Below are 57,671 nucleotides of genomic sequence, written 5' to 3'. Positions count from 1 at the left end.
TCAATCTCCCCGAATCCGCTCATGCCCATTTCAAGGACAGCCACTTCAGAATCCTGAGGCAGAGAAAGAATCGTTAAAGGAAGACCGATGTGGTTGTTATAGTTCCCTTGTGTTTTATGAACCCGATATTTCACTGATAAAACGTTTGCCACAATATCCTTGGTCGTAGTTTTTCCATTACTTCCTGTAATGCCTACTACCTTTAAATCCAGTTCATGTCTATATTGATTCGCCAAGGACTGAAGGGCAAGCAATGGATCTTCCACCACAATGACCGGAATATCCTCAGGAGGATTAGGGACATTGATATCCCACAATGCAGCAGAAGCCCCATTGTTAATTGCCTGACGGACAAACTTGTGACCATCTACGTTTTCCCCTTTAAATGGAACGAACAGATTAGCGTCCTCAATCTTTCTCGTGTCAATGGAGACACCTTTTACCACAACCGATTCGAATTTTGAAATATCATTTTTTACATCAAGCATGGTACATATATCTTTGATTTTCTTCTCAAACATTTGCTTTCTCCTTTTACTCTTTTTAATAAAAACAGAGCAGGGACTGCCTTTAGACGGTAAATCCTCTGGTCAGTCCCAAATATTGAACATTACATCGTATGTTTAATTGTTTGTTTGTCTTGATGACGTTCTAAGCCAAGCTCCACTAATTTACCGATCAGGGTAGGATAGTCAACTCCTGTGTGTTTCCAAAGAAGCGGGAACATACTGAATGGCGTGAAGCCAGGCATTGTGTTGACTTCATTCATATAAATTTGACCATCTTCTGTCAAGAAGAAGTCCGCACGCACAAGTCCTGAACAATCAAGGGCTTTATACGATTGAATCGCGATTTTCTTCATTTCATTGTAAATGCTTCCTTCTACTTCTGCAGGGATGATGAGGGCAGTATCTCCATCCTCATATTTCGCCTTATAATCATAGAAATCTTTTTTAGGTACGATCTCACCTGCTACCGAGCATTCCGGTTGATCATTACCCAGTACGCCAAGCTCGATTTCACGCGCTTTCACGCCTTCTTCTATGATAATTTTACGGTCGAACTGGAATGCTTCCACGAAAGCCGTTTGCAGTTCTTCACGAGACGTACATTTGCTGATTCCCACTGATGAACCTAAGTTGGCAGGCTTTACAAAACAAGGGTAGCCAATTTCATCTTCCACTTGTTTGTATGCAGCCTCGGGATTTCCTTTCCACGTGCTGCGGATGAACCAAGTGTAATTGACTTGGGGAATGCCCGCTTGCGCAAATAGATTCTTCATGATGACTTTATCCATACCTGCTGATGAAGCAAGGACACCGTTTCCTACATAAGGAAGATTCAATAGTTCAAGCATCCCTTGAACCGTTCCATCTTCCCCATTCGGTCCGTGCAGTAATGGGAAGATCATGTCGTAGCCTTCTGACTCTGAAGGTGCAATGGATGTACTCAAGGCATTAGGAGCAATCTCTTCCCCATCCATAAATTGTAATGCCTTCACATCTTCAACGGGGGCATTCAGCTGTGGACCTTTAATCCAACTGCCTTCAGTTGAGATGAAAATAGGGTGAATTTCATATTTATTTAAGTCCAGGGCACCGATCACGGCCTTGGCTGTTTGCAGGGATACATTATGTTCAGCAGATTTACCACCGTACAGTAAGCATAACTTCGTTTTCATATATGAGTTACCTCCAATATTAACAATAGATGTTTCTATTTTATCACTTTCATGGGAAAGGGAAAGAATGATTCCTATGGAAAATTAAAATTACCACATTTGTCTTGATTCGAAAGACATTTAAGTCAAAGCCCATTATATATGTATGCAAACCAAAACTAGTCTTGCGACAGGGAGTCATCATTATTATTCTGAATACACTTAAAATTGCGCCTATTAATAATGGTATTAAAATATCACACAATAAGGTGTATAATCCCCCTATTAAAAACATTTGTATTTTCAAGGAGGACACCCAGATGAGAAAGCTTGGTTTACTGCCTAAGATCCTCTTAGGTATTGCTTTAGGTATTGTGATTGGAGCATTTGCACCAGAGTGGTTCGTTAAAATTTTCGTAACGTTTAATGGATTATTCGGTAATTTCTTAGGATTCGCTATTCCATTAATCATTATTGGATTTATTGCCCCAGGAATCGGGTCCATGGGTAAAGGAGCAGGTAAGCTACTTGGTTTGACCACAGCACTCGCATATGGTTCCACGGTGTTAGCCGGCTTACTCGCCTTTGCGGTTGCCAAGTCTATTTACCCAACTTTGCTCGCAAATCAAACTTCTCAATCATTTGAAAATCCGGAAGAAGCTCTGCTCAAAGGGTTCTTCACAGTGGAGATGCCTCCTATTATGGGCGTCATGACGGCACTGCTCATTGCCTTCACGATCGGTCTTGGAATGGCTGCCATTAAAGGGGATACACTTCAAAGAGGCATGAACGAATTTAGAAACATCATTGAACTTGTGATTGAAAAAATCATTATTCCTCTCTTACCGGTTCATATTCTTGGGATTTTCGCAAACATGACTCAAGGTGGACAAGTCAGTGCCATCATGTCTGTATTTGCTAAAGTATTTGTTATGATCATTCTCTTACATGTAGTCTTCTTAATTTTACAATATACAACTGCCGGGACTTTAAGAAAACAAAATCCCCTTCTTATGATGAAGAACATGCTGCCTGCTTACTTTACGGCACTGGGAACTCAATCTTCGGCGTCTACGATTCCCGTAACCCTTGAGCACTCAAAGAAAATCGGTTCCAGGGAACGTATTGCTGATTTCTCTGTACCTCTCCTGGCAACGATCCATTTATCAGGTAGCACGATTACCCTTGTCAGCTGTGCTATGGCGGTCATGTTCATTCAAGGAGAAGCCTTACAGTTCATTCAGCTGTTCCCATTCATTCTGATGCTTGGCATCACGATGATCGCAGCGCCTGGTGTTCCAGGTGGAGCTGTAATGGCTGCCCTGGGTTTACTTGAATCGATGTTAGGGTTCGGACCAACGATGACATCTCTCATGATTGCCCTCTACCTTGCACAAGACAGCTTTGGAACTGCGTGTAACGTAACGGGTGATGGTGCGATCACATCGATTGTGGACAAGCTTACACAGAAAAAAAAAGCACCTCTTTCTAAAATAAAAGCAAGCTGATATACGGAGGTCCGTCCCTATTAGAGGGACGGACCTCTGTTTTCATGTTGAAAGGCTTACTCGCGAAGACGTTTTCCCCTCAAGTGACCGTTTTGACGGGGTGACCACCAAATACCTCGAACTCCTCCCTACAACAGTGCTCCTTTTCATACCCGGCACCCTTTCTTTTTTATTGGATTAAATAAGCCTGCTCAATGCCATTTTCTGTATAATGGAAATACAAACTTATAGAGGAGTGCTCATAAATTGAAAATAACCGGTAAGCGTGTAACACTTAGAAAAATAGAAGAAAGAGATCTACCTACTTTATGGGACTATCTTTATGGGGACCCTTCTCCGGAATGGAAGAAATGGGACGCCCCTTATTTTGAACACAAACGATTAACACGTGACGAATATTACGCATCATCCATAAAAAACAAAAGTCGAAGCGATGAATTTCAACGCATCATTGAAGTAAACGGTAAGACCATCGGAACCGTCGGATACTATTGGGAATTCGAACCCACAAGATGGCTTGAAGCCGGTATCGTGATTTACAATCCCTCTTATTGGAACGGCGGCTACGGAACTGAAGCACTATCCCAATGGGTGGACCACCTTTTTGAAACGAAGGAAATCGGACGTGTCGGCATCACGACATGGTCAGGGAATGAGCGGATGATGAAAGCGGCAGAAAAAATCGGGATGAAGCTTGAAGGTCGTATGCGTAAATGCCGTTATTACAATGGTGTTTACTACGACTCTATCCGTATGGGCATGATCCGAGAGGAATGGGAAGAAATACGTTCTCTATAAAGGAGATTCATTATGAAAACAATCATCTTGGTCGGTGGCGGACACAGTCACCTGTACTGCTTAAAAAAACATATTCAGAAACGTGATGAAAACGTAAGGTGGATACTCATTTCCCCTTCTCGACATCAATATTATTCAGGAATGTTCTCTGGTTACACGGAAGGAATCTATCCGTTAGAGGAGACTCGGATTGATTTGGAGAGATTGTGTGAGGAAGCCGGGTGTGACTTTGTCGCAAGTGCCGTTCTCTCCATCGATCCTGATCAACAACATCTTTTAACGGATAAAGGCGACATCTTCACCTACGACTTCGTTTCATTCGACATTGGCTCACGGAACGACTCAATGGAAATCGAGGGCTTACATGAACACAATCTTCCTATCAAACCAAACTATCGTTTCCCTGAGCAAATAGAGAAACTGCATAACAGCAGGAAAACCGTCTTTATCGGTGGTGGTGCAGCGAGTATTGAAATGGCCCTGTCATTGAAGGCATGGAAGGTGGACAACGGTTATGGGGATCATTCTGTATCTGTTGTTCACTCTTCTCCTCTGTTAAAAAAAGCAGGTTCCTTTTCATCGAAAAAAATAACTGAGGTTGTCTCCTCTAAAGAAATCACCCTATATGATGGCCGCGTAGAAAAAGTAGATGGCACCCATGTGTTTACTGAAGACGGAGCAAGTATCGACTACGATGAAGTCATCTTCTTAGGAGGACCTAAAGCCCCTCCACTATTCGCGAGCAGTATTTTACCGACAGATGCAAAAGGCTTTCTCCTGGTGAACAGCTATCTTCAATCCGTTGAATACCCGAACGTATTTGGAACGGGGGACTGCGCCACTTTAAAGGACTTTCCGGATGTACCGAAAAATGGGGTGACAGCTGTACGCCAAGGACCCGTCCTTTGGAAAAACCTGAACGGAGCAGCGGCTAAAGGTAAAATCATTCCTTTTGAACCCCAGAAACGATACCTGGCAATCATGTCGATCGGAGATAAAAAAGGCTTTCTGACATACGGATCGTTTTCGTTGGTCAGCAGATGGGCTTGGCGTTTGAAGAATTGGATTGATGAGCGTTTTGTGGGTCGGTATGGTGGGTGATGGAGTAGGTTATATTGTTTGTGGTACCGGTTGAGGGGAGATTCATGGACTGGAGTATTTTGAGAGCCGTCTTTCTGGATTCCAAGTGGAGGAATTTTCTTACCTGTCTATTCGTGATTTTGTGTCCCAGCAACAAAGAATAGTCCAACAGTGCTGATTCATGTGCGTCTTTTGATTTCCCTCCGCATTTTGGACACTGCCAATGACCATATTTTCTTAACATGGGCAAGTGCCGACACTCAGGACATCGTACTCCTGTTTTGATTTCTTCTCGAGAGATACCATAGATTTCTACGGGCAATACTATGAGAGGTTCATGCTTTCTTACCAATAAGGCGGATACTTTTCTAACTTGTTTAAAGGAAAGATGTTCTTTTCTATAGGATGTTAGCAAGGAGAGGATTCTTTCCTCTACATTTTCCACCCTGATTACATTATTATATTTTTCGAGAGGAGAAAACGTATTTAGGATTGTCGAGCGATTTGTCATGACGACAAGAGTCGTGATAGGGATTGAGGGGATTTTCATTTTTGTCAACCAACGAAGCAACTGCTTTTTCTGGCGTTCGACCTGGGTTACAGGATGGCTGAAAGCTTCTTCTTTACCTTCAAACTTTCGGATAGCTTGATCGAACCTTGAGTCTAAGGTGTATATACCAGCTATGTGTTTAACTTCCAGGAGTATCACGACATATGGAGTCAGGACGAGGCTGTCGATTTGGAAGTAACGTCCATCTATTTCTAAGCGTAGATCATGCAAGATCATCATATTTTTATCTTGAGATATAAACTTCAGGTGGTAATCTAATTGCAACTCTCCCCGATATCCGGCCTGTCGCTTTGCCAAATCTGTTTTAATGATCTCCCAGAGAGTATGGATGGGCGGTAACCTTTCTAATAATACTTCATTCATTAAGATTCTCTGCGGGATTTCTCTGTTTTTAGCGATCAATTCATCAACTCCTCCTATTTCTTAATCTATTTATTCGACATAGAATCGAAAAACCCTTTATTTTTCCAAATATAAAATGTCTTTAGACGGGATGAGGTCGTGTGTTGTGCCACTTTCGAGCAAACTTGTGCCACTTTCGCGGTTTGTTGTGCCACTTTTAGACTTTGTTGTGCCAAATTGTGAACACGCGTCACCCCACCCCCACACCCCACCACAAAAAAACACAACCGCTTCCCAGCAGTCGCGCCTCCTTTGTTTATCATCTAAAAATCTCAACAAACTTCTTACTGATCACTGGCAACACACCATCGAACAGCTTCTCTCTCCAATACAGGTCCGCCACCTGTTGTACGGCTGCAGCATGATTCGGATAGGGATAAACCATATTGGACAGTGCTCCGATTTTACTTCCTTTTTCCATGGCGAACACGACGGGCTGCATCCAGTCTCCTGCACCGGATCCGACTGCGTGGGCGCCGAGTATTTTCCCGCTCTTGTCTGTGATGATTTTTACGAGACCTTCCGTTCGGTGATCTGCGACGAATCGATCGACTTCGTCCAACGTTTTCTTATAGATTTTGTACTCCAACCCTTGCTCCACAGCATCTTCCTCGGTGAGGCCAATATGAAAGATTTCAGGTGTCGTATAGGTTGTCCAAGGCAGTTTATTATAGGAAACTTTGCGTTTCAAGCCAAACACTGCATTTTGGACCACAACCTTCCCTTCCATTCCTGCACCGTGGGTGAATTGATATCGACCATTGACGTCACCGATTGCGAATATATGAGGATGGTTCGTTCTTAGTTCGTCATTCACTTTGATGAAGCCCCGATTATCCACCTCCACTCCGGCAGCAGTTAGATTTAAAGACTCCGTACCTGGCTTTCTCCCCGTAGCCAGGAACAATAAATCGCCTTCCACCGTCTGCTCTACACCGTCTTGCACATAGTGGACCAATTTCTCCCCGTCCCTCTCGGATACCCGTTCGATCTCCGCTCCATAAACAAATTGAATATCCTTCTCCAGTAAACCTGTGGCTGCTTCACGGATTTCTTTATCCTCTTTAACCAATATCTCATCATGTTTTTCAAGGACGACTGCATCTGAGCCAAGGTAAGAAAAGGCTTGTGCCAGTTCTAAACCAATCGGACCTCCGCCGATAAATACGACTCGGCGGGGCAGCTCATCTAATTCGAATACCGTTTCATTCGTGTGATACTCAACTTCTTCCAAACCTTTAATTTCTGGAATCATGGGACTAGACCCTGTCGCAACCACAATTCTTTTCCCGTAGATCCGGTCTTCTTTTTCCACTAAAATCGTGTGGGGATCAAGAAATTCTGCCCCTCCGAAATAAATATCCACCCCTAATTGAAGGAATCGATCTGGATCGTCGTGCTGCTGAATATGGGAAATGGCTTCTTTGACCCTCTCCCTTACCAATTTCATATCAACGGAACCCTTAGTTTCAAAGCCATACTCATTACCTGCCCGGATCATAGCCACTTCTCTAGCCGATTGGATGAATGCCTTGGAAGGAACGCACCCAAAGTGAAGGCAGTCTCCGCCCAGAAGGCCGCTTTTTTCGATGAGTGCTACTTTTGCTCCCAGGGAAGCGGCTCCGGATGCGACGGTCAGCCCTCCTGCTCCCCCTCCGATTACAATTAAATCGTATTGATCCATCTTGATCTCTCCTCCTTATGAAAGTAAACGTTTCGCTTCTAGAAATCGCTGTAAGCCCGTGTACAATTCCACTGCAAAAAACAATAAGGTGCTCCACAGGACGATGGACGGAAATAGCATCATGACGCTAAATAATATAAAGCCTTCCGTTCTCTCGGCTAATCCTGCCTGATAATAAAAAGATTTCATTCCCTGTTTTTCAGATACAGCTCCAACTGTCAGGAAAATCGTCATGGAAATAATGATGGATACGCTTAGTAAAAGGATTGCCCACATAATGTCAGGGTGTAAAAAGGCAACTCCGAGGATGACACTGATTTCAACGATTCGATCGAAGGTGACATCCATGACCGTTCCAAAGGGAGATGGCTTGGTCAATCTGGCCATGGTACCATCGACTGCGTCCAAAAAGCCGGATAACCATAATAAGATGACGGCTAAGACCGGGTATCCAAAGTAATAAACCAGCCCTGTAGAGGAGCCTATAATAAATGCAATAACCGTCACTTGATTGGCTGATAGTCCTTTTTTCAGAAACAGACGTGCTGATCCCTCTATACTTGGCTGCACCCACTTACGGGCATGTGTATCTAACATGTGTTTCCCATCCTTTACTTGTCGTCATTACCCGATAATCCCAGCCAGGCTTTCATTTTTTTCTTGAAAATTAAAGGCACGATGATCATCAATAAGAAAAAGCCGATGGCGATATATAAATTCGTTCGATCTTCTCCTACCAAGCTTGACCCCAGAAATACATAACCAAACGTACCAGGTAAAATCCCGATGGCCGTAGCAACAATGAATGGAATGTACCTCACCTTTCCCATACCCGCGAGGTAACTAATAAGGTCGAAGTTTAAAAACGGCACGAGCCGTAAGAGCAGTACATAAACGAAACCGTTCTCCTCCATCCTTTCACGGATCTTAATCATACGGGGAGACGGTCTTTTTAATAGTTTTGCCCCAAGGAAGCTCGCAGTATGATAGGCAACCGTGGCACCTCCCAAGGCCCCGATGATAATGTAGATGAAGCCTTCAAATGCACCGAACGCGAGACCTGCTGCCAATGATAGGATGGAAGCTGGAAAAAGGATCAACGGGCGAATCGTATAGACGATAATAAAGACAATGGGAGCCCAGATGCCATAAGATACGATCCAATCTCTTATGTCATGAGGCTTTACGTGAAAGAAATTCCGACTCAGCCACATGAGAAAGAGTAAAATAGCGATGAACATGACAATCTTACCGATTTCCTTCTTCTTCACCCTTCTTCCCTCCTATTCATCTTTCTGAAACGTTTGGATGCTCTCTTCATCGGCAAAAAGCCAGATATCTTCAGTAGACGCTTCTATTTCCAGCGGGAGATTTACCTTCTGCTCCAGTTCATTCACCCATACCTCATAGAGATTGGTTCCGGCTAAAAATAACTTTTTACTCACGGTTCCCTTCCACCTTATCATAGTAGTGCCGGCAGGGCTGCAACTTACTTTTATGTCGGTAGCGTGAATGAATTGATGCTGATTCAAAATGAGTCCGTCACTCATGAAAGAAGCCACAAATGGAGAATCGGGACGATAATAAATATCCTCAGGCTTCCCGATCTGCAAGAATCTCCCACTCTGTAAAACAGCTACTCGATCTCCAAGTTCATACGCTTCATCACGGTCATGTGTGACGAATATGACCGTTGTTCCTTCTTCTCTAAACATCTGTCGCACCCACTGTCTCAGTTCTTTCCTCAGCTGCAGGTCCAGGCTGCTGAAAGGTTCGTCCAAAAGCAAAAGCTTCGGCTTAAGGATGAGAGAACGAATAAGAGATACCCGTTGCTGCTGACCGCCGGAAAGCTCAGACGGATAATGATTCGCCACTTCACCGAGACCGACTCTTTCAATATAGTCCAGAGCTAATTTCTTATTTTCCCCTTTGTTCCGTCCCTTCAATTCCAACCCGTACATGACATTTTCAAGAACGTTCATATGTGAGAATAATAAAGGTTGTTGAAAGACCATCCCAATGGGGCGTTTTTGAGGCTTTAAAGAGGAGATATCACTTCCGTCAATTGACATATTCCCTCCCGTTGCAGACTCTAATCCAGAGAGAATGCGGAGAAATGTTGATTTACCAGAGCCGGATGCCCCCACTAATGAGAGAACTTCCCCTTTATTTAATGAGAACGTTACGTTCGTTAAAATCTCTTTATCTTTGAACGTTTTGGTTAATTGATTAATTTCTATGAATGAACTCAAAACCTGTTCCTCCCTCTTGGAAGTCGATAAGGGAGTATGAATTTCAGACACCCTTCAAGAATGAAATACAGCATGATGGGAATGATGGCGAACACGATCGAGAAGGCTGCCATTACCGCTTCATCCGCCGTATCGGTAAAAGGGTAATAGACCATAGAGAGCGTCACGACATTCCCACCGCCTATTATCGCTGTAAGGACGTATTGACTTAAGCTGATCACAATCGTCAGAAACAGAACACTCCGTATACTTGGAAGAAGCAAAGGCAATTCAATATGGTAAAAACGTTGAAAGCCTCTCCCCCCAAGCATAGCTGATTGCTCGATTAATTTCGCGCCGATCCGGTCATAACCTGTTTTGAACATTTTGATGCTATATGGAATGGTGGGCACTAAGTGGACAAGTGCGACTCCCGTCCAGTGATCGGCAAGCCCATATCGTATGAACGTAATATGAAGTCCTATGCCGACCACTAACACGGGAAGGAAAAGCGGCAGCATAAGGAGAGCTTCAACGATTGATTTCCCCTTAAAGGAAGACAAGGAAAACACTTTTCCTGAAGTAATGCCAATCAGAAGGTTTATCGCCAATACGACAAAGGCAATCCAGATGGAAACCCCGATCGAATCCAGGAATTCCCCCTCGTTCATTAACACCTGCCATGCCCTTATACCAGGTTCAGAAGGATGCGGACTCCCCCATCTCCAAACACCGAAAAAACTTTTATACACTAAAAATAAAAGGGGGAACACAAAAAGAAGGAGTGATATGCTGTAGAATAACGATTTCCTCATGTGAACACCTCTAATTTCCAATCCCTTTTGTTATGTGCATGCGTTTCTTGTTTGTGATGTAAATAAGGAGCCACATCACGACCCCAATGCCCAGTCCGACAAATCCAAGTGCGGCAAACGCCAATGGCCGGTCACTCCAGCTGCCACTGTAAAACCAGTCGTAAGCGAGGATGGCCATCATCTGTGGTGAAGTCACTCCCAGAAGCTGCGGAACTTCAAATGCTGTAAAAATGAAAGCGAACAAAATGGCTCCGGTTTCTACGAGAACGGGGAGGAGAAATGGCCATTCTGCTACCCAAAATGCTTTAAAGAAATTCGCTCCCAATAAAGAAGCGACCTCGTTATACCTTTTAGAAAGCGTCGCATAAACGGGTAACAGCATCAGAGTAACAAAGGGGACCTCCTTCCAGACATAGGTCATTATGATTCCAATCCCATTTCGGTCCTGGACCAGAATCGGAAATTCACCACGGTCGTTGATTAAACCTGTTGATCCGAATATATTGGAGAAAAATCCGCTTTGATTAAAGAGTAAGTAGATGAGGTAAGCCCATACAAAATGGGGGACCAGCATCGGAATCCAGACAAGGAGTTTATGTTTATTATCCTTTAGTAAAGGCGAGAAGGCCTTCACGATTCCCAAGCCAATGATCAGGGAAAGGATGGTTGAGATGGAGGTTACCAGCAAACTGAAGAGAAAAGATGTCATAAATCGCTTCTCCTCAAACAAATTCACATAATGCTGGAATGTGATGGTTTCTCCACTCCTGACACTCTCTATTAAAGCGAGTACAATCCCGAGCCCCGGAATAAGGAGGAAAAAAAGGATGGCTGGAATGAGGAGAACGGAGTTATTGACTCTCTGCCACTTCACGAATCCAGTTCTCCTTTAACCATTCTACATATGCCGCATCCAGTTCTCCCTTAAAGCTCTCTTCGAGTACAGTGGCCTCCAGTACACTTTCGCCGCGATCGATGCCCTTAAATTTATTTCTCCATTCCTCATCCAGCTTTTCATAGGAAATGGGTGAGCTTTCTCCCCAATAGTCAGGCTTTAGTTTCTCATACTGAGCTTCAGGAGAGAGGAGTTCGTTGATGACCACCATCGCTCCTTCTTTATTGGGACCATTGAATGGAATAGCCAGGAAATGAGTGTTACCGATCGACCCCACATCATTTAACACAAAGGACTTTGTGCTTTCCGGGAACACACCGTCTTTGATAAGGTGTTCTGCTCTTGCTTCGTTGTATCCCATCGTCATCCAAACCTCTTCCCCGCCATACAGCTTATCAAGATCTGTTAAGGTGGAAGGATATGTTTCCCCCTCTCTCCATAAATAAGGCTCCATCTCGTTCAGTTCTTTCCAAATTCCTTGCCCCATCTCTTTTGCGGTTTCTTCGTCAAATGTAGACTGAGCCAAATCGGAATCGGATTTCGCATAAAGAAGATGTCTGAGAAATGCATTTCCGGTGAAATCAGCCGGATCAGGATAGGTGAATTTTCCTTGATGGTCTTTCACGAATACTTTTAATTCGTCGAAGCTTGTGGGAGGGTTTTCCACTTTTTCACTATTATAAAAGAAGACAAATTGAACCTTCCCCCATGGCGCTTCATATCCTTCTGTTTTAGTCCCGAAGTCATATTGAAACGCTTGATTTTCTGTATCATAATATTTCTTAAAGTTTGGCAGCTTATCAGTAAATGGCCCCGCCAATAAATCATTTTCCTTTGCGTTTTTGAAGTTTTCTCCGTTTATCCAGACGATATCAATCGTTCCTTTATCTTTCCCTGCCCGTTTCTCTGTTTGTAGTTTTTGCAGAATTTCTTTTGTGTCTATAGGTACCCGATTTAATTCGATATCGTTTTTTTCTTTCAGCACAGGTGCAACCACGTCATCAATATAACGGTTAATTCCATCGTCACCGCCCCACATAAAAAGATTCACTTTTGATCCTTCTGCTTCCGATGAAATCACATCCCAATTTCCGGCAGGAATTTCCCCGCTATCGGTTGCATTTGAAGGACCGCAAGCGGATACTATTAGTATGGTTATAAAACCCATAATTGCTAACCATTTTTTCATACACCTTGCTCCTCTGCTCTTTTTCTATAATTCTATTGTACTGAACCTCATGATTTTAAAAAGTAATCTGCCTTACATATGTAAATCTATGCCCATGTTGAGGAAGAAAGAAACAAGTTCAGCACATCCTCATATGTCATCGTGCTCATATTCGGGAAGGCTTGTAACCTTTTCAGATAAACCCTGTCTAATACAGTAAGGAGGTGGTTTTAGCATGAAGCGATTGATCATGTTATGTATCATACTTATGGCAGGAATAGCAGGCTGTGGAACGACTGGTGAAGATAAGGGCAGTCAATCCGAAGAGAATCAAAACTCAGGAGCCGGTGAAGACATTTCTGTACAGAAAGGGATTGTTGCAGGCGAAATGGAACCTTCATTAACGAAACAAGAGGAAAGCGGTCAGATTGTCTATGTCTACTCCATTAAGAATCAAACAGAGCAAGAAAAAACCTTTGTTTTTTCTTCCGGACAAACCATTGACTTTGAGCTTCGGAACGATAAAGGTGAGGTCGTGTATAAGGACTCAAAAAATAAGATGTATACCCAGGCGATCCAGGAAATCACCGTAAAACAGGGTGAAGAGTTCTCCCAGAAAGTGGTTCTTCCAAAGGTCGGGAGCGGTACCTATACGTTGACCGTTTGGTTAACCGCCAAAGGAGACCAGAACTATAAAGCAAAAGCAGAAGTACAGGTGGATTAGGTATAACAAAAAGGATTAACCTTCACATGCTAAAGACGGCTGTGAGATTAATCCTTTTTTGTATATACAGGTACCGGTCCATTTAAGGCGATACGTTCCGGCGTAACGATGCAGGTTCTTCCAAAAAACCGGACACCCTGGTTGGCGGCTTCTTCCATGACCCGGGCAAAATGAGGATCAATTTCAGGTGCGGAAGTGATCCCGGACAAATCGGTTCGCTGAGCAATAAACAGGACGGCTGCTTGATAGCTCCCATCCATCTGTAAATGCGTAAGTTCCTCCACATGCCTTGCCCCTCTTGACGTAACGGCATCCGGGAATTTTCCCATTCCGTCCTCTACCATGGTGACACTTTTTACTTCGAGCAATAATTTTTGTTCATGTCGTTTATGAGTGAGTAAGAAGTCAAAGCGTGAGCCACCTACTTTATACTCGGCTTTTTCCAATTGCCAATCCTTTAACTCTTCCACCATTTCCTGTTGCAAGGCTTCCAGGACTAACCGATTGGGATATTGTGTATTTAAAGACACATACATACCGTTAGAAGCATCATACGTCATGACGGCTGACCATTTCGTCTTCCTTTTGGGATCTGTTGATGCCTGAAGCCAGATCGGGTTTCCCCGTACCAATAATTCTTTTAATCTGCCTGGATCGGGTAAATGGACTTTTTCAATAGAACCTGACGGAATCTGACACTCCAGAACAAACCGGTTGAGACGCTCGAGAAATATCCCTTGAATCAGATTGTCACGAAATTGAATTTCTACCAAACTTACACGCCCCTTGTTTCCTGCTTACCGAAGTAGAGCACTCCAGCTTTTCGTTTTACGATCATAGGATAATAATCCGTTGGCAGGTGATTTGCGGATTTGCTTATAATCTTCCGCCATCTCGTCCATATCGTAATAATCGCCGATCACCCAGATCGGGATCTCTATCTTCCCTCTGGTTAGTATGGCTTTTTCTAAAGAAATGACCATTCCTTCTTTTAATTTGTCTCTAAAGGAATGAATGACTTCCTTCCCGATGATTGGATAGGCTTTCTCCTTCTTCATACCAAATAAGCCCTTTCCACCTTTGACCGAACTCAATTTCGAAGAAACCGTCGCTCCCAACATATGATAGAAGTCCTCAAAATCCCGATAATAGATCTTGTTAAACCATCCATCATCATGAGATAGGTACGCGTATCGATTGTTCAGTTTTGAATAAAAAGGAGGGTTTAAAGGTTGCTTAATATGACCCATATAGAGCAGCTCAGCGATTTCCTGACCGTTCAACTCATTGACTCCCACTTCTTCCTCGAAGTCAATCCAACAGAAATCACCATAGCTCTGTACTCCGTCATTCATAATCTTCTTCATTTCATCCTGTTCCACATACTCCATATGCGTATGTATATTAAAGGCACCATGCTCGTACTGATGCTTAATAAGAAGGAGATTCTTCAATGGTTTACGGGCATTTGAAGCAAACTCGTTGAAATGAATTCCGTAAGATACGACATATTGACGATCCGTATTCTTGTGAACATAGATGATATCTTTAACCTGATTATTTGCCTTCAAGAACATTCCCTCCATCTGATTAACACGATGCACAATTCATACTTTCTATTCTAGCAAATTTGTAAGGTACTTGTTCTTTTCTATTTCATTTCAAAATGATGACAAAAGTCGCATGTAATTGTAGAAAATAGTCATATTGCAGGACCACAGGCTATATATTTTTGTTCTATTTATATAAGAAAAAGAGTAATGGCTTCCAAACGTTAGGAAACGGCACTTTCTTCTTATATTTTAATGATATGAAACGATCAGAATTATGTAAAAAATGGAATTTCGTCCCGGTGTCCATTCGTTGAATCCCTCTCCTGTAAGCTTTTCCTTAGATTCCATTTCGACAAATATCGTATAGTGCCTGTCACATACCGACAGAACTTCCGTAATTTCTCTGGTCATGAGTAGAAATTTCCCTTCATTTCTATTAGACTAGGAATGTGAAATCTTTAGAAATTCAGGTGAATAGATTATGGAAACTCGCCAGCGATTTGCTGATAAGATCGATTGGGGTCTTCTCTTTTTATTAATGTTATTTTTTATTGTTAGCGCTATGGGAATTAGTAGTGCCCAGACGTCAGGTCAGTATGGGACGAACTTTGTGATAAGACAAGCTTTTTGGTATGTCGTGGGTGGAATTATTATTGTAGGGGCCTTATTCCTTGATTCCGATCAGTATAAGCGTCTTGCCTGGTACATATACGGTGCAGGAATCTTCCTGCTTCTTGTATTACTCATTTCACCGGAAAGCATCGCACCTTATAGAAACGGAGCCAAAAGCTGGTTCATGCTGGGACCGCTTGGTTCTATTCAGCCTTCAGAATTCATGAAGACGTTTTTGATTCTTGCTCTTGCACGGATCATTAGCAATCATCATGAGCTTAATCCAAGAAAAACAATGCAGTCGGATTTTCAGTTATTAGTGAAGATCGGGCTTACAACCCTCCTTCCCCTTGCTTTTATTATGCAGCAGCCGGATTTAGGGACTTCCCTTGTTATTTTAGCCATCATGACCGGAATCATCTTAGTTTCAGGGATTACGTGGAAGCTGATCGTTCCAATATATACTTCTATCGGAGTGCTCGGGGGAATCGTCCTTTCACTTGTTGTGTGGGCTCCTGACCTGCTTGGAAAATATTTAAATGTAAAGCCTTATCAGTTTGGACGTATTTATGCTTGGCTAGATCCGTATAACTACGCTAAATTAGAGGGGTTTCACTTAATTAACTCCCTTAACGCCATTGGATCCGGGCAAATCTTTGGGAAAGGGTACAGTGGAGGAGAAGTATACATTCCTGAGAACCACACCGATTTTATTTTCAGTGTGATCGGTGAGGAATACGGCTTTATTGGCGCAAGCGTCGTCATAAGTTTATACTTCCTTCTCATTTACCATTTAACCAAAACGGCTTTAGATACGAAGGAACCATTCAATGCCTATGTATGCGCAGGGATTATTAGCATGATTACGTTTCACGTGTTCCAGAACATTGGAATGACGATTCAATTGCTTCCGATTACAGGGATCCCACTTCCTTTCATCAGTTACGGAGGAAGCTCTCTTATGGGAAATATGCTTGCCCTTGGACTTGTTTTCAGTATGAGATTTCACCATAAAACGTATATGTTTTCATCAGAAGATTCTTAATTACAGGTTGCAATCATCACCAGGATGTGTAAAATAATAGTAATTATATACGAATATTCTATGATGAAGAGAGTAATTCTGATGTGGATCGATAGCGAGCCGGGGATGGTGGAAGCCTGGTGAGAAACCTGGAATGAAACGCACTTCTGAGATGTTTTTCTTGAAATCAGTAGAGAAAAACCGGGATCTCCCGTTATACAATGAGCGCCCTTAAAGGGAATAAGAGTGGTACCGCGAGCTAAACTCGTCTCTATATTTTATAGAGGCGGGTTTTTTTGTGTTTGATTTTATCAGGAGGTGTAGATGATGGATTTGAAATCGATTGTTACTGACGTGCTAAAGTCACAGGTATTGAATGACTGGAACAAAAAAGAGCTTTATGAATTGCTTGAAACCCCAAAGCATACTCATTTGGGAGACCTTGCCTTTCCATGTTTCCAACTGGCCAAAGCATGGAAGAAGGCACCTCACATCATTGCAGAAGAAATTGCTGACTCTCTCTCCTCTCCCTTTTTCAGCAGAGTAGAATCAGCTGGTGCTTATGTAAATTTCCGATTTGACAAATTGAAAGCAGGAAAAGACATTGTGTCAGCTATCTTGGAAAAAGGGTCAGATTTCGGTAGCCATGTATTTGGCAAGCAAAAAACCGTTGTATTGGATATGTCCTCACCTAATATCGCCAAACCTTTTTCCATGGGCCATTTACGCTCGACTGTCATCGGGAATTCCATCGCCACTATTGCAGAAAAATGCGGTTACACCACAGAAAAAATCAATTATATCGGGGATTGGGGGACTCAATTCGGGAAATTAATCGTCGCTTTCAAAAAGTGGGGAGATCATCAACAGGTCAGGGAGAACCCCATATCTGAATTGTTCATTTTATACAAGAAGTTTCATCAGGAAGCAGAAACAGATCCCTCACTCGAGGAAGAAGGAAGAAGAGCCTTTAAGCTTCTTGAAGACGGAGATAAAGAAGTAACGGAGCTTTGGAGATGGTTTAAAGACGAATCACTTGAAGCCTTTAAAACGATTTACTCGCTGCTCGGAGTTGAATTTGATTCCTACAATGGCGAAGCGTTCTTCAATGACAAGATGGCTGAAGTCGTAACATTGCTTCAAGACCATGATGTTCTTGAAACATCGCAAGGAGCACAAGTGGTTCGTCTAGAAGAAGAGAATCTCCCGCCTTGTCTCATCAAAAAGTCAGACGGAGCTACCCTTTATGCGACGAGAGACCTGGCAGCTGCCCTGTATCGCCATCGCCAGTATGCCTTTGATGAAGCACTTTATGTCGTTGGTCAGGAACAAACCATTCACTTCAAACAAGTGATGGAAGTATTGAAGAAGCTCGGATTTAATTGGGCGAATGATATGAAACATATACCTTTTGGTCTTTATCTGAAGGATGGGAAGAAAATGTCCACCAGAAAGGGCCGGGTCATTTTACTCGAAGAGGTTCTTCAAGAAGCGATCAAAATGGCTGAATATAATATCAAGCAGAAGAATCCTGACTTAAAAAATGCTGCAGAAGTGGCAAAAGCTGTTGGGGTCGGGGCGATTATCTTTCATGATTTAAAAAATGACCGTGTGAACGATATTGAATTTTCCCTGGAACATATGCTGACCTTCGAAGGTGAAACAGGTCCATATATCCAATACACATACGCCAGAGCTCAATCCATCCTGAGAAAAGCGGAAGCTCATCCTCCCCTGACCTTTAAGGGGCTTGACGATGCTGAGAGCTGGGATGTAGTGAAGCAGTTACGACTATTTCCGGAGATGGTTGAGAAAGCATGGAACCAATACTCTCCTTCGGTTATTGCCAAATATTTAGTTGATACCGCCCAAAGCTTTAACCGATATTACGGTAAAACTAAAATCATTTCCGAGGATTTAGAGCAGATCTCCCGCCTGGCCTTGGTCCATGCTGTTGCAACTGTCCTTGCGGAAGGATTGAGATTATTGGGGATGAAGTCTCCTTCAGAAATGTAGAATGAATACGATTTCTGTCACTATTTCCCGAGAAATAGATGAATTTTGATTTAACCTATTTTCAAGCTTTTTTAAGAGTATCATCAATTGTAAATGTGACGAAACTTCCTTGAAGTGATTTCAACCATACGGGATATTTCATGACTCCTTTTGTAAAAAGTGATATACTTTCTAATGTTCAATTAAAATCAAAAATGACGTTTTATCAATAAAGGAGATTACTGAACTTATGTCTGAACTACTTCACGCTTTCGAAGCTTGGTTATTGGATTATGGTGTATGGGGTCTTATTCTTGTTTCATTCGCCGATTCATCATTTTTCCCCATCCCACCTGATGTACTACTGATTCCTTTAGCGATTGCCAATCCGGATAGCGCACTGCTTTATGCACTTTATACGACCATCGCTTCCGTTATCGGAGCCCTTTTGGGCTGGTTGATCGGAAAGAAACTTGGTCGACCGATCCTTGTGTATTTCTTCTCTGAAAAAAGGATTCAAAAAGTAGAGGAGTACTTTACTAAATATGGGGCAATGGCTCTTTTAATCGCAGGACTGACACCTATCCCTTATAAGATTTTCACGATTTTCGCAGGGGTTTCCGGTGTTAAGATCAGAGTATTGGTAATCTGGTCGATTATCGGGAGAGGAATTCGTTTCTTCCTTGAAGGTGCAATCATTTTAGCACTTGGGGCTAAAGCAAAGCCTTTCATCGAAGAGAACTTTACACTCCTTACACTTGCAGCTGGTGGCGTTTTAATCGCTGTTTATCTTGTTTACTTGGTCATCAAAAAGAGAAAGAAAACTGTTTGATCAAGCAAAAGAGAGCAAGGGGGCAAAGATGCCCCCTTGCTCTCTTTTTATTCTGAGCTGCCGACGATAAACCGCAAATGCTTATTTAATACTCGAAGCGACTGCCTGCTTCCTTCATATAATTCTCCATCCATATCAAGCTTTTCACCCTGTCCCAATTCAATATGGGCTTCTCTTGCTTGGATATGCATAATATCGTCATATTGCTCGCTTATATTGCCTGTGCTCTTGATAACCAAAAATTCCTTTAATAAAGGGAAACCGCTTTTTTTGACGATGTAAATATCCATCAGTCCATCTTCCATATCGATGCAGGTGGGCAGTGGATTAGAGCCAATGGAACGGCCATTTGCAACCAATAGCATCACCACTTCCTCTTCAATCACATCATTTTCAGTTGTTACCTTCACATTTAAGATCGGTGATTCCTGGATGGATTGAAACGCACTTATATAATAGCTTAGTTTACCGAGGACACTTTTTGATCCTACATCGATATTGTCGCTTGTCTCTGCGACCAGCCCCGTTCCCCAGAAATTGCTGAAATACCGATCGTCTGCCTTGACGATATCGATATCCTTTTCGAAAGCCCGTTCGGTTATAAGGCGGACAGCTTGTCCGATATTCATGGGAATATGCAACGAACGGGCAAAGTCATTACACGTCCCTCCAGGGATGATGCCTACCAATGGCCGTTTTTCTAAGGCTGACAATCCGTTGATAGCCTCATGGATCGTTCCATCACCACCCATGATGACAACCAGTTCATATTGATTAGCCGTCTCCTTACAAATTCTTTCGGCATCGCCTTTCTCTTTCGTTTTATGAATAATTAAGTTCGTACAGATGTCCAATAATGGAGGCACAGCATCTTTTAACAGAACTTCCAGCGTTCCTTGACCTGCCTTCCCATTACATACCAGCAATATATCCGAAAACACCGTCATGAATATCGTCACCTAACTTTTGGATTAGAATAGTAAATAAAAAGAGGCTGACCCAAAACGATGAGTGATATCATCCTTACAGGACCAGTCCTTATGCTTTCAGAGTTTCTTATATCTATCTGTGGTTTCTTGATTTCAGGACCCTTAGATCTTGGGTCAACCTCTTTTGCTATGCTGTATTGGAATCTTCTTGAGGAACCTGGAGTACAGATCGGTAAGCAATTCCCAGACGTCCTTTAATATAGCTCTGGGGGTCATAGGGAATATGATGATTCTGCATGCGATGAATTTCCATTTCTGCAAACATCGCAAGGGCACGACACACTTGATCTAACGCCATGCTTACACGATGAGGATCTGTAGGTTGATCCCGACTCATACAGTGGTATGAAATTTCATCTGCCTTCTTTCTGATTTCCTTTAATGCTTGTAAATCAAACATCATTCTCTCCATACCTAACCCTCCTCTTCACTACTATTAAATATATCGTGAGAAAAGGGGAAATATGTCTGTCCAACGTTTCTCGGGTGTAAGTTTAAGAGTCTTGGGTTAACGTCTTAGGTAATGGCTGATACTGCTTTAGTGAATGAAGGATTTCCCGTCTTGATTTCGTTTTTGAAATATTTACGCCCACGTTCGACAATTTCGTTATCACTTTCTTAAAGCGATCGTTCTCCTTTACCACGTTATTCACCTCTTTTATAAAATATCGTTACCTATTTGTACGATTGGTTTCGCAAAAAGTTTCACTTTACGTTTAATAGTTTTTCTTTTCCCTAAAAATGAAACAATAATCCTATTTTTGCACTTTTTCTTAGAATATTTTGTCCCAAATTACACATTTTATAATCATGAAAACAAAACTCGCTCTTATCATGGTTGCACTATCCATTATCATTAGTTTATTTACTTTAAATGAAATCTCTGCATCAAGTGTCTATACAGTCAGGAAAGGAGATACCCTTTGGAAAATTTCAAGAAAATTGCAGGTCGGACTCTCTGAGATTATAGAAGCTAATCCTCAATTGTCGAATCCAGATTTAATTTATCCAAGTCAAAAAATCAACATCCCCATTCTTCGAAAAGCTAAATCGGTTGAAGGTCAGGTCATTGATCTGACCAATCAGGAGAGGCAAAAGAACGGCCTTTCCCCTCTTCAGGTTGATTGGCAGCTATCCAGGGTTGCCCGGTATAAATCACGTAACATGAGGGATGTTGGTTATTTTTCGCACAGAAGCCCGACGTACGGATCTCCTTTTGATATGATGAAAAGCTTCAACATTGAATATAGTCAAGCCGCTGAGAATATAGCCGCTGGTCAAACAAGTGCTGAACAAGTTGTCCGTGAGTGGATGGATAGTCCGGGACATAGAAAAAACATTCTCACTGGATCCTATACTCATATCGGGGTGGGATATGCCAAGGGAGGATCGTACGGGACTTATTGGACTCAAATGTTTATTACTAAATGATATCCAAGAAGCACTTTTTGAAGGTCCGTCCCTCTCATTTGAAAAAAATGGAGGAACGCATTGGGAATAGTTATGTGGATTTGTCGAATAATAATGGTGTACTGCCAATTTGATTAAGGGGGAATTTACATGCAAGTACGTGATATTATGTCGACAAATGTGGAAGCCGCTTCAAATCAGGACTCACTTCAAAGCGTAGCATCTAAAATGAGTTCAAAGAATGTTGGTTCCGTTCCCGTTGTTGAAAACGGACAAGTTGTCGGTATGGTAACAGACCGTGATATTGCTACTCGTGGACTGACTCAAGGTGCACAGGGAAATGTCTCTCAAGTTATGTCACAGCAGGTTGTGACAATCTCTCCGGAAGCCTCTGTCGAAGAAGCATCAGCTTTAATGTCCCAGCACCAAGTGCGTCGTTTACCTGTTGTGGAAAACGGGCAGCTTGTCGGGATGCTGGCTCTGGGAGATTTGGCAGTACAACAGCAATCGGATCAAAGTGCCGGTAGCGCCCTTAGCGGAATTTCACAAAATAACCTCCGCTAAGGCTACAGGTACTCACTTCTGAGCTTTCTTCATCTAAATAAGAGGCTATTTCCACATAGCCTCTTATTTTGTGTTGAAGATGAAAGTTGGTCCGTCCCTCCATTCGACTCGGATATAGGTAAGTCGGCATATTTTTCACTTTAAGGAAGGATTTTCTTGTATTGTGACGAATATGTGTTAATACAAATAATGTTCATGGAGGAGGAGGTTTTTGTATGAGTCGTGCTGCACGATCCTATCGTAAGGAAGTACGTCATTTTAAACGTGAGAACCGCAAAAGAGTCTTCGCCGACAGCATTCTTGATTTCTTGTTTATGTTATTTGGTATTTCAATGATTACGGGTATCTTATTATTCGCTTTAGGATTCTGGAATTACTATTGATCGTAATCCCCCCTCCTAAATAGGCATCCTATTTGCTTCAAAAGCACTCATTCATCTATTTCACATGAAAGATCAAGATGTTGCCATGGATTTCTGTGGCATTTTTTTGTGAAGCCAAGCTCCTCATAACTGTTTCTTTCCTTCCGTTAATCCCTGTTATATTCTGTATTGAATAAAGATTAGCACTTATTAAAATTCTAAATAGTAACCGTTTTCAATGTTATAGTAAACCTTGTTATCGATTTTTAAGGAGGTTTTACTATGTGGTGGCGTTTTGACACTATCTTAATTCAAGAACCTATGGCAATCTTTTCTTATCTGGCTGCCTTAGTAGGTCTTGTGTTCATTCTAGGGGAGTCGAAAAATCCTTTTTTACAGAAGTTCTTTCACTATGCACCCCCGTTAATCTGGACTTATTTCCTTCCGATGTTGTCTACAACGTTTGGAATCATCCCGGATCAGTCATCTTTATATGACTTTACATCGGCTTACATATTGCCAGTGGGATTACTATTGCTGCTTCTTTCCGCGAATGTTCCCGCAACATTAAAACTTGGTCCGAAAGCGATTACGATGTTCCTTGCCGGGACCCTCGGTGTCGTGATCGGAGGACCCATCGCTTTAGCCATCTTCCAGCCGTTTCTTCCTGAGGACGCATGGACTGGCGTAGCGGCACTCGCTGGAAGCTGGATTGGCGGGAGTGCCAATATGGCAGCCATGATTGAAGCTACTGGTACACCGAAAGAAATTCTTTCGCCTATTATTGTCGTTGATACCGTTGTCGGATATAGCTGGATGGGAATCATGATTGCCCTGGCAGGTTTCCAGCATAAATTCGATAAATGGAATAAAGCGGACAACTCGATCATCCGTAAGGTGAATGAGGATATGGGAGAAATCCAACGTAAAAATGCCAAGCCTATCGAGGTTCCCTACCTTGCTGCCATTATTGGTTTAGGATTCGGAGTCGCTTACGTTGTAAGAAAGTTCTCAGAAACGTTACCGGTCTCAAATGTACTCTCTGCCGGAACGTGGACGATTATGATCATTTCGGCGGTCGGGATCATCTTCTCCTTTACTAAAATCCGCACCCTGGAGAACTATGGTGCAAGTAAAATCGGATACGCAGGAATTTATCTATTGCTTGCAACAATTGGAGCAAAAGCCGACCTTGCTTATGTATGGGATTCTCCTCAATACGTCGCAATGGGGATTGTATGGTTAGCCATTCATGTGATGATTATTTTCTTAGTGGCACGCTTACTACGGGCCCCTCTATTCTTCGTAGCTGTAGGATCTCAAGGAAACATCGGCGGAACAAGCTCGGCTCCTGTTGTAGCCTCTGTATTTCAGCCTTCTCTTGCTCCTGTAGGACTATTGATGGGGATACTGGGCAACGTAGTGGGAACTTACGCTGCCGTCGCCTGCGCCTGGATTGCCGAATGGGTAAGCAGGACACTTTAACCTATTTAGAGGTTGGGACAAAAGTATTTTATCCTAAGTCAAACCCGAACAAATCTGCTTTTTAGTAGGCAGATTTGTTCGGGTTTATTATTTGTTTTTGATTCATTTGATTTTAGCTGTTTCTAGCGGTTGATTGGAGTGCAAGACGAAGACTCCTGCGGGAAAAGTAGCTTATGTGAGACTTGTCCAGCTATAGGGCTTAGAGGCAAATGTCATAAGTCTGATCGTCCATGAAGGCAAAGAACGCCTTCAAGGTCGCTCCGCCTTATGCCAACCGCCTCTGAGCGAAGCCCTTCCGCTTTTCTACCCGCAGGCTTGCCGAGGAGGCTCACGGGCTACCCGCGGAAAGCGTAGTCTTGCACGGAAATCATTAGCGGTATTGAGAATCTAAACTTCTATTGTTTGTTTTATATTGTGGTTTTTAAATAGTCCGTCATCCCCAAATAAAAAAATATTATCCGAAAAGACCGGAATATATTATTTTAGAATAATTCATCTAACTCTACTTTAGACCCACCCCATTGAAAAATCCCTTAATTATTATGACAAAATAGTTCGTCCTCCTAAATACCTAACTGGTAATATTTAAATATTCAGATAATAACTTGACTTTTATTTTAAATTTTCAGATAATGTTAAGCGTAACCGACACAAATTTCTGAGGGGGTTATCATGGATATTTTAAACAATTTAGTCACGGAAGCAAATTCAATATTATGGGGGTATGTTTTAATAGGAGTACTCCTCATTTTAGGATTATACTTCACTATCGGATCTAAATTCGTTCAAATTCGCCACTTTGGTGAAATGCTTCGATTATTAGGAGATAAAGATGTAGTCGAGGCGGAAGGGGAAAAGCAAATATCATCCCTGCAAGCATTCTTTATTGGAGCAGGTACTCGAATTGGTACAGGTAATTTAGCAGGAGTAGCCATTGCCTTAGCAATTGGGGGACCTGGAGCTGTCTTCTGGATGTGGCTTGTCGCCATTCTGGGAGGAGCCAGCGCCTTTGTCGAAAGTACACTGGCCCAGATTTACAAAGAAAAGGATAAGGTTGGATTTAAAGGCGGCCCCGGCTACTATATGAAGAAACAACTGGGCAAGCCCTGGATGAGTTCGATCTTTGCTGTCACCATCATCCTTTCCTTTGGGACAACCTTTAACGCGGTTCAAAGTAACACCATCGCAACGGCTTTTAGTAATTCATTCGGAATCAATACGTTTGTTATCGGTATTGTGTTAGCCGGTTTGACTGCACTCATCATCTTCGGGGGCGTTAAACGTATAGCGACCTTTTCTTCCATCATTGTTCCAATCATGGCGGTCTTCTATATTGTATTAGCTTTATTTGTAGTCATTACGAATATTACGGAAATGCCGGGAGTCATCGCACTTATTTTCAAAAGTGCATTTGGATTTGAACAAGTGGTTGGTGGCGGAATTGGAGCCGCGATTATGAACGGTGTAAAACGAGGACTATTCTCTAATGAAGCTGGTATGGGTAGTGCGCCGAATGCTGCCGCTACAGCATCTGTTTCTCATCCGGTCAAACAAGGGTTCATTCAAGCACTTGGTGTATTCTTTGATACGCTGCTCGTTTGCTCTGCAACCGCGTTTATCATCTTAACCTCAGATGCGTACGGTTCCGGACTGACAGGTATCGAGCTATCTCAAGCAGCCATGTCTGAGCACTTTAACTCATGGGCTGGTATTTTCTTAGCGATTGCGATCTTCACCTTCGCCTTTAGTTCCATCATTGGAAGCTATTATTACGGGGAAGCCAATCTTCCATTCATCAATAAGAGTAAGACCGGACTTCTGATATATCGCTTTATTGCTTTGGGAATGGTGATATTCGGTTCTGTTGCAAGCCTTGATATTGTTTGGAGCTTGGCAGACTTCTCCATGGCATTAATGGCCCTTACCAACTTGATTGCCATCGGTATTTTAGCACCAATTGCCTTTAAAGCCTTGGACAACTATATGAGTCAGCGTCGACAAGGGTTGGACCCGATCTTCTATGCAGATGATATTCCAGGTTTAAAGGGTGTCGAAAGCTGGCCAACACGCGGACGCGAGATGAGTAAAAAAGCTGTGAATGAATAAAGAATCCTACCGAACAGAGCAGGCTGACAGTCTGCTCTGTTTTTCTTTGTCATTTTTTTCTATTCCATTCTCAGGTATACTACTTATAGAAAGCTAGTTAAAGGAGCCTTACATACTATGAGTATCCTATCTACTCTTTTAGGGGTTTTATTTGTTCTTAACCTGGTCCTCGCTGGCGTCATCATTTTCCTGGAGCGAAAAGATGCCGGTGCGACCTGGGCATGGCTTATGGTCCTGTTTTTCATTCCCCTTCTTGGCTTTATTCTTTATTTAATCTTTGGTCAGAACTTAAGCAGAAAGCGCTTATTCGACTGGGAAGATATGAAGAAAATCGGCATTGAAGATTTGATTCAAAAGCAGATCCACTCCCTGAAAGAACACCGATTCCCTTTTAAAAATGAAACGTCCTCCAGATATCAGGACCTTATTTATATGCATCTCTTGAATAATGAAGCTCTTTTGACCCAGGATAACGCAGTACAGTTGTTCACTCATGGGGAGGACAAATTTGAGTCCTTATTAGAAGACATGGATGCAGCACAGGATCATATACATCTTCAATATTATATCTTTAAGAAAGACCACTTAGGTAAGCGAATCCTGGAGAAGCTTACTGAGAAAGCTAAACAAGGCGTAAAGATCCGCGTTTTATATGATGAAATGGGCTCGCGGCGCACAAGAAGAGGATTCTTTAAAGAACTTCTTGCTGCAGGCGGTGAAGTAGCGGTGTTTTTCCCTTCGAAAATCCCCTTTATCAATCTCCGCCTAAACTATCGTAACCACCGAAAGCTGGTGATTATCGATGGGAAGGTCGGGTATGTAGGCGGCTTTAATATTGGGGATGAATATTTGGGCTTGAATCCTAAGTTCGGTTATTGGCGGGATACTCATCTGCGGATTGTCGGGAGCTCAACACTTGCCATGCAGACACGGTTTATTCTGGATTGGAATCAAGCCAGCCGTTCGAAGAAGATTGCCTACGATTTACGATACTTCCCGCAGTCTTCCTTTTCCGGCCATGTCGGAGTCCAGATTGTGACGTGCGGTCCCGACTCTGAATGGGAGCAGATAAAAAATGGATATATTAAGATGATTTCTTCAGCGAAGAGGTCCATTTATATTCAAACCCCCTATTTCATCCCGGACGTGAGCCTGTTGGATTCATTAAGGATTGCCGCGCTTACGGGAGTGGATGTACGCATTATGATTCCAAACAAGCCTGACCACTTATTTGTCTACTGGGCGACTTATTCCTATATCGGAGAATTACTGAAGGCAGGAGTGAGAATATATATTTATGAGAATGGCTTTATTCATGCCAAAACCATCGTAGTGGATGACACCATTTCTTCTGTCGGTACAGCCAATATCGATGTTCGAAGCTTTCGCCTCAACTTTGAAGTCAATGCCTTTTTATATGACCAAACTCTCTCTGAAAATCTCAGTGCTGTGTTTATAAACGATATTGAAAAGAGTAGAGAATTGACACTGGACGGATATAATGAAAGACCTTTAATGATTAAACTGAAGGAGTCGATTTCAAGGCTCCTGTCCCCTATCTTATAGAAGTAGTATTTGGACATTGCCATGAGTAGGTTGATAAAGGCATAATAGAGGGTATAATGCGTCAAATCAGAGAGGGATGAAATCATGAGTGTACATAAAGACATTTCAAAACATTCTAGTAAACAAAATCAACTGGTTCAACAGTTTATGCTATTGGATGAACGTAGAGAAAAAGAAATCGACGAAGCTGTCCAGCTTTGTTTAGCTGAACAACCGTTTACAACGGATAAGATTAATCAGGTGACCAATGAAATCAACGCCCTTGCCCGACAAGGTGTCGTGCCCCAAAGAAAGCTTGTCACCACTAAAATGGTTGAGGAATATGTAAATAGTAAATTAAAATAAAAAAGATCCTAAGACGTCTTAAGCCATGCTCATGGTGAAGGCGTGTTGGGATCTTTTTCTTTGCGGAGGGGGCTTAGGCTTTTAATGCGCTATTCCACCCATCATATACAAATACAGGTTGTGAATCATTTTCAGCTCTTTCAATGACGACATAGTTTTTATGTGCCACAACGGTTTGGTCGTCTGGTAAATCCAGCTTTTTTGCCACATCTTTATCCATTTTGACGATGACCGTGTTTTCTCTAAGAGTGGTCACCACACCATTGATGACATTCTTCTTTCTTTTAAATTGGACGGTATCTCCAAGGTTGGCATTATCTTTTGAGTAGACGAATGTATTCTCCATTTTAAAATCCCCTTTTCTATAGATTAGACGCTATTTTTATTGGTATTTTAGAAATTAATAACTATTAATCGATGCATTTAAGAGATTACTTTTTAAATATCTTATCCTACTTGTACCACAATTCAAGATGATCAAAACCTTTTCATATTACTTTTTTGAAGACCGTTGCCGTTCGTCTTTTGGATAATTTATTCTGTTGAACGGTCGGTTACCATGACTTTGAATACATACGCTTTGTCTGCTTCCAGGATTCCTCCTGAAGGCTTACCCTTCTCATCAAGGGTTAACCCTGAAATTTGACCGTCTTCGGTTCCTGCAATAGCATACAAATATAGGGGCTGACCTTTCTCTAAGGTGGTTTTTTTTGAAAGAAGACTGCTAAAGGTATATCCACTAGGTCCGAAATCATTCACCATGGTAAACGTTCCACCTTCACTGCCATGTATAAACTTGAACTTTTCCTCATCTGAAGTAAATCCAAAGGATAAGAGAGACTGCTTGAATAGGTACTCCACTTGATTAGAAGAAAAAGGATCGTTCTCCACAAGTTTTCCATTTTCATATACCTCAAGCGTCTTTTGCAGATCATCACCTTCTCCAAGATTTCCGTCCATCTCAAAATATTGAATATCCTGAATCCCGGTGAACATAATCAGCTCTTTTTCTTTTGCGTTTACTTCATAAGGTTCAATCGTGAGTACTGTCTTGCTTGATCGGTCTTTTTGAAATGTCTGCTCGGGTGTACATGCTGTAAGTAAAAGGACTATCCCTATTATGAAAACCCATTTGATCCTCATTATGTCATCACCCACAAAATAGTTTGCTTCTATATATTATTATACGCCGGTATAGGTAAATCCTTCCTATATTATAATTTATTTAAATTTTCTAACAAATAGAAAAGACGTCTAAGAGAGAGACTCTCATTAGACGTCTGGAAATAATAAATCAATAGGCAAGTGCATTCTTCTTCTCTTCTTTCATGAGAACGAAGCAAAGGAAAATACCTAATAGGGATAAGACTGCGAAGAATAAGTACACCGTGTAAATGGAATACGTTTCATAGATAAAACCACCGACAAAGGTACTGAACCAATTCCCCAACCCGTTTCCGATTGCTGAATACACGGTAACGGCTGTTGCTGTAATATGGGAAGGAGTGATTTCTTTAATGTAGCGCAATCCGGCCGGAATGAATAGCCCTATGGCCAGACCTTGCATAACCGCCGATGAATAAACCAGCCAAAGGCTTGGCTCTGTAAAGTAAAAGAGCCAACGGAGCATGGACGCAGCACCCGCTAACGCAGCAACTGTTAAAAGTCCGAACCGATCAATCCATCCCCCGGCAATCCTCATAAAGGGCACTTCTGATAAGACAGCGATTAAAAACGCAAGACCGATTCCGGCATACGTCCCCCCAGAATCCTCAACAAATAAGCCGAAGTAAACATTATTGGCCAGGTTTGGACCGAATACTAAGAAGGTTACAGCTAAGAAAATGAGGAATTTCTTCATTGTAAATAATTCTTTCATCCCTGCTTTTAAATCAAGCTTTGCTGCCGCTCTCTCTTTAGGAAACCGAAAGGAAAGGAATCCTGATAATACTAGACAGATAAAGAAAGAGTAAAAGATGATGGTGGGACCGATGAAACCTTCCGAAAGTTTCCCCATCATAAAGACAGCAATCCCGAAGCCCAATGAACCGAACAGACGGATATTACCGTAGTTATACCGGACTTTACTTGTATACTTCAAGCTGATACTATCTGATACGGGAATGATTGCACTTTGAAAAATTGCGACTAGAATGGCCACTAGAAGCAGGCCATAGTAAAAGTCCATAAACAAGTAACCGAGTGCAAAGATTCCCGCCACTAAAGAGGTTAAACCAAGAACCACGGTAGGACGATTAGTTGTGTCACTGACCATTCCCCAAATAGGCTGGAAGAAAATCATCATGATGGGACCTACAGACATGATCGTTCCAATCTGATAACCATTTAACCCTACGCTTTCGCTCAAATACACACTGAGTAAGGGATATAAACTACCTACACCGAAGAACGTTAATAAATAGAACCCTTGCAAGGTAAAAATTTGATTTCGTACATTTCTTTCCACTACCGTATCCCCCAAGATGTTTTTGTCTTCCTTATAGTAGACCTTGAACGTTCAATTGTCCATGAGTTTATGCCTTATTATGGATAAAGTCATGTTTTCCAAAGCTCTTTCCGGCGTTCTCGTCTTATGCTTGTCGGGACTGAACGAGCCGCCTTCGCTTTTGGTTCATCCAGCTGCGGCGGCTAGTCCCTCGAGGTCATAAGCCAATAACGCTAAAAAGGCAAATGGCGCCTTTCCAGCGTTCTTGTCTTATGCTTGTCGGGACTGAGCGAGCCGCCTTCGCTTTTGGTTCAGAAAAATTTCCCGTTTGACTTTTTCGAGTAAACCCTTTAAAGTATGGAAGTATATTTTAAATCAACTAAATAACATATCTTCTTATCCAGAGAGACGGAGGGACTGGCCCTGCGATGTCTCGGCAGCGGACTCATATTGAGTGCTGTGCCACATCCAGCAAGCGAAATGCTTGAAAGATAAGGGGAGTGTTTCGTTCTATTGAAACCTCTTCTTATTTATTTGGGAAGAGGTTTTTTGTATGTTAGTAAATTGAACGATGACAAAGGAGTGTTAGGAATGAATCAAGAAAGAGGAAATCTATTGGCATTACTGCCTTTAATCATATTTGTTTCTCTGTTCCTTGGAGCAGGCATCATTTCAGGAGACTTTTATGCCTTTCCTGTATTAGTATCCATTATCATTGCATCCGTTGTAGGTCTGTTGATGAACCGAAAAGAAACGTTAACGGCTAAGATTGAGCGTTTCGCTAAAGGAGCCGGTCATCCTGATATCATGATCATGGTCTTTATCTTCCTTTTAGCAGGGGCTTTTTCAGGAGTAGCTGAAAAGATGGGCGCTGTTGATTCAACCGTGAATTTTGCCCTTTCCGTGCTGCCTGGTAACTTGATCATTGTGGGATTATTCATTATCGCTGCTTTCATTTCGTTATCGATGGGAACATCTATGGGGACGATCGCGGCACTCGCGCCAATCGGTGTCGGGATTAGTTCAGGAACAGATATTTCTATGCCCCTTGCCATGGCAACGGTCATTGGAGGTGCGATGTTCGGAGATAACTTATCATTTATTTCTGATACAACTATTGCAGCTGTTCGTACACAGAAAACGGAAATGAAAGATAAATTCAAAGTCAACTTCTTTATTGTATTACCTGCTGCCATCGTCACAATAGTGATTCTCCTTTTTCTTACTATGGGGAATCAGTCGACTGTCGGAGCGGAAAGCTTTAATTGGATCAAAATTCTGCCTTACCTTGGAGTTATCATCGGTGCTCTTGCAGGATTAAATGTGTTTGTCGTTTTGTTAGGCGGAATTGTTTTAGCTGGAATCATTGGATTCATTGATGGAAGCTTTACCCCAGCCAGTTATTTCGGGAGTGTAGCCGATGGGATGACTGGCATGGCAGAGATTGTTATCCTTTCTGTGCTGATAGGCGGAGTTGTCGAACTCATTCGCCATAACGGCGGAATTCAGGCTTTACTTTATCACGCCACTCGCAAAATCAAGTCTCCTCAGGGAGCACAGCTTGCTACAGCAGGATTAGTAAGTTCTACTAATCTTTGCACAGCAAACAACACGATCTCGATCATCATTGCCGGCCCGCTTGCTAAAACGATCAGTGAGAACTATGGCGTTGATGCCCGGAAATCAGCCAGTATCCTTGATATTTTCTCTTGTTCCGTTCAAGGATTGATCCCTTACGGAGCACAGGCTCTGTTAGTGGCTGAAGTTGCAGGCATATCACCGATCAGCATCATTCCATATGCTTTCTACCCTGTCCTGATTGCTGTTTGCGGACTTATTGCCATTCGATTTGCACTTCCTAAGTTCACTCGCAAATCAGCACCTGATGCAAATCCGGTTCGATCTTAATAGATGAGAGTAGAGAGACAAATCCTTTGGGGTTTGTCTCTTTTTTTGATACTCTCTTTTCGCAAAGATTGTTGCTTTTTAACATAAGCACTGTTAAGGCTCTGTCAATTAGTGAGTGCTGGATGGTGAGGGGAACTGCTCCGCTTTCCGCGGACGTTCGGCCGAGCCTCCTCAGCTTCGCTTCCGGGGTCTCGGCACGCCCGTACTTCCGCAGGAGTCTGCGCAGTTCCCCTCACCATCTTTTACAGTTTTTTTGTGACAGAGCTTCAAACTGTGCTAGAAAACAAAATTACTTAAAAGATACTTCCTTAAGAGAAACAATCTCTCCTTAACTTAAATGAGATTGTTTGCTAGAAAGCTTCTTTTAATTGTTTTCGATTAAGGATTCATGCTCAGAAAGTTGATTGGAGCGGAAGGATGCTCGACTCCTGCGGGAATAGCTGGACAGGTGAGACCCCGGAGGCGCAGCCGAGGAGGCTCACCGCCAGCCCCGCGGAAAGCGAGCATCCTGGAGCGGAAATCAACTAGTACTTTCTCTTCTATAATAACAACAAACTTTACGAAATGAGCTTTTTGATAAGAAAAAAGCAGATCCCCTTCCAGGAATCTGCTCTCTTTTTATAATAAATCATTTACATGATAAAGCTTGCCACTTTCAAGTTCGCTTTCTGTCACAAGCTTAACCAGCGCATCCGCCACGGTATTTGTTTCACGGAGCATTCCTTCCTCTTTATAGCGCTGAAAGGATTCGACATCGGCAAAGGCTTCTTTCGAGGATGAACGGATTTCTCCTTGCATGTCTGTATCCATCACACCCGGGCTGAAGGCAATCACTTGATGTCGGCTATGCTTTTTAGAAAGCTCTAAGCTTACAGTTTCTGTCAGCATGTTCACACCCGCCTTGGTTGCGCAGTACGTACTCCAGCCATATACAGGGCGACTTCCTGCTCCAGAGCTGATATTGATCATGATCATCTTCGAGTCAGAACCCCGGGCTGCTTTTATCATCTCATTGGTTGCGATCATGGGAGATAGTAAATTCACATGCACACTCGTTTCAAGAGCTTGGTTCTCTACTTCACCAGAAGGGTTGATTGGTGTCACCACACCGGCATTTTGGACAACATACACTTTGCCAGGGTTATATCCAAATACCTTTTTACCAGCTTCACGGAAGACCGCTTCTGTTTCTCCTGCTTTTGCAAGATCGCACGGTAAGAAATCATACGATACCTCTTTATCCCCGGCAAGCTTTCGCAGTCTTTCATTATCTGATCGCGAAACATTGATCAGCCCTATGCCCTTTTCGATAAAAAGCTTGGCAATCGACTCTCCCAAGCCTCTTGTTGCTCCTGTCACAATTGCATAATCCATATCGGCTCATCTCCTTCTCACCTTCTGATTATAAGGGAGAGTCTTCTATTTACAAAAAAATAAGCATTGGTTTAATATAACATTTACAATGGAGATCAAATTCTTCCGCTTAAGGAAGCTCCACGACAAAGAACGACTTTATCGCAGAGCCATTAGGGATTTACTCTGATTTATTATTTTTCTGAATCACCTTTAAACCTGTTCCCATGTCGGAAGCAAGTATATAGTTCCGGTTAGCAAATACGCCCCATACAAATGAGTTTTCCGGTACATATCTTCCGATCTCTTCTGGCTTTGAAGGATCGGAGATATCAACCGCTCTTACTCCTCCAGCATAGTGGGAAAGGTAGAGGGTGTTCCCTACTACTTTAGGATCATGAACTGTGTTTGCAAATGTAACCCCATCCTCGACATTGTCGACTAAATCCGTTTTGAAATCACTTAATAATTTAGGGTTGGATCTATCTTTAATATCAAAGATTCTCGTATACCCGTATGACTCTTCATACCCTTCTCTTTTAGGAGCATAGACCTCTCTCGTCTCAATAAGCACGGTTCCCCCTTTCGCTACTTGGGCAGAGTGGGCAGAACCTTGTTGTAGTGAAGCAAATTCAGTACGTCCTAAGTACTCAGGATTGTCCGGGTCGCTTATGTCCAGCATGATTGTCCCTAAATCCCAAAATGACAGGAATGCGGTTTGTGCATTCTCATCCGTCATGACACTATGGTTGAAAACAGGACGGACCTTGCCGTCGGGTGCATTCCAATGATAGCCATTAAAGTCATCCGGAACTTCATCAAGTTGTCTCGGATCGAATTCATAAATCGTTTTCGGGTTGGCAGGGTCCGTAACTTCTACTAGTGAGAAATCCTTCTTTTCCCCATGTGTGTAGTAATCCGCATAATTGCTTGCTGCCAGTACAAATGCTCGGTCTCCCTGTTTCGCCAAGTACAACTCGTGGGTACCCGATGCTCGCTGATCAACTGCCCAGAAACCTAATTTCTTAGGATGATATGGATCTGTTACATCATACAATAGTACTCCACCAACCGAGTCAGGGTTACTTCGATCGAGCCGTTGTACACTTACCGCAGCTAAATCACCTGTAAAATCCTTCGTATTCACTTGCTTTACAACAACTTTTTCCTGCCATGTACCCGGAATTTCATCTCCAAAAGAAGCAACTTCAATCGGGTTTGAAGGATCTTTTAAGTCAAATACTCTTACGCCACCGTTTCCACCATTACTTGTATGGGTTCCAACATAAGCAAAATTTTTATGGGCATAAACATCTGCGGTATTATTCTGAACTCCATCCTTTTCTTTTAACTGGACAGCCGCTACTTCGTTCCAGCCGCTCACGTTTTTACTTCCTTCTAACTGCGGGATGACAGCAAGACTACCGGCTTCCGCTCCTTTTTCAATTGAAACATCGTCTAATACGTCATGGGCAGATGCGGTTGGCGTAATCATAGCTAATCCTAATGCACCAATAAAAACAGATTTTAGTAGAAGATTTTTTTTCATTTCACTAACAGCCTCCCGGACTTTATTACCATTAATTTCTTTTTATGGTTTTATATGTTTTAACATAGAAGAGAAGACTTGTCACCAAATCCATATGAAAACAGATGAAAAGGACTACTTATTTTCGTAATATTTAGAATGTTTAGTTCGATTGATAGGGATAAAACTAATCCTTTCTGACCACAAAAAAAGCACACCATTTAAGGCATGCTCTCATCAATCAAATGATACTCAGGTATTAAATCTGACAGGGGGACAATGGATGCTTTTTTCTCATAGAGAGGAATAAATTCTTCGAGCATTGTGGCAACCTTGATCCCTGTAACCCCAACATGACCAATGGCAATGGTTGAGTTGTCACTGTCTAATTCTTTCGAAAGAATCTTGGCTTGCTTTCCGATATGCTGGATGGTATAGACATCATCAAAGAATAATTCGTTTTCAAGAAATGGAACGCCTAATTCTTTTGCAAGCTTGGGAATGACACTCTTTCCCGTTGTTTTACTATCCAAATAAAATAACCCCTTATCCTTGCATACCTCTAAAACGATCCTCATGACCCTCTCATCGGCAGTGGCCCTTGATCCCATATGATGATTGACTCCTACTGCATAGGGGACTTCTCCGATCGCCTTTTCTACTCTTTTCCGGATTTCGTCATTTGAAAGCGAAGTGGTAATCGCCCCGGGGCCAAGCCAGCTCGCTTTCCCTGACATCGGTTCCATGGGTAGATGGACGATGACCTCATGCCCAAGCCCATGTGCCTTTTCCGCATCTGTCCTGGTTGTTGGCAGAAAGGGCATAACGGCAATCGTCAAGGTGACGGGTAAGTTCAGGATCTCTTCTGTTCCCTTCATATCGTTACCTAAATCATCAATAACGATTGCCAGTTCATTATGATGGGCTGGAAGGGGCAGGATGTTTCGGGCTGAAACGGAAGCATGAAAGGAAATAGTCATTAGTAAACAGAGGAACAGGATCCTCATCTCTCATCACTCCTTTTCCTTTATCATGTCCATTTTGAGGAGGATATACGAATGAAGTCCGTCCCCGAAGAGAGCGTAAATAAAGGCAGGAAGCTGATTGTGGCTTCCTGCCTTTTTATATTATGTGGTCCGTCCCTCATCCCAGGCCTTCGTTGGGCGGTCACTGGGGTAACCGTGGGTATGGCGGTAGGTTTTTCTTTGGGTGGTGAAGTCCCACCAGTTTTTCTTGGATGCCGGATTGTTTGCGTGGTGGACGACGCACCTGAGGGAGTCTTCCACGCATGGGTCCATCCAGACGCCGTACTTCTTTTCCAACTGTATAATGAGGTCTTCCCCTTTTTCATCCTTGATGTCTTCGAAAGAATGATAACCAAGATCTTCAACCACATTATGCGCCATATTCGGTCCGATCGACGGAATTCGTTGAAAAATGGACATGCCGACTAAATACCGGGCTCTAGCAATAGAAATGTCTAATTTTTTACTTATTACATCGGGAGACAGTTCGAAGATGTCTCCCAGTCTGATCTTCTCTTTACGAAGTGCCGATCTTTCCTCGTCGGTTAGTGGTAATTTAGGACTCTTTCTACTCACTCTCTATCTCCCCCCTATCCCTTAAAGGATTGTTCCCGAACCAAATGAAAATCTTCCGTCACTGGACGGTAGGTTTTATTCTTGACCAGCTTATGTTTGTTCTTAATTGGAGTGTTGTTTACCAATACACCTACCTTCGTTTGCTGGATTTCCTTGACACCTTGCACAATTAACTGCATGGCGATGATGGCAATCATAAAGGCTGCTAACGGTGCAATGACAATCCAGTACTTTCCGGTCATTAGGGAATCTTTAGTGGAACTGATCAGACCAGACCATTCAAACGTTCCTGATTTCGGAGGATCGGGTACCAGTCCTCCTGTAATGATCGTTCCACCCAAGAACAGATGAAATAAACCCAGATGGACAAGGATGAGAAGGGTTTGGATAAATTGCTGCCCCCATATAATGAATAATCTTGGTGCCAGGTGCGGGAATAGATGCGTCCATAGCAAATGCCGGTTACTTCCCCCTAAGAGCTTCGCCGACAGAACAAAATCCTGTTTTCCTAATAATTTCAGTTCATTCCCTATTAAAACCGTCGTTAACGGCAGCACAAGAATCGTTAACACGACAGCTTCAAAAACGAGTCTTTCAAAGATGGAGTGTTCCCATCCCAAGACGGGCAATCCCCATAGAACTGGTCGTAAAAGAAGATAGGCAATGAGACTTAAAGGCAGGAAATGAATGGAATCCACCATTCGATCAAGCCAATTTTTCCTGTTTTCTTTCAAATAAAAATGATAGGCAATACCTAGATAGAATCCACCTATAACCCTCAGTGAAGCGACAACCAATGCAAATAAGAGGGTATACTTTGCCCCCACGATCAGTTGATCGAGGATGCTATAACCGAAGAAATCCGACCCTAATATCATCTCTCCAAATGGTTTATGTGGAGGTGCGCTGATGATTCGTCCCTCATCGTTCTTCATAAACTGAATTTGTTTAATCGGATCTTCTTTCAGCATTGGATAAAGGAAGCTCGTAACAATTAAAAGAAAGATGACACTGAACCCGATGGCAAACTTCCCATTATGCATATGCTGCCACCAAAGCCGGCTAATAGTAGAAAGCCGGCTCCATATCTTCCATTCATTCCACTTCGTTTTATCTTTTTTAAATTTGGTATGATCCACACTGACTTCCCGATTAATCCACAGATATACACCTTGATACACAATAAAAAAAGGCGTGTAAATCATAATCAGTGAGATGGCTATGACCATTGGTCTGAAGTCTTGGACGATGTAATACGTGATTCCTCTCATATTGAAAATCGTTTCGATGATAAATAAGCTCGACAGCATTCCCCATATAATCAGCTTTCCATGGTAAAACAGACTTGGAGAAATATTTTTCAGTACGTGAGCAAAGAGGATCCTGCCTTTCGTCATGCCTTTACTTTGGGCAAACTCAATATGTGGTTTAAGCATTTCTTCTTCCATAATAAAAAGAAGAATACGAAAGAAAGAGATCATGGGAATAATGGATAGGGTGATGATCGGAGCAAGAAAGATCTTTTCATCCCCAAACTCTGTAAATTTCATTAATTCGAAGCCGAAATGCTTTAAAACATATACAATGAGAAGCTGGAGCATAAAAGCAAACATTAAGTCAGGCACCGTCTCAAAGAGATTTAATACTTTCTTTAGAGAAGAAGCAACCCATCGGGGCAAAAACACTGTAATGATCGTAAGGATGAATGCTGTTCCCAGACCTAAACCCAATGCCCCACCGATAACCTGTAATGAATATAAATACGGTCCCCAAAGCATGTCCAGAAAATCGACGGTTACCCCTTTATATGAATAGCTCCAGTTTTCACCGTCCAAAAATACAAAAACAAACTTAATAAACTCTTCAAAGAATCCGACAATATTATACAGGCCCCTCTCCTTAAATACTTCAGGAGCAATACTCACGGCTAAAATACCAATCAACCCAAGAGTATAATAGAACATAAATTTCAGCGGAAATGTCACTAGCCTCATACCCTGATCCCCTTTTTTTCTCTTTTTCATCAGTTTAATGGAAATATTAAATGTTTTCAATTTTATTTCAATTCTGACGAAACCACTGCAGATACCACGAAAAAAGGTGACTCCTATAGTTCAAAGTCACCTTTTTCATTTAAGCTAATAACCGACTCGGCCTTCCAAGATAAAAGCCCTGCCCCATTGTAATCCCAATATCCTTTGCCACTTGCATATCCTGTTTGGTTTCAATTCCCTCTAATACAATCAACGTGTCTTTACCGTAGAATTGATTAAAAAAAGACAGGAATCGTTGTTTCTTATCATCTTGTGACAGATTCAGGGCAAAAAAGCGATCCAGTTTAATAATTTCCGGTTCATATTCAATGGATTTCTTGATGGAGGATGTCCCTTGACCAAAGTCATCGATCGCATACCATACTCCATATTGCTTAAGTTCTTTAAGTGACTCTTTTAATAATGGATTCTGCCAGAGTTCCTCCGCACTCGACTCATTAATCTCCAGCACAAGACGCCCCTTTATTTCAGGATGCTTCTTCATGAGGTCATAAAAAAAGGTATGAAAGCTTGGGTGGAGAATCGTCGTGATATAAATGTTAAGAAATAACTTACAGGTCTTCAGTCCATTCTCTGAAAAGCTTTCAAGAGCCTTTGAAATGGATAAGGTATCAAGCTTATATAAGATATTCGCTTTCATGGCCGACTGAAAAACACTTTCAGGATTTTCATTATACTTGTTTCGTAACAGGCCCTCATATGCAAAGAGGGTTTGTTGCTCGCCCATTTCATATAAGGGCTGAAAATCATGATAAATATAGTTGTTTTGAAAAATAGTAAAGATGTTCATAGGACCCCTATACTCTCTATAGTTTATAAAAAAAACCACACAAAAACGTATTTCTACGTTCGTATGTGGTCGGTTGCGCTACTAGCTCCCCTAAATGTAAGCGCCCATCTATCATTTAGGTTCAAAGCTCCCATTCGAATTGTCAGTATACGATGAATTCACCTTATAAGAAAAATATACCACAAACATAGTACTTATGGGGTGGATTTTCAGTGAAAATTAGAAAATTCTTAAAAAGTCTTCATCTTGATACATAGGGATTGTCTTTAACCCAGAACCTCCACGGATAATCCCTGGCTTCTCCAGTGTTATCGATCCCTATTCGCTTTCCTTCCGCAATGTTTTCAGGCTGGTATCCTTTTGAAATGATCAGAGGCGGTGCTAAAAAGCTGCCTCCGTAATCCTTCATTGTGATACCTAACGCTTTCGTCAATTTTCCTGGACCATTTGTCCAATTTTTCTTTAAATGACCGGGCCTTCTTCTTTCCATAAGTTCCAAGCCGCCAAGGGGGTCAACGGCTCTAATGAGAATCGCTTCAGGCTTCTCTCGTTCACCGCTCACTACATTAACTAAACAATGGGTATGCATAACGTATGTATAGATCCGGCCTGCTTCATGAAACATGACTTCCGTCCGCTTCGTGCGTCTGTTTCCATAACTGTGAGCCGCCCGGTCCTCTGGTCCTAAATAGGCTTCCGTTTCTACAATATAACCTGAAGCTGTTCCCTCCTCCGTCTCTTTCACTAACACACATCCCAACAGAGACTTTGCAAGTTCCAATGTGGGCTGTTGGAAAAACGAAAGAGGCATAGGGGTATCATTCATGACTGTCACTTCCTTCAATTAAATAGTTCGTACGTATATGTAAGGTATACCCCATTTATTAATGGTTAAGTAAATTTTCATTAAAGAAAAACCTAAAAAAGGTAACAAATAAAGGTCAGGTCTTATTTCATCAGTCCATAAAGCAAATCTAAAGGTATGGCTTCCACCTTTCGATCATTCCTGCCCGTTGTGGTTTCCGCTTTACAAAGAGAGTTCCATATGGCTTCTTCTACACTATCCACCGTCATTTCAAATAGAGTGGATATGATCGGGCCGTCTTCTTTAATGAAAGAGTAAGGAATCGTGTGATCATGATCGGGTTGATGTGGAATGCGGTGAGCAGTAGAAAACGCAAGGACAATATCACCACTTCCATGTGCTGCATATGAACCCGTTCTTGAAAGACCGAATGAAGCACGTTTGGCCAGTCGTTTAAGCTGCCTTTCATTGAGAGGTGCATCAGTGGCTAAGATGATCATGGTGGATCCATCGGGTATATCCTTATTTTCCCCGGTGGTAAGGATGGGAATCTTTAAATCCTTTTTCTGTCCGAAATTCGTTAATACGAGTGCTCCCACCGTATATTTCTCTTCTCCAAAGGCATACTCCCTGGAGCTGGTCCCTATACCACCTTTATATCCTAAACATAGCATCCCGGTTCCCGCTCCGATACACCCTTCTTCAACAGGTCCGGATTGTGCATGAAGAATGGCTTCCCTGGCATCTTCAGGTTTCACATGAAGACCTCGGATATCATTGAGAAAACCATCATTGCATTCTCCCACAACGACATTTACTGTCCCTGTTGTGTCGCCGATTTCAGGTGTTTCATCCAGCATATATTGAACCGCTCCTTTTAGTACGTCCCCAACGGAAAGGGTATTCGTCAAGAGGATAGGACTTTCAAGCACCCCGAGCTCCTCCAGTTGTATCGTCCCGACTGTTTTTCCAAAGCCATTGATTACATAGCTGGCAGCAGCTATCTTCTCTCGAAACAGATTCCCTTCGTGAGGTAAGACCGCCGTGACACCCGTCCTTGCCACAGTACCGTCATGCTCATAGTGAAGAGTCTTATGACCGACTTTTACTCCCTCGACATCGGTAATACTGTTATATTCCCCACATGTATAGGAACCGATACTGCCTCCTATCTCCCGAAAACGTTTCCGTTCCATTATGAAAAACCTCCTTCTTCCTTATTACTAACTATTCGGGCAAGAAGCTCAGAACCCCTTTTAAAACCTAGAAGCAAACCCTATTTTTAACAGGATAAGAAAGACGGCGAGAGTAAATATTAATGACTGTTAATGCCTTATAAAAGGTAATCAACACTACTGGAGGTTCACACATGAATAAACGCTTTCTTTCGATAACAGTCTGTGCCGTCATCCCGTTTATGCTGATGACAGCCTGTAACAATAACGATACAAACGATAACCTGATGGATACACAGAACGTGAATTACGATCCCGTTTCCTATGGTAACAATGGAAGGGATGGAATGTATGGGATGCAAGGGAACCAGCAACGGAACCAAACTCCCCTTCACCGTTTCATGGCCCCGATAGATCCAAATGGGGACTTACGCGAATTTACACATTTAGATCCGGGTGAGGAGAATGCCCCCGGTAATGATGAAGCCGGGCAGCCGAATCAGCCTGCACAAGAACCGAATACGGGTCAGCCTGAACCACCAACGGAACAGCAGCCCAAGCAGGATGCACAGACTTCTGATGCCAGTGGATTTGTGAAGCAGGTAGTCGATTTAACCAACCAGGAACGGAAGAAGAATGGACTTAATGCCCTGAAGATGGATGGAGAGTTAGGGAATGTGGCGGAGATGAAGTCAGAGGACATGAAGGAAAATGACTATTTCTCTCATACGTCTCCAACGTATGGATCTCCTTTTGAAATGATGGAGAACTTCGGGGTGGATTACTCCACGGCAGCAGAAAACATTGCCGTTGGACAAAAAACACCTGAATCAGTTGTGAACGCCTGGATGAACAGTCCAGGTCACCGCAAAAATATTTTAAACAAACAAGTCACTCATATCGGCGTTGGTACAGCGAAGGATCCCAGCCAGGGGATTTATTGGACGCAGATGTTTATCGCGAAATAAAGGTTAAGACCGGTCCCCCGAGACCGGTCTTTTTCTATTACATAGCCTTGACGCACTCCGCCTCTGGTCTGATTCAAAAATAATCCTATGGCTCATTGTGATGATGTGGCAGCTGAATTAAAATAGAATTATGAAATGGAAAAACAAACCAAAGCGAGGGGTTTTAATGAAAAATGCTTTTGCCGTGATCATTGCTCTGCTGGCATTAGGGACACTTTACGTCATCTTAAATGACAATACATCTTTGTTTGCAAAAGAAAGTCAATCGGGAGAGCGAATGGAAGTAACGAACAAAATAGATCATATTGATCTCAAAATGGAAGGCAGCGATACAGAAGTCATCCCTTCAGAAAGGAATGAAGTAAAGGTTGACATTGAAGGGAAAGGGACGATGACTTTAGCTAAAAAAGGCGACACCATCGAAGTGGCTGTAAAGCATAAATGGTATGAATGGATAGGATTCAACCGCAAATCAAACGTAACCGTGTACATTCCAAAAGAGTATGATCGAAACATGGAAATCGAGATAGGCTCCGGTAACTTACAATTTGCCGGAGAATCCGATGCGAATCGAATGCAGCTGAATGAGTTATCCGTGGAGATGGGTTCCGGGAACATGATTCTAGAAAACCTTGAAACGAATGTATTCGAACATGATGGTTCTTCCGGAGACTTGGTCGTGAATGCTCTCTCCACAAAAGAAGGGAATGTCGATATCAGCTCCGGGGATGTGGAGTTGTCGAATTACGAAGGCCCGCTGGAAGGTGACTTATCATCTGGTGAGTTAACGGTCTCGATGGACACGCTAAAAGGGGACCTGAATTTTGATGTAAGCTCTGGAGGTGTCAACCTGGATCTGCCGGAAGACGCGAGCTTTAAACTGAACGGAAAAGCAAGCAGCGGAGACATTTCCTGCAATCTTCCATTAAAGAATCAAAAGGTAGACGATGGGGACCTTACAGGTGTGGCGGGGTCCGGAAAATACGATATCACTGTTTCGGTTTCCAGTGGGAATGTGGATATATATTAAGAAAAAGAGTGTCAGGCTGTGTCCCGACACTCTTTCTCTTATTTATGGTGAAAGGGGCATTTGCCCTCGATCGGTTCCACATCGTCCCCAATGAAGTATTGCTTCCATTCACGGTGTTCAGGATCTCCATAATGACTGATATTCGGATGCTTCGGTAAGCCGTCCCACTTCTCGACACGCTCCCTTACTTTCTCACGGGACATGATGCCACCCTTTGACGTTCCCTCCAACCCTTCAAAGATCCTTCTCGGCTGGAAGCCTAATACTAAACTGTTCCCAAGATCTCGCGTCTTACGCTGCTTGTAAGCAGGAGCATTCCCAAACACGAAAAACGGCTCCCCGGCGAACGAAAACGCCCACAAATGATGATCCGGATCCTCAGGATAACCCTCAGGCCAAGCCTCCTCATCCTCACGATGAAGAAACTGCAGAATCCTCCAGAAATAATCACGGTAATGAGGGACGGACCTCTCCTCATCTTCCGGTTCCACAAACAAAAAGAATCCGTGTCGAATCAGCCGCTCACCCTCCGGTACATCAAACAAATCGATAAATTCTTGAATCGTTTGGGGAAGATGCTCCCAATTATCGTGACTTATATACGAATATCGAAGCTCTCCTTTTTTCTCTCCGGTCATACCGAAATAACAAGGAAACGTTCGATTTGTTACTACCTCGTGAAAGTTCTTATATTCTTCTATCACCCATTCGGGAACAAGATCAGGGTTTACCATATCTTCTTTTGTGAACAACAAGCTTTCGACTGCCATTTCTCCACCTCACCATTATATAAATGTATAGATGGTATGGTTTTCCCGAAGAATAATGGATTAAAACAACTTCTGACAAAAAATTAGTTAAATCGACTATTTATATACCACACCTCAGCCGTAATGACGCCTTGCGATAGTAAACGACCGAGTAAAAAATAACAGAAGGATAAAGCGATTTTCCGCTTTACCCTTCTGTTTTTATTTCTTTCACCTCTGCACCCAATTCCTCTCCAAGTGCCACAATCGATTGATTGATTTTCCACACATAGTAGAGGTGATGAATCAGATCCATCTGTGACTTCAATCTGCTTGGTGCCAGGGTTTCGATCTTTTCCCGTTCCTCACTTAAACTCCAAAAGACCCGTGCACCCTCATTTTCTTTTAGCAGCTCACGTAACGTTTCGATGTTATGAGTGATTTTCTCTTCTGTCTGATGAAAAACGTTATTTAGTTCATCCGAAACCTTTGCCGGTACTTTTCTATGGGATGAAGCCAGCAGATGCTTCGCGTAATAGTTGGTGGCTGTCAACACAGTGATCCAACGGCCGATGCCCGATCTTGTCATGGAACCCGGTCGTTGCAGAAGCGACTGTGCTTCATCCTTTATACCCTGAAGTTTCTGATCGAGATCAAATGCTTGATCTGTTAATGGCTTGCCTTCACTATTCGTAAAGGTCTTAATATAGGAAGAAACATATCCTCCAAGTTCTTCAAGAAAATCATCAAAAGCGTCTGCCACCTTGTCCTTCGTTTTCTTTGGAAATACAAACGCCGAGACAGTCAGGGCAATCAACGCTCCTGCAATGGTATCAATGACCCGCGCCCCCATCAGCTGCATACTGATTCCTCCCAGCAGCAGGTCATACATAAACGCAATGAGCATCGTAATGAACAAGCTCATGAGGGTATACGAAACCGTGAAAAGATAGAAGGCCAGGAACAGAACGACAAACAGAAGAAAAACTTCAAGCTCAGAATTTCCTGAAACGAGCTTTGCCGCTCCGAATCCAAGTATGGCACCGATCACCGTTCCTACCGATCGCTGGAAGGCCTTTATATAGGTTCTTCCTACTGACTCTGTACCAATTTGAATAATAAAGGTCGTTAACAGTACCCAGTAGGGCTGTGCAGGAGCAATCAGCTCCCCAACGATAATCGCTAACGTACCTGCAACAAGCGCTTGAATCGCCTTACGTGTGGAAGGCTTTAAACTCTTGGTCTCTTCTTCAGTCTTATCCTCTTTTTCCTCGTCCGAAGACTCAACCTTATTCTCAATTTTAATTACCTTGCTTTCTGAAACCTTCAACGATTCTTGAATCGTGATGGCTGCTTCCAGTACATGATTGGCAATGGACTCGATACGCCTTAGAAGGTACACCCAGCCTTTAGGCTTTTCTTCTTGATTCAACATCTCTGATAACAGCAGACGAAGGGCCTGGATGGCTTTTTCCGCTTCTTCAAGAGAACGGGGATCATAATCCTGGGCCAGTACCTCGGCATCACGGAGCGAACGGAGAACCCAAACCAACAAGCGTCTAAGCTCCTTAACCTCTAAGGCATCCAACTCCTTGAGCCGTTTTAAAGAATCGGTCAGCGTCTGAATCAACATCTCGGTATCAAAAACATAGAGACGCAATTGCGAAGGCTCGATACCCGGCCAAAGCTTCTTCAAATCGTTCTCATTGATATCACCGGCTACGATTCTTGCATACTCATTCAACCTTCGAACATTTCGATCGAGAAGCTTTCTCCGCTTACTACTCGTCTCGGGATCCTCGATCATCTTCATTAAAATCGTAAACGTCAAATTGGATTGAATATGAAATGAACGCATACTCCTTCTTAATACATGAACCGAGCCTTTAAATATAATGAAGTTATATAGAAAAGCGTACACTACACCAATCACAATCCCAATATAGAACCATGATAGATGCGCCACATCAAGTTGCAAAATTGAAGAAATATAAATCGACATAAATCCTGCCATTCCCATGGAAAAATACCGGATGGCAAATCGGGAGAAATAAAAAGCACTGAATATCGCTCCCACCAGCAGGATATTCACCAGGAGACTAAAATGGGCAAAGGCAGAGCCCACTGTAATTCCAACCGCTACAGCCACACCAATCAATGGGGTAGTGACCTTCTTTTTAGCCGTTGTGTCATCCATGACGACGAAAATCCCGAGCATCCCCACCATACCTGACACAATGGCAGGCGTAACCGCTGTGTGATCGAATAGTTTTAATAAAAATAGCATCGTAAACACAGCCGATATTAAACTGATCGTTGCCTTACCTGCCTGCTGAAATCTCTTCCGGCCCGGGTCTGAAGCAAGGAACCTTCCGAGCCAAACATTCTGTCTATGTAACTGTTTCATTAATCATCATACCCTTACTTTCACACCGTTTTTCACTCTCTATTATCGTACCCTTCCCAATAAAAAAGTAACCTGGACTGTGAAAGCAGCAGGTTACTCTATATTCGCTGGTGCACGAAGAGATCATGAATCTATTTGTATGATTATAAGGGTTTTACTTGGTTGGGTAAAGGAATGTGCTTGAGGTCATTGCTTCACCGATAAGCAAAAATAATAAAAAACCGGCTTGCCCTTAAAGGACTAACCGGTTTTAGTCTAATGAATCCTTACTCAACCGTAACTGACTTTGCCAGGTTACGAGGCTTATCTACATCACAATCGCGGTGCAGGGCAGCATAGTAAGAAATCAATTGTAATGGGATGACAGAGATAAGAGGTGTTAACAATGGGTTAACCTCCGGGATGACGAAGCGATCTTCTTCGTCTTCTAGGCCTTTCATGGAAATGATACAAGGGTTTGCTCCACGAGCGACTACCTCTTTCACATTTCCTCGGATGCCTAGGTTAACTTCTTCCTGTGTTGCAAGTGCAACAATCGGTGTACCTTCTTCAATCAGAGCGATTGTACCGTGTTTAAGCTCTCCTCCCGCAAATCCTTCTGCCTGGATGTAGGAGATCTCCTTCAGCTTCAATGCACCCTCAAGACCGACGTAGAAGTCCAGTGAGCGACCAATGAAGAAACAGTTGCGAGTCGTTGAAAGATATTCGCGTGCGATATCTTCAAACTCTTCTTTCGTGTCGCAAAGTGCTTCCATTGCAGTAGCTACGATACCAAGCTCTTGAACAAGGTCAAAGTCCTGGTTGTTTCCACATGCCTGACCGGAAACGTGTGCAAGGATAGCAAGGACAGCAAGCTGAGCCGTGTACGCTTTGGTGGAAGCAACAGCGATTTCAGGACCTGCATGAAGAAGCAATGTGTAATCCGCTTCACGGGATAGTGTAGAACCCGCTACGTTTGTGATCGTTAATGATTTATGTCCCAGCTCTTTGACTTGCACAAGTACGGCACGACTGTCTGCCGTTTCACCACTTTGAGAAATAAAGATGAACAATGGTTTCTCAGAAAGCAACGGCATATTGTAGCTGAATTCGCTCGCTACATGAACTTCCACAGGGATTCCTGCACTCTTCTCGATGAACTGCTTTCCAACAAGACCAGCGTGGTAACTCGTTCCACATGCAATGATGTAGACACGGTCCGCTTCTTTCATCGCGCCGACAATTGGCTCATCGATGTGAAGCTCGTTGCTCTCATTTTGGTACGCCTGAATGATTTTACGCATCACTAGTGGCTGCTCATCAATTTCTTTCAGCATGTAGTGTGGGTATGTTCCTTTTTCAATATCACTCGCATCGATTTCAGCGGTATAAGGAGCACGTTCCATTACTTCACCGATAAGGTTTTGAATTTCAATCTTCTCTTTTGTTACGATGACCATTTCTTTATCCATAAGCTCAACGTATTGATCCGTAACTTGAATCATAGCCATAGCATCACTTGCTACAACGTTGAAGTCTTCTCCAAGACCAACAAGAAGTGGACTTTTGTTTTTCGCTACATAGATCGTTTCATCGTTTTCAGAATCCAAAAGGGCAATGGCATAGGAACCTTTAAGAAGCATTAACGTTTGACGGAAAGCTTCCTCTACTGTGTTTCCTTCTTCAACAATCTTCTCGATCAACTGAACGATGACTTCCGTATCCGTATCACTCTTGAACGTAACATCCGTTAAATATTCACGTTTCAGTTGAGAGTAATTTTCGATTACTCCGTTATGAACGATTGTAAAACGGCCTGAATTACTTTGATGAGGGTGAGCGTTCACCTTGCTTGGTACACCGTGGGTAGCCCAGCGAGTGTGACCGATTCCTGTGTTGCTTGATACACTCTCATCAACGATACCGCGAAGATCGGCAATACGCCCTTTTTCTTTAAACACATGGATGCCTTCATCGTTTTGAACAGCGATACCTGCAGAGTCATAACCGCGATACTCAAGCTTTTCAAGACCTTTTAAAAGAATTTCCTTTGTATCTGAATTTCCAATATATCCAACAATTCCACACATAATTAATATATCCTCCCTGAACATACAAGGGGGCAAGAACTCTTTTGGGGACAACTTGCCCCCTTATCTCTGTTTGTCATTAGTATTTACATTGGTCGCTTTTTTCTTCCCTTTGTCCATTAAGTTGCCTCAACGATTTAAGGAAGAAACTTTCGGTTCGGTGACACATGCGAACCGGGAGGCATCCGCCGAATGCTCGATAAACCTCCACCTCGTCAACTAAACGATTCTTGTCGTATCCATCGTTTAGCCCTGGCGCTTTATAAAGATGATGACTCACTATCCACCTTTCCTTCTTGACTCATTTCCATTTAATTTGAAAAACGAAAACAAAATCATCATACACTAGCAGGTTTCCCTTAGTCAATAAAAATCTGATCAGTACAAGAAGTTGTTATCCCATTGTCATGTTCCCGCAACAGAGCAGTGATAAACCAAGTGGTAACAAACCTTCTCTCTTAGGACATCATTGGGGAAACTTAAGCCCCCGTTCAAAAGGACTCTTCTTATTAAATATGCATAAGGGGCATCTGTTGACCCCTTATGCACAAAAAATCAACTATTCATTTAAACCCATTTCTTCGTCAACCACTTGTACGATTTCATTTACATAACGCTCACAAAGTTCCTCTGTAGGCGCTTCTGCCATTACACGTACTAACGGCTCAGTTCCAGAAGGACGAACAAGGATACGACCATTTCCGTTCATTTCTTCTTCAACCTTTTCGATCACATTTTTGACGGTTTCGTTATCTGTTACATGATGCTTGTCTGTCACTCTTACATTCACAAGCTTTTGAGGGAACTTTTGCATTTCTCCCGCCAGTTCAGATAATGATTTACCGGTCATTTTCATAATGTTTACGAGTTGGATACCCGTTAACAGACCGTCACCTGTTGTATTGTAATCCAGGAAGATGATGTGGCCTGATTGCTCACCGCCCAGAGTATAGCCATTTTTCTTCATTTCTTCCACTACATAGCGATCGCCAACCGCCGTTTGAATGCTTTGGATACCGTGCTCTTCAAGCCCTTTATGGAAGCCGAGATTACTCATGACAGTAGAAACGACTGTAGACTGTTTTAATTGACCTTGGGACTTTAAGTATTTACCGCAGATGTACATGATCTGATCTCCGTCCACAATCTGCCCATGCTCGTCGATCGCGATGATCCGATCTCCATCTCCATCAAAGGCAAGTCCTAAATCTGCACCTTTCTCCTTCACCATTTCAGCAAGTGCTTCAGGGTGGGTAGATCCTACACCTTCATTAATGTTTAATCCGTTTGGTGATGCGCCCATCGTAGAGATATCAGCATCCAAATCAGCAAACAGATGAGTAGCAAGAGCAGAAGTTGCCCCATGTGCACAGTCTAACGCAATATGTAAGCCATCGAAATCTTCATCTACTGACTGTTTTAAATACTGCAGATATTTTTGTCCACCTTCAAAATAGTCACTGACTTGTCCTAAATCAGCTCCGGTCGGACGAGGCAGCCCGTCAACGGGTTGGTCTAATAGATCTTCAATTTCGTTTTCCTGGTCATCTGATAGCTTGAATCCATCCGGTCCGAAGAATTTAATGCCGTTATCTGCAACCGGATTATGAGAAGCAGAAATCATGACACCAGCCTGTGCTCCCAGCGCTTTCGTTAAGTAAGCAACCCCTGGAGTTGAAATAACACCCAAGCGCATCACTTCTGCACCAATTGATAGAAGTCCCGCAACAAGAGCCCCCTCCAGCATATGTCCGGAAATCCGGGTATCTCTTCCAATCAATATTTTGGGACGCGTAGCATCCTTTGTTAGAACATATCCACCAAAACGACCAAGCTTAAATGCTAATTCCGGTGTTAACTCTGCATTAGCCACACCTCTTACTCCATCCGTTCCAAAATACTTACCCATTGTCATTCTCTCCTTTTTACAGCTCTTATGCTGATGTGTTCTTTTCTTTAATTTCTACTTTTACTGTTTGCTGAGACAGGGTCCATTCAATATCCTCGGGCCCTTCTGCCACTATTTCCACCTCATGCTCGCCTGGTTCGAGCCCTGAAAGATCGAGAGCCAGTGAGAAATCATCTTTCGTCACTTTGCTCACTTGTGCATTCTCACCTTTCAACGCTACGTCTACCAGACCCTCTTCAGGAGACATGATAGTATACTCATATTCTTCAGCTAATCCCTGTGGTGTAATTTCAAGTCCTGAAAGGCTCTTTTCTTCGGTTGTATTGACATCGATATTCACCTTTACTTCCTCAGGGGCCACTTTATTTAAACCATCTTGCAAGGCAAGTGGTACCGCAATGGTTGAGTCCTTCGTAATCTTCGATAGATCAATCTCTGCCAGCAATTCTTCCACTGTATCCAATACTTCCTGTCTGCCAAAAATCGTTGCCTCTTCAGGTTCAACGGAAATCGACTCCAGGGTCGTGCCCTCAGGAAGGCTCCCATTTTGTTTTATGGTGACAGGTACACTTTTACTCGGGTTCGCTACCGAAACGGTCACCTCGACCACTTCCGGATCAATTTGGACATCTAATTTGTTATACTCACGGTCAAGTACTTGTACCCGGGCTTCCCTTGTCACATTTTCATTGATTTCTTCATCTAAATCAAGAGTTGCAATGACATATGCAATTTGTTCTACTTCATCCTTTGAGCCCGTCACTTTCACTGTTTTTGGATCCACAGCAAGACCTTCTGCTTCATACCCATTGGATAAAATACTTTCATTGAATTGAGGTTCAACTGTAAATTCTTCTGTGACCTTTTCTTGAACCGATATATTGACAAAGTCCGGATCGAGTTTGACATCAAGTTTCTCGGAAATATTATCAATCTGAATTTCAACCTGATGCTCACCGATTCCGATATCATTCAAATCCACGTAGACTCTGAAATCCTTCACTTGTTTAGCCTGTTGTACGATCGCCCTGGATCCTTCCACCGTTACATTCACCGTATCAGGCAAGCCGCTTACTTCTAAATTCTCACGATCATAGAAAACTTCAAGCGGGACGTCCTGGATCGTTTCAATCGCATTTTGAGAGTTGCCGTTATTATTGCTAGCCGTCTTCTGTATTTCATCAAAGTTAACGGATAGATAGAGAATGAATGCTAACATCAGTCCGACAATTCGCATGAACCAACGACTTTCCATGAATTTATCCATTATCTTTCTTCCCCCTAAAGCTCCATTTCGTTGAGGAAGCATTCGTCTTATCGCCGATGAGCTCTACCGTAAGAATTTCCCTGAAGCGCTCCAAAGAGAGGTCGCGATGTAACTCTCCATTTTTCGTAATGGAGATAGCTCCCGTTTCTTCTGATACAACAATTGTAATACTATCTGTTACTTCACTGACGCCAAGTGCCGCCCGGTGTCTTGTGCCCAATTCTTTTGAAATAAAAGGGCTTTCCGATAATGGAAGATAACACGCCGCTGCAGCAATTTGATTTTTTTGAATGATAACAGCTCCATCATGAAGAGGTGTATTAGGGATAAAGATATTGATCAGCAATTGAGATGTAATCTTGGCATCCAGTGGAATACCTGTTTCAATATAATCACTCATTCCTGTTTCCCGCTCAAGGGTAAGGAGGGCACCGATTCGACGCTTTGCCATATAACTTACGGCCTTCGTCATTGATTCAATCATCTGCTCCTGCTCTTCTTCTTCCTGAAGTCCGGACCTCGAGAATAAACGTCCCCTTCCGAGTTGTTCAAGGGCCCTGCGGAGCTCAGGCTGGAAAATGATGATAATCGCCAGGAACCCCCATGTAAGGGCTTGTTCCATCATCCAGCCCAGAGTATCCAATCCGAAGATACTACTAAGACCTCTCACAATGATAATGACAAAAATACCTTTTAATAATTGTACTGCTTTCGTTCCTTTTATCAGCATGATCAGTTTATAGATTACAAACCATACTACGAGTATATCTACAATATCAGAGACATAATCCAGCGCGGAGTAATCCGAAAAAATATTGATAAACGGCATATTACATCCTCCAATAGCTTAATCGAAAGCGTAAGCCGCCATGTGTGGCTTCTCCATTTTCGTAACGTTCCCATTATAGCACATTTTTTAACTGTCAAATGAAAGACACCCACGGCTTCATGATTCTTTCTTTTCTATTCATGAACTCACGTTTTTGCATGAAAAAACTGACACAAAAACAAAAGTGTCAGCCCTTTAGGGACGGACCTTACATTCCATCCCCTCTATTTTATCCTACTTTTCTTCAAGTTGCGAATTTCCCCAATCTAACGTGTCTTTAGCCCCTTTTTTGATCTGGTACCAAAGCCACTCGAATGCCTCATCGATTTCATGGATTTCTCCCGTTACGCTCCCTGCAGAAGCCAAGTACTGCTTTCCATTGATGACCGTGACATTCCCTGTTACTTTTCCTTCTATTTTCACATCGCCATTTCGAACCGTCAGATCTCCATTTACGACTTCACCTTCAGGTACGACAACCGTATGATCCTGAACGACTAATTTAGCATTTTTAGTAAAAGAGAAAGCCTGATCATCATTCCAGGAAGTGAGGAAACTCCCGGTCATGAAGAACAGGAATAGTGCAGCAGCCGTGAGTAGCGGGTGGTGCCTGAACCATCTCTTTACACCCACCTTCTTCTTCTCTTTCGGTAATCTTGACATGACTTTATCCGTAAAGTCTGTAGAAGCACTGATGTGAGATGTGCTCTGTACAAACGCAATCGCTTTTTTCAACTCATGGAAGTGGTGCTGACACTCACTGCATTCCTGCAAATGATGTTTCAACGTTTCCTCTTCTTCTCTATTTAAATCTCCATCTAAATAATCATGCATATACCCGATGATTTCTTCAGGACAAGGCTTCATGTTCACTCACCCTCTCTACAGTGATCTTAATTGTTTACGGAGAGCTTCCCGCCCTCTATGTACTCTTGTTTTAACCGTTCCCAGGGGTAGATCCAATATCTCACTGATTTCTTGAAGAGGAAGCTCTTCAATATATTTTAAAACAATGACCGATCGATATTTCTCGGGTAACTTGGAAATTTCCTTCTGAATGGTTTCCTGCAGCTCCATATTCTCCACTTCATCTTCCGGAAGCTGAACATCCGCTGCCACCTGTGAATACATCGTCAGACCCTCAGTCCCTGCTACCTCTGCATCTAAGAAATAATCCGGCTTCTTCTTCCGGATCCGGTCGATACATAGATTCGTCGCTATCCGAAAGAGCCAAGTAGAAAACTTTCTCTTTTGATTGAAGGTTTCAATATTTACATATGCCCTGATAAAAGCCTCTTGAGCAATATCCTCTGCCTCATGACGATTACCAAGCATCCGGTAGCAAATTTGAAACACTTTATCCTTATAAAGCTCGACTAATTCTGCAAATGCGTTCTGATCACCTTTCAACACTTGTTTTATCCGCTTTTTCACTAATGCTTCCATTTCACAACCTCCGCTCTATGCGGCTATATTTATATACGTAACACCCTATCAAAAGGTTTCAAATTTTTTATATTACTATCCTAACAAATTTTCCAGGAAAAATGTTTACAATTATTAGAAAAAGGGTATAAAGGAACTAATTATTTCTATTTGTAGGAGGATCTCGAAATGAGGGGAAGAATGAATGAGTTATTATTTCAAATTGAAGACTGCCGTCGCCAAATGGTCGAGCTAGCATTAAAGTCTTCCTTTGCCGATGAGCAAGTTGTTGATTTGAGTACTCGTCTTGACGATCTATTAAATCAATACCAAGTGGTAAAACACCATTGAAGAGAAATAGATGAAGGCTGAGAACCTTGAAGGGTTCTCAGCCTTTTTTGATTTATTCACTCTCACAAGTCACCCCGGACAACCTTAAAATATTCTACCGTCCTTTATGTGGGAAGCATTGCGAGAACAGAATGAATTATAGTAATTTCTCTCCAAGCAGGGATCCCATCAACGCTACAGCTACAGTAGCCGTTTTATTCTTTTCATCCAGAATAGGATTAACTTCTACAAATTCCGCAGATGTAATAATTCCTGCTTCTTGTAGCATCTCCATTGCCAAATGACTCTCACGGTAGCTTATCCCCCCAAGAACAGGAGTCCCTACCCCAGGAGCATCGCTAGGATCCAATCCATCTAAATCAAGAGATAAATGAACGCCATCCGTCTTACTCTTCAAGTAATCAATGGACTCTTCCATTACCTTCGTCATACCAAGGCGATCGATTTCATGCATCGTATATACTTTAATGCCTTTTTCTTTAATTAACTCTCTTTCTCCTTCATCTAAAGAACGAGCTCCAATGATGACAATGTTTTCAGGCTTAATCTTTGGTGAGTTCTGCCCGATACTTGTCAAATCTTCATGGCCGATACCCAGGCTCACCGCAAGAGGCATGCCATGAATATTACCTGACGGAGACGTATCCCCTGTATTCAAATCACCATGTGCGTCATACCAAATCACACCTAAATTCTCATAGTGAGGAGAAACGCCAGCCAATGTTCCGATCGCAATACTGTGGTCTCCACCAAAGATCAATGGGAAATCTCCACTCCCGATAACATCATTCACCTTACCAGCCAACGTCTCACTGGCTTCAGCAACCGCTTTCAAATTACGCAGGTTCGTATCAGGATTATTATGTACACGCTCTGCCTGGCCAATCTCGATGTCCCCTAAGTCCTTAATCTCATACCCAAGGTTTTCAAGACGCTCAACGATTCCGGCGTAACGGATAGCACTCGGCCCCATATCCACGCCTCTGCGCATTTGACCTAAATCCATCGGTACACCAATAATAGAAATGTTTTTCTTCATGAAAAATTCCCCCAATTCGAAATTTATTTACTCCTCTATTTTATCCATACAATAAGCCATGGTTCAACTGGACAGGATTGTGTATATATATGCGTGTGTAGAGGTATTAAAGGTGGAATGGTGTAAGATTATGTAGACGTTTTTTGGACGAGGATGCCAGTGGGGGAAATTGATATTGATTCGTGGTCCGGGGTAAAGGGCGATTTGAAAATACGGGAAAGTCGATAATAAATTAAGCAATCCTTTAAACCGACGCCTAAATAGTAGCATTTAATACCCATTCTATCTTCACACACAAAAAAACCTCAAATCTCCTAAAAGATTCAAGGTTTAATCATGTCGTATGTATGGTTAGTTTACTTCGCTCACGCTTCGTAAACGGAAAGATATTTTGCTCTCGCAAAAATCTTTGGTGGAGCCTAGCGGGATCGAACCGCTGACCTCCTGCGTGCAAAGCAGGCGCTCTCCCAGCTGAGCTAAGGCCCCATCATGTGATTAAGATTATAGAGAAATTCTCACACCATGCGATGTGAGAAAATGTGTGATGAGCCATGAAGGACTCGAACCTTCGACCCTCTGATTAAAAGTCAGATGCTCTACCAACTGAGCTAATGGCTCGTAATGGCTGGGCTAGCTGGATTCGAACCAACGCATGTCGCAGTCAAAGTGCGATGCCTTACCGCTTGGCTATAGCCCAATAATTACTCTAATGGCATAAAAAAGGGACATTTATAGGATGTCCATTTTACACTTAAATATACAGTGGTGGAGGGGGGCAGATTCGAACTGCCGAACCCGAAGGAGCGGATTTACAGTCCGCCGCGTTTAGCCACTTCGCTACCCCTCCAGCTAAAAAAACATGGTGCCGGCAAGAGGACTTGAACCCCCAACCTACTGATTACAAGTCAGTTGCTCTACCAGTTGAGCTACACCGGCATATTGAATTTAAAAAGTGTTTAAGGAAAGACATTTTGCTGTCGCAAATTCAATGAAGTTTATTTTACTTTCGTAAAAAAACTTGGTGGAGGATGACGGGATCGAACCGCCGACCCTCTGCTTGTAAGGCAGATGCTCTCCCAGCTGAGCTAATCCTCCAATATGTAATGGTTAGTTATTTTGCTTGCGCAAAAAACTTTGGTGACCCATACGGGATTCGAACCCGTGTTACCGCCGTGAAAGGGCGGTGTCTTAACCGCTTGACCAATGGGCCATTCAAATAAAAATATAAAAGCTTCCAACCGGGCTCGAACCGGTGACCTCTTCCTTACCATGGAAGCACTCTACCTGCTGAGCTATGGAAGCAATGGCTCCGCAGGCAAGATTCGAACTTGCGACCGATCGGTTAACAGCCGATAGCTCTACCACTGAGCTACTGCGGAATAATATAGCCTGGCGACGTCCTACTCTCACAGGGGGAGATCCCCCAACTACCATCGGCGCTGAAGAGCTTAACTTCCGTGTTCGGCATGGGAACGGGTGTGACCTCTTCGCCATTATCACCAGACATATTGCTTACAATGACAAATACTATTATATAATATTTTCAGTGTTTTTCAAGGGGTAAATTAAAATTTATTCCCTGAAAACTA

At 42.6% G+C, this 57,671-nt stretch carries 54 protein-coding genes, 9 tRNA genes, 1 rRNA gene, 2 riboswitches and 1 other annotated feature (1 of these 67 running past the window's edge); of the genes, 18 read left to right on the top strand and 46 right to left on the bottom strand.

What is annotated here, in order from left to right:
- Together TV75_RS19215 and TV75_RS19210 are read right to left on the bottom strand one after the other, a co-directional pair.
- On the bottom strand, positions 1–521 hold the start of the coding sequence (locus TV75_RS19215; RefSeq protein WP_044340416.1) for a UDP-N-acetylmuramoyl-tripeptide--D-alanyl-D-alanine ligase. The gene continues 856 nt to the left of window position 1, outside the view; the window shows 521 of its 1,377 coding nt (coding positions 1–521); its start codon is at positions 519–521; the stop codon falls past the left edge of the window.
- A gap of 89 nt (positions 522–610) precedes the next feature.
- Positions 611–1,681 carry a D-alanine--D-alanine ligase gene (locus tag TV75_RS19210; RefSeq protein ID WP_044340415.1) on the bottom strand — a complete coding sequence of 357 codons (1,071 nt, stop codon included), beginning with the start codon at positions 1,679–1,681 and terminating at the stop codon, positions 611–613.
- A gap of 299 nt (positions 1,682–1,980) precedes the next feature.
- On the opposite strand from TV75_RS19210, the gene TV75_RS19205 reads away from it, so the two are divergent.
- The 3 genes from TV75_RS19205 (at position 1,981) to TV75_RS19195 (ending at position 5,067) form a co-directional block, all read left to right on the top strand.
- Entirely contained in the window at positions 1,981–3,168 is a 1,188-nt protein-coding gene (locus tag TV75_RS19205) for a dicarboxylate/amino acid:cation symporter (protein WP_044340414.1), read from the top strand.
- A gap of 246 nt (positions 3,169–3,414) precedes the next feature.
- Positions 3,415–3,966, top strand: coding sequence for a GNAT family N-acetyltransferase (locus tag TV75_RS19200; RefSeq protein WP_044340413.1), 552 nt, complete (start codon positions 3,415–3,417; stop codon positions 3,964–3,966).
- Positions 3,967–3,978: 12 nt separating this feature from the next.
- Positions 3,979–5,067, top strand: a complete 1,089-nt coding sequence (locus TV75_RS19195) for an FAD-dependent oxidoreductase (RefSeq protein ID WP_044340412.1) — start codon at positions 3,979–3,981, stop codon at positions 5,065–5,067.
- Here the strand turns inward: TV75_RS19195 and TV75_RS21650 are convergent.
- From TV75_RS21650 to TV75_RS19150, 8 genes are all read right to left on the bottom strand, one after another.
- The gene (locus tag TV75_RS21650) at positions 5,000–6,019 is read right to left on the bottom strand and encodes a nuclease-related domain-containing protein (RefSeq protein WP_044340411.1); all 1,020 of its coding nucleotides are present in this window, start codon (positions 6,017–6,019) and stop codon (positions 5,000–5,002) included. The two genes, TV75_RS19195 and TV75_RS21650, sit on opposite strands and share 68 nt — an antisense overlap.
- 259 nt (positions 6,020–6,278) lie before the next feature.
- Positions 6,279–7,703 (bottom strand): dihydrolipoyl dehydrogenase family protein, encoded by a 1,425-nt coding sequence (locus TV75_RS19180; protein ID WP_044340409.1) that lies wholly within the window; start codon positions 7,701–7,703, stop codon positions 6,279–6,281.
- A gap of 15 nt (positions 7,704–7,718) precedes the next feature.
- On the bottom strand, positions 7,719–8,300 hold the full coding sequence (locus TV75_RS19175) for a CDP-alcohol phosphatidyltransferase family protein (RefSeq protein ID WP_044340408.1): 582 nt from the start codon (positions 8,298–8,300) through the stop codon (positions 7,719–7,721).
- Positions 8,301–8,314: 14 nt separating this feature from the next.
- Positions 8,315–8,974, bottom strand: a complete 660-nt coding sequence (locus TV75_RS19170) for a TVP38/TMEM64 family protein (RefSeq protein ID WP_052504624.1) — start codon at positions 8,972–8,974, stop codon at positions 8,315–8,317.
- A 12-nt stretch (positions 8,975–8,986) separates the two neighbouring features.
- Positions 8,987–9,955 carry an ABC transporter ATP-binding protein gene (locus TV75_RS19165; RefSeq protein WP_044340407.1) on the bottom strand — a complete coding sequence of 323 codons (969 nt, stop codon included), beginning with the start codon at positions 9,953–9,955 and terminating at the stop codon, positions 8,987–8,989.
- Positions 9,952–10,605, bottom strand: a complete 654-nt coding sequence (locus TV75_RS19160; RefSeq protein WP_172655801.1) for an ABC transporter permease — start codon at positions 10,603–10,605, stop codon at positions 9,952–9,954. Before TV75_RS19160 ends, TV75_RS19165 begins: the two co-directional genes overlap by 4 nt.
- 154 nt (positions 10,606–10,759) lie before the next feature.
- Positions 10,760–11,623, bottom strand: coding sequence for an ABC transporter permease (locus TV75_RS19155; protein ID WP_044340405.1), 864 nt, complete (start codon positions 11,621–11,623; stop codon positions 10,760–10,762).
- On the bottom strand, positions 11,601–12,833 hold the full coding sequence (locus TV75_RS19150) for an ABC transporter substrate-binding protein (RefSeq protein WP_044340404.1): 1,233 nt from the start codon (positions 12,831–12,833) through the stop codon (positions 11,601–11,603). Before TV75_RS19150 ends, TV75_RS19155 begins: the two co-directional genes overlap by 23 nt.
- A 214-nt stretch (positions 12,834–13,047) precedes the next feature.
- Between TV75_RS19150 and TV75_RS21270 the strand changes: the two genes are divergently transcribed.
- Positions 13,048–13,536 carry a BsuPI-related putative proteinase inhibitor gene (locus TV75_RS21270; protein ID WP_052504623.1) on the top strand — a complete coding sequence of 163 codons (489 nt, stop codon included), beginning with the start codon at positions 13,048–13,050 and terminating at the stop codon, positions 13,534–13,536.
- Between the two features lie 47 nt (positions 13,537–13,583).
- On the opposite strand, the gene sfsA is transcribed toward TV75_RS21270, so the two are convergent.
- The 3 genes from sfsA to TV75_RS21995 form a co-directional block, all read right to left on the bottom strand.
- Positions 13,584–14,309, bottom strand: coding sequence for a DNA/RNA nuclease SfsA (gene sfsA, locus TV75_RS19140; RefSeq protein ID WP_082051364.1), 726 nt, complete (start codon positions 14,307–14,309; stop codon positions 13,584–13,586).
- A 24-nt stretch (positions 14,310–14,333) separates the two neighbouring features.
- A complete protein-coding gene (locus TV75_RS19135; protein WP_156142547.1) occupies positions 14,334–15,113 on the bottom strand; it encodes a hypothetical protein in 780 nt (259 codons plus the stop codon).
- A gap of 225 nt (positions 15,114–15,338) precedes the next feature.
- Entirely contained in the window at positions 15,339–15,500 is a 162-nt protein-coding gene (locus tag TV75_RS21995) for a hypothetical protein (RefSeq protein ID WP_156142541.1), read from the bottom strand.
- A gap of 70 nt (positions 15,501–15,570) precedes the next feature.
- Between TV75_RS21995 and TV75_RS19130 the strand changes: the two genes are divergently transcribed.
- From TV75_RS19130 to TV75_RS19120, 3 genes are all read left to right on the top strand, one after another.
- Positions 15,571–16,746, top strand: a complete 1,176-nt coding sequence (locus TV75_RS19130; RefSeq protein ID WP_044340402.1) for an FtsW/RodA/SpoVE family cell cycle protein — start codon at positions 15,571–15,573, stop codon at positions 16,744–16,746.
- 51 nt (positions 16,747–16,797) lie between these two features.
- Positions 16,798–17,001: a binding site (T-box leader), on the top strand.
- A 51-nt stretch (positions 17,002–17,052) separates the two neighbouring features.
- The gene (gene argS / locus TV75_RS19125; RefSeq protein WP_044340401.1) at positions 17,053–18,741 is read left to right on the top strand and encodes an arginine--tRNA ligase; all 1,689 of its coding nucleotides are present in this window, start codon (positions 17,053–17,055) and stop codon (positions 18,739–18,741) included.
- Positions 18,742–18,970: 229 nt separating this feature from the next.
- Positions 18,971–19,552 carry a YqaA family protein gene (locus tag TV75_RS19120; protein WP_044340400.1) on the top strand — a complete coding sequence of 194 codons (582 nt, stop codon included), beginning with the start codon at positions 18,971–18,973 and terminating at the stop codon, positions 19,550–19,552.
- 47 nt (positions 19,553–19,599) lie between these two features.
- Here TV75_RS19120 and TV75_RS19115 read toward each other — a convergent pair whose 3' ends face one another.
- From TV75_RS19115 to TV75_RS22425, 3 genes are all read right to left on the bottom strand, one after another.
- On the bottom strand, positions 19,600–20,499 hold the full coding sequence (locus TV75_RS19115; RefSeq protein WP_044340399.1) for a diacylglycerol/lipid kinase family protein: 900 nt from the start codon (positions 20,497–20,499) through the stop codon (positions 19,600–19,602).
- Between the two features lie 169 nt (positions 20,500–20,668).
- A complete protein-coding gene (locus TV75_RS19110; protein ID WP_253275573.1) occupies positions 20,669–20,953 on the bottom strand; it encodes a hypothetical protein in 285 nt (94 codons plus the stop codon).
- Positions 20,954–21,035: 82 nt separating this feature from the next.
- Positions 21,036–21,185: an Lmo0850 family protein gene (locus tag TV75_RS22425; protein WP_098351100.1), complete on the bottom strand. Its 150-nt coding sequence runs from the start codon at positions 21,183–21,185 to the stop codon at positions 21,036–21,038.
- A 166-nt stretch (positions 21,186–21,351) separates the two neighbouring features.
- On the opposite strand from TV75_RS22425, the gene safA reads away from it, so the two are divergent.
- The 7 genes from safA to TV75_RS19080 all read left to right on the top strand — a co-directional run bounded on the left by safA (position 21,352) and on the right by TV75_RS19080 (position 28,379).
- Positions 21,352–21,972, top strand: coding sequence for a SafA/ExsA family spore coat assembly protein (gene safA / locus TV75_RS19105; protein WP_044340398.1), 621 nt, complete (start codon positions 21,352–21,354; stop codon positions 21,970–21,972).
- Positions 21,973–22,101: 129 nt separating this feature from the next.
- Complete coding sequence (locus TV75_RS19100; RefSeq protein ID WP_044340397.1) at positions 22,102–22,515, top strand: CBS domain-containing protein; 414 nt, start codon at positions 22,102–22,104, stop codon at positions 22,513–22,515.
- 215 nt (positions 22,516–22,730) lie between these two features.
- Positions 22,731–22,898 carry a hypothetical protein gene (locus TV75_RS21990; protein ID WP_156142539.1) on the top strand — a complete coding sequence of 56 codons (168 nt, stop codon included), beginning with the start codon at positions 22,731–22,733 and terminating at the stop codon, positions 22,896–22,898.
- A gap of 261 nt (positions 22,899–23,159) precedes the next feature.
- Entirely contained in the window at positions 23,160–24,362 is a 1,203-nt protein-coding gene (locus TV75_RS19095; RefSeq protein ID WP_044340396.1) for a DUF819 family protein, read from the top strand.
- 672 nt (positions 24,363–25,034) lie between these two features.
- Positions 25,035–26,468 carry an alanine/glycine:cation symporter family protein gene (locus TV75_RS19090; protein ID WP_044340395.1) on the top strand — a complete coding sequence of 478 codons (1,434 nt, stop codon included), beginning with the start codon at positions 25,035–25,037 and terminating at the stop codon, positions 26,466–26,468.
- Between the two features lie 117 nt (positions 26,469–26,585).
- Complete coding sequence (gene cls, locus TV75_RS19085; RefSeq protein WP_044340394.1) at positions 26,586–28,034, top strand: cardiolipin synthase; 1,449 nt, start codon at positions 26,586–26,588, stop codon at positions 28,032–28,034.
- 84 nt (positions 28,035–28,118) lie between these two features.
- Positions 28,119–28,379 (top strand): DUF2533 family protein, encoded by a 261-nt coding sequence (locus tag TV75_RS19080; protein WP_044340393.1) that lies wholly within the window; start codon positions 28,119–28,121, stop codon positions 28,377–28,379.
- Positions 28,380–28,452: 73 nt separating this feature from the next.
- Here the strand turns inward: TV75_RS19080 and TV75_RS19075 are convergent, their stop codons facing one another.
- From TV75_RS19075 to TV75_RS19065, 3 genes are all read right to left on the bottom strand, one after another.
- Positions 28,453–28,725: a DUF2187 family protein gene (locus TV75_RS19075; protein ID WP_052504622.1), complete on the bottom strand. Its 273-nt coding sequence runs from the start codon at positions 28,723–28,725 to the stop codon at positions 28,453–28,455.
- 188 nt (positions 28,726–28,913) lie between these two features.
- Positions 28,914–29,522 carry a hypothetical protein gene (locus TV75_RS19070; protein WP_044340392.1) on the bottom strand — a complete coding sequence of 203 codons (609 nt, stop codon included), beginning with the start codon at positions 29,520–29,522 and terminating at the stop codon, positions 28,914–28,916.
- Positions 29,523–29,673: 151 nt separating this feature from the next.
- Complete coding sequence (locus TV75_RS19065) at positions 29,674–30,846, bottom strand: MFS transporter (RefSeq protein ID WP_044340435.1); 1,173 nt, start codon at positions 30,844–30,846, stop codon at positions 29,674–29,676.
- A gap of 372 nt (positions 30,847–31,218) precedes the next feature.
- A riboswitch (SAM riboswitch) is annotated at positions 31,219–31,323 on the top strand.
- A 93-nt stretch (positions 31,324–31,416) separates the two neighbouring features.
- On the opposite strand from TV75_RS19065, the gene TV75_RS19060 reads away from it, so the two are divergent.
- Positions 31,417–32,733 carry a Na+/H+ antiporter NhaC family protein gene (locus tag TV75_RS19060; RefSeq protein WP_044340391.1) on the top strand — a complete coding sequence of 439 codons (1,317 nt, stop codon included), beginning with the start codon at positions 31,417–31,419 and terminating at the stop codon, positions 32,731–32,733.
- A gap of 618 nt (positions 32,734–33,351) precedes the next feature.
- On the opposite strand, the gene TV75_RS19055 is transcribed toward TV75_RS19060, so the two are convergent.
- The 8 genes from TV75_RS19055 to TV75_RS19020 all read right to left on the bottom strand — a co-directional run bounded on the left by TV75_RS19055 (position 33,352) and on the right by TV75_RS19020 (position 42,060).
- Positions 33,352–34,107: a (S)-benzoin forming benzil reductase gene (locus TV75_RS19055; protein ID WP_044340390.1), complete on the bottom strand. Its 756-nt coding sequence runs from the start codon at positions 34,105–34,107 to the stop codon at positions 33,352–33,354.
- 160 nt (positions 34,108–34,267) lie between these two features.
- A complete protein-coding gene (locus TV75_RS19050) occupies positions 34,268–35,635 on the bottom strand; it encodes an LVIVD repeat-containing protein (RefSeq protein ID WP_044340389.1) in 1,368 nt (455 codons plus the stop codon).
- Between the two features lie 200 nt (positions 35,636–35,835).
- Positions 35,836–36,621 (bottom strand): divergent polysaccharide deacetylase family protein, encoded by a 786-nt coding sequence (locus tag TV75_RS19045; RefSeq protein ID WP_044340388.1) that lies wholly within the window; start codon positions 36,619–36,621, stop codon positions 35,836–35,838.
- A 120-nt stretch (positions 36,622–36,741) separates the two neighbouring features.
- Entirely contained in the window at positions 36,742–37,215 is a 474-nt protein-coding gene (locus TV75_RS19040) for a helix-hairpin-helix domain-containing protein (protein ID WP_044340387.1), read from the bottom strand.
- A gap of 14 nt (positions 37,216–37,229) precedes the next feature.
- Positions 37,230–39,209 (bottom strand): ABC transporter permease subunit, encoded by a 1,980-nt coding sequence (locus TV75_RS19035; protein WP_044340386.1) that lies wholly within the window; start codon positions 39,207–39,209, stop codon positions 37,230–37,232.
- Positions 39,210–39,348: 139 nt separating this feature from the next.
- Complete coding sequence (locus tag TV75_RS19030; RefSeq protein ID WP_044340385.1) at positions 39,349–40,059, bottom strand: EAL domain-containing protein; 711 nt, start codon at positions 40,057–40,059, stop codon at positions 39,349–39,351.
- A gap of 58 nt (positions 40,060–40,117) precedes the next feature.
- Positions 40,118–40,198: riboswitch (cyclic di-GMP riboswitch) on the bottom strand.
- Between the two features lie 102 nt (positions 40,199–40,300).
- Positions 40,301–40,885, bottom strand: coding sequence for a DNA-3-methyladenine glycosylase (locus TV75_RS19025; RefSeq protein WP_044340384.1), 585 nt, complete (start codon positions 40,883–40,885; stop codon positions 40,301–40,303).
- A 122-nt stretch (positions 40,886–41,007) separates the two neighbouring features.
- The gene (locus TV75_RS19020) at positions 41,008–42,060 is read right to left on the bottom strand and encodes a DmpA family aminopeptidase (RefSeq protein WP_044340383.1); all 1,053 of its coding nucleotides are present in this window, start codon (positions 42,058–42,060) and stop codon (positions 41,008–41,010) included.
- Positions 42,061–42,233: 173 nt separating this feature from the next.
- Here TV75_RS19020 and TV75_RS19015 point away from each other — a divergent pair, with 173 nt between their 5' ends.
- A complete protein-coding gene (locus tag TV75_RS19015) occupies positions 42,234–43,007 on the top strand; it encodes a CAP domain-containing protein (RefSeq protein WP_044340382.1) in 774 nt (257 codons plus the stop codon).
- Positions 43,008–43,173: 166 nt separating this feature from the next.
- A complete protein-coding gene (liaG, locus tag TV75_RS19010; protein WP_044340381.1) occupies positions 43,174–44,037 on the top strand; it encodes a LiaG family protein in 864 nt (287 codons plus the stop codon).
- Between the two features lie 38 nt (positions 44,038–44,075).
- Here the strand turns inward: liaG and TV75_RS19005 are convergent, their stop codons facing one another.
- The 8 genes from TV75_RS19005 to sigW form a co-directional block, all read right to left on the bottom strand.
- Entirely contained in the window at positions 44,076–44,807 is a 732-nt protein-coding gene (locus TV75_RS19005) for a YqcI/YcgG family protein (RefSeq protein WP_044340380.1), read from the bottom strand.
- A 187-nt stretch (positions 44,808–44,994) separates the two neighbouring features.
- Positions 44,995–47,193, bottom strand: a complete 2,199-nt coding sequence (locus tag TV75_RS19000) for an FUSC family protein (RefSeq protein WP_044340379.1) — start codon at positions 47,191–47,193, stop codon at positions 44,995–44,997.
- A 266-nt stretch (positions 47,194–47,459) separates the two neighbouring features.
- Positions 47,460–49,262 carry a glutamine--fructose-6-phosphate transaminase (isomerizing) gene (gene glmS, locus TV75_RS18995; RefSeq protein ID WP_044340378.1) on the bottom strand — a complete coding sequence of 601 codons (1,803 nt, stop codon included), beginning with the start codon at positions 49,260–49,262 and terminating at the stop codon, positions 47,460–47,462.
- Between the two features lie 559 nt (positions 49,263–49,821).
- Positions 49,822–51,171, bottom strand: coding sequence for a phosphoglucosamine mutase (glmM, locus tag TV75_RS18990; protein WP_044340377.1), 1,350 nt, complete (start codon positions 51,169–51,171; stop codon positions 49,822–49,824).
- A gap of 25 nt (positions 51,172–51,196) precedes the next feature.
- Positions 51,197–52,438: a CdaR family protein gene (locus TV75_RS18985; protein ID WP_044340376.1), complete on the bottom strand. Its 1,242-nt coding sequence runs from the start codon at positions 52,436–52,438 to the stop codon at positions 51,197–51,199.
- Positions 52,431–53,267, bottom strand: coding sequence for a diadenylate cyclase CdaA (gene cdaA / locus TV75_RS18980; protein WP_044340375.1), 837 nt, complete (start codon positions 53,265–53,267; stop codon positions 52,431–52,433). The genes TV75_RS18985 and cdaA overlap by 8 nt, the downstream gene beginning before the upstream one ends.
- A 234-nt stretch (positions 53,268–53,501) precedes the next feature.
- Positions 53,502–54,134 (bottom strand): anti-sigma factor family protein, encoded by a 633-nt coding sequence (locus TV75_RS18975; RefSeq protein WP_044340374.1) that lies wholly within the window; start codon positions 54,132–54,134, stop codon positions 53,502–53,504.
- Between the two features lie 15 nt (positions 54,135–54,149).
- Entirely contained in the window at positions 54,150–54,713 is a 564-nt protein-coding gene (sigW, locus tag TV75_RS18970) for an RNA polymerase sigma factor SigW (protein WP_044340373.1), read from the bottom strand.
- Positions 54,714–54,881: 168 nt separating this feature from the next.
- On the opposite strand from sigW, the gene TV75_RS21645 reads away from it, so the two are divergent.
- Positions 54,882–55,043 (top strand): aspartyl-phosphate phosphatase Spo0E family protein, encoded by a 162-nt coding sequence (locus TV75_RS21645; protein ID WP_082051360.1) that lies wholly within the window; start codon positions 54,882–54,884, stop codon positions 55,041–55,043.
- Between the two features lie 136 nt (positions 55,044–55,179).
- Here TV75_RS21645 and rocF read toward each other — a convergent pair whose 3' ends face one another.
- From rocF to rrf, 11 genes are all read right to left on the bottom strand, one after another.
- Positions 55,180–56,082, bottom strand: a complete 903-nt coding sequence (rocF, locus tag TV75_RS18965) for an arginase (RefSeq protein WP_044340372.1) — start codon at positions 56,080–56,082, stop codon at positions 55,180–55,182.
- A gap of 410 nt (positions 56,083–56,492) precedes the next feature.
- A tRNA-Ala gene (locus tag TV75_RS18960) sits at positions 56,493–56,568 on the bottom strand.
- Positions 56,569–56,627: 59 nt separating this feature from the next.
- Positions 56,628–56,700: transfer RNA gene (locus TV75_RS18955), tRNA-Lys, on the bottom strand.
- Between the two features lie 4 nt (positions 56,701–56,704).
- Positions 56,705–56,779: transfer RNA gene (locus TV75_RS18950), tRNA-Gln, on the bottom strand.
- A 66-nt stretch (positions 56,780–56,845) separates the two neighbouring features.
- Positions 56,846–56,929 (bottom strand) — tRNA-Tyr (locus TV75_RS18945).
- 13 nt (positions 56,930–56,942) lie between these two features.
- A tRNA-Thr gene (locus tag TV75_RS18940) sits at positions 56,943–57,018 on the bottom strand.
- Between the two features lie 83 nt (positions 57,019–57,101).
- Positions 57,102–57,177: transfer RNA gene (locus tag TV75_RS18935), tRNA-Val, on the bottom strand.
- A 40-nt stretch (positions 57,178–57,217) separates the two neighbouring features.
- Positions 57,218–57,292, bottom strand: a tRNA-Glu gene (locus TV75_RS18930).
- Between the two features lie 19 nt (positions 57,293–57,311).
- A tRNA-Thr gene (locus TV75_RS18925) sits at positions 57,312–57,384 on the bottom strand.
- A 2-nt stretch (positions 57,385–57,386) separates the two neighbouring features.
- Positions 57,387–57,461 (bottom strand) — tRNA-Asn (locus tag TV75_RS18920).
- An 8-nt stretch (positions 57,462–57,469) separates the two neighbouring features.
- Positions 57,470–57,586: ribosomal RNA gene (gene rrf / locus TV75_RS18915) — 5S ribosomal RNA — on the bottom strand.
- Positions 57,587–57,671 lie beyond the last annotated feature (85 nt).

Origin of the sequence: Rossellomorea aquimaris, assembly GCF_000935355.1 — a bacterium.
Taxonomy (GTDB): domain Bacteria; phylum Bacillota; class Bacilli; order Bacillales; family Bacillaceae_B; genus Rossellomorea; species Rossellomorea aquimaris_B.
This window is presented reverse-complemented; position numbering and strand designations above follow the sequence as displayed.

What these genes read in the sequence shown, in the direction of transcription:
- TV75_RS19180 (WP_044340409.1), bottom strand. Translation starts at nt 7,703, where the DNA reads ATGGATCAATACGATTTAATTGTAATCGGAGGGGGAGCAGGAGGGCTG.
- TV75_RS18975 (WP_044340374.1), bottom strand. Translation starts at nt 54,134, where the DNA reads ATGAAGCCTTGTCCTGAAGAAATCATCGGGTATATGCATGATTATTTA.
- TV75_RS21995 (WP_156142541.1), bottom strand. Translation starts at nt 15,500, where the DNA reads ATGACCAGAGAAATTACGGAAGTTCTGTCGGTATGTGACAGGCACTAT.
- TV75_RS21270 (WP_052504623.1), top strand. Translation starts at nt 13,048, where the DNA reads ATGAAGCGATTGATCATGTTATGTATCATACTTATGGCAGGAATAGCA.
- TV75_RS19095 (WP_044340396.1), top strand. Translation starts at nt 23,160, where the DNA reads ATGTGGTGGCGTTTTGACACTATCTTAATTCAAGAACCTATGGCAATC.
- TV75_RS19080 (WP_044340393.1), top strand. Translation starts at nt 28,119, where the DNA reads ATGAGTGTACATAAAGACATTTCAAAACATTCTAGTAAACAAAATCAA.
- glmS (WP_044340378.1), bottom strand. Translation starts at nt 49,262, where the DNA reads ATGTGTGGAATTGTTGGATATATTGGAAATTCAGATACAAAGGAAATT.
- TV75_RS19070 (WP_044340392.1), bottom strand. Translation starts at nt 29,522, where the DNA reads ATGAGGATCAAATGGGTTTTCATAATAGGGATAGTCCTTTTACTTACA.
- TV75_RS19090 (WP_044340395.1), top strand. Translation starts at nt 25,035, where the DNA reads ATGGATATTTTAAACAATTTAGTCACGGAAGCAAATTCAATATTATGG.
- TV75_RS19205 (WP_044340414.1), top strand. Translation starts at nt 1,981, where the DNA reads ATGAGAAAGCTTGGTTTACTGCCTAAGATCCTCTTAGGTATTGCTTTA.
- TV75_RS19130 (WP_044340402.1), top strand. Translation starts at nt 15,571, where the DNA reads ATGGAAACTCGCCAGCGATTTGCTGATAAGATCGATTGGGGTCTTCTC.
- TV75_RS19100 (WP_044340397.1), top strand. Translation starts at nt 22,102, where the DNA reads ATGCAAGTACGTGATATTATGTCGACAAATGTGGAAGCCGCTTCAAAT.
- TV75_RS19110 (WP_253275573.1), bottom strand. Translation starts at nt 20,953, where the DNA reads ATGGAGAGAATGATGTTTGATTTACAAGCATTAAAGGAAATCAGAAAG.
- TV75_RS19160 (WP_172655801.1), bottom strand. Translation starts at nt 10,605, where the DNA reads ATGAACGAGGGGGAATTCCTGGATTCGATCGGGGTTTCCATCTGGATT.
- liaG (WP_044340381.1), top strand. Translation starts at nt 43,174, where the DNA reads ATGAAAAATGCTTTTGCCGTGATCATTGCTCTGCTGGCATTAGGGACA.
- cdaA (WP_044340375.1), bottom strand. Translation starts at nt 53,267, where the DNA reads ATGCCGTTTATCAATATTTTTTCGGATTACTCCGCGCTGGATTATGTC.
- TV75_RS19075 (WP_052504622.1), bottom strand. Translation starts at nt 28,725, where the DNA reads ATGGAGAATACATTCGTCTACTCAAAAGATAATGCCAACCTTGGAGAT.
- TV75_RS19020 (WP_044340383.1), bottom strand. Translation starts at nt 42,060, where the DNA reads ATGGAACGGAAACGTTTTCGGGAGATAGGAGGCAGTATCGGTTCCTAT.
- argS (WP_044340401.1), top strand. Translation starts at nt 17,053, where the DNA reads ATGGATTTGAAATCGATTGTTACTGACGTGCTAAAGTCACAGGTATTG.
- cls (WP_044340394.1), top strand. Translation starts at nt 26,586, where the DNA reads ATGAGTATCCTATCTACTCTTTTAGGGGTTTTATTTGTTCTTAACCTG.
- TV75_RS19015 (WP_044340382.1), top strand. Translation starts at nt 42,234, where the DNA reads ATGAATAAACGCTTTCTTTCGATAACAGTCTGTGCCGTCATCCCGTTT.
- TV75_RS19000 (WP_044340379.1), bottom strand. Translation starts at nt 47,193, where the DNA reads ATGAAACAGTTACATAGACAGAATGTTTGGCTCGGAAGGTTCCTTGCT.
- TV75_RS21990 (WP_156142539.1), top strand. Translation starts at nt 22,731, where the DNA reads ATGAGTCGTGCTGCACGATCCTATCGTAAGGAAGTACGTCATTTTAAA.
- TV75_RS21645 (WP_082051360.1), top strand. Translation starts at nt 54,882, where the DNA reads ATGAGGGGAAGAATGAATGAGTTATTATTTCAAATTGAAGACTGCCGT.
- TV75_RS19210 (WP_044340415.1), bottom strand. Translation starts at nt 1,681, where the DNA reads ATGAAAACGAAGTTATGCTTACTGTACGGTGGTAAATCTGCTGAACAT.
- TV75_RS19030 (WP_044340385.1), bottom strand. Translation starts at nt 40,059, where the DNA reads ATGAACATCTTTACTATTTTTCAAAACAACTATATTTATCATGATTTT.
- TV75_RS19175 (WP_044340408.1), bottom strand. Translation starts at nt 8,300, where the DNA reads ATGTTAGATACACATGCCCGTAAGTGGGTGCAGCCAAGTATAGAGGGA.
- sigW (WP_044340373.1), bottom strand. Translation starts at nt 54,713, where the DNA reads ATGGAAGCATTAGTGAAAAAGCGGATAAAACAAGTGTTGAAAGGTGAT.
- TV75_RS19055 (WP_044340390.1), bottom strand. Translation starts at nt 34,107, where the DNA reads ATGGATTATGCAATTGTGACAGGAGCAACAAGAGGCTTGGGAGAGTCG.
- TV75_RS19120 (WP_044340400.1), top strand. Translation starts at nt 18,971, where the DNA reads ATGTCTGAACTACTTCACGCTTTCGAAGCTTGGTTATTGGATTATGGT.
- glmM (WP_044340377.1), bottom strand. Translation starts at nt 51,171, where the DNA reads ATGGGTAAGTATTTTGGAACGGATGGAGTAAGAGGTGTGGCTAATGCA.
- TV75_RS18985 (WP_044340376.1), bottom strand. Translation starts at nt 52,438, where the DNA reads ATGGATAAATTCATGGAAAGTCGTTGGTTCATGCGAATTGTCGGACTG.
- TV75_RS19060 (WP_044340391.1), top strand. Translation starts at nt 31,417, where the DNA reads ATGAATCAAGAAAGAGGAAATCTATTGGCATTACTGCCTTTAATCATA.
- TV75_RS19035 (WP_044340386.1), bottom strand. Translation starts at nt 39,209, where the DNA reads ATGAGGCTAGTGACATTTCCGCTGAAATTTATGTTCTATTATACTCTT.
- TV75_RS19025 (WP_044340384.1), bottom strand. Translation starts at nt 40,885, where the DNA reads ATGAATGATACCCCTATGCCTCTTTCGTTTTTCCAACAGCCCACATTG.
- TV75_RS19195 (WP_044340412.1), top strand. Translation starts at nt 3,979, where the DNA reads ATGAAAACAATCATCTTGGTCGGTGGCGGACACAGTCACCTGTACTGC.
- TV75_RS19005 (WP_044340380.1), bottom strand. Translation starts at nt 44,807, where the DNA reads ATGGCAGTCGAAAGCTTGTTGTTCACAAAAGAAGATATGGTAAACCCT.
- rocF (WP_044340372.1), bottom strand. Translation starts at nt 56,082, where the DNA reads ATGAAGAAAAACATTTCTATTATTGGTGTACCGATGGATTTAGGTCAA.
- TV75_RS19135 (WP_156142547.1), bottom strand. Translation starts at nt 15,113, where the DNA reads ATGTTCTTGAAGGCAAATAATCAGGTTAAAGATATCATCTATGTTCAC.
- TV75_RS19050 (WP_044340389.1), bottom strand. Translation starts at nt 35,635, where the DNA reads ATGAAAAAAAATCTTCTACTAAAATCTGTTTTTATTGGTGCATTAGGA.
- TV75_RS19045 (WP_044340388.1), bottom strand. Translation starts at nt 36,621, where the DNA reads ATGAGGATCCTGTTCCTCTGTTTACTAATGACTATTTCCTTTCATGCT.
- TV75_RS19115 (WP_044340399.1), bottom strand. Translation starts at nt 20,499, where the DNA reads ATGACGGTGTTTTCGGATATATTGCTGGTATGTAATGGGAAGGCAGGT.
- safA (WP_044340398.1), top strand. Translation starts at nt 21,352, where the DNA reads ATGAAAACAAAACTCGCTCTTATCATGGTTGCACTATCCATTATCATT.
- TV75_RS19150 (WP_044340404.1), bottom strand. Translation starts at nt 12,833, where the DNA reads ATGAAAAAATGGTTAGCAATTATGGGTTTTATAACCATACTAATAGTA.